The organism is Mycobacterium sp. UM_CSW, assembly GCF_000455205.1.
GTDB lineage: Bacteria > Actinomycetota > Actinomycetes > Mycobacteriales > Mycobacteriaceae > Mycobacterium.
The window spans coordinates 55544-113214 of record NZ_AUWQ01000038.1 but is presented as its reverse complement, the minus strand read 5'-3'; the positions used below and the strand labels follow the sequence as shown (position 1 = coordinate 113214).

53 protein-coding genes and 2 pseudogenes (2 of these 55 running past the window's edge) are annotated in these 57671 nt (G+C 63.1%); 29 read left to right on the top strand and 26 right to left on the bottom strand.

Annotated elements, in window-relative coordinates:
* Together N415_RS15495 and N415_RS15490 are read right to left on the bottom strand one after the other, a co-directional pair.
* Window positions 1-130, bottom strand: the 5' end (the start) of a protein-coding gene (locus N415_RS15495) for an enoyl-CoA hydratase-related protein (protein WP_161630317.1). 653 nt of this gene lie to the left of the window's left edge; only the first 130 of its 783 coding nucleotides appear in the window; its start codon is at window positions 128-130; its stop codon lies off the left edge, out of view.
* The gene (locus N415_RS15490) at window positions 127-945 is read right to left on the bottom strand and encodes an enoyl-CoA hydratase/isomerase family protein (RefSeq protein WP_068183342.1); all 819 of its coding nucleotides are present in this window, start codon (window positions 943-945) and stop codon (window positions 127-129) included. The genes N415_RS15495 and N415_RS15490 overlap by 4 nt, the downstream gene beginning before the upstream one ends.
* A gap of 396 nt (window positions 946-1341) precedes the next feature.
* On the opposite strand from N415_RS15490, the gene N415_RS15485 reads away from it, so the two are divergent.
* Complete coding sequence (locus N415_RS15485) at window positions 1342-2265, top strand: SDR family NAD(P)-dependent oxidoreductase (protein WP_068183340.1); 924 nt, start codon at window positions 1342-1344, stop codon at window positions 2263-2265.
* A 96-nt stretch (window positions 2266-2361) separates the two neighbouring features.
* On the opposite strand, the gene N415_RS15480 is transcribed toward N415_RS15485, so the two are convergent.
* From N415_RS15480 to N415_RS15470, 3 genes are all read right to left on the bottom strand, one after another.
* Window positions 2362-3117, bottom strand: a complete 756-nt coding sequence (locus N415_RS15480; protein WP_068183337.1) for an SDR family oxidoreductase — start codon at window positions 3115-3117, stop codon at window positions 2362-2364.
* A 496-nt stretch (window positions 3118-3613) separates the two neighbouring features.
* A complete protein-coding gene (locus N415_RS15475) occupies window positions 3614-4123 on the bottom strand; it encodes a MaoC/PaaZ C-terminal domain-containing protein (protein ID WP_239645567.1) in 510 nt (169 codons plus the stop codon).
* Between the two features lie 11 nt (window positions 4124-4134).
* Window positions 4135-5172: a TIGR03617 family F420-dependent LLM class oxidoreductase gene (locus N415_RS15470; RefSeq protein ID WP_068183331.1), complete on the bottom strand. Its 1038-nt coding sequence runs from the start codon at window positions 5170-5172 to the stop codon at window positions 4135-4137.
* A gap of 104 nt (window positions 5173-5276) precedes the next feature.
* Here N415_RS15470 and N415_RS15465 point away from each other — a divergent pair, with 104 nt between their 5' ends.
* The gene (locus N415_RS15465; protein ID WP_068183327.1) at window positions 5277-6047 is read left to right on the top strand and encodes an FCD domain-containing protein; all 771 of its coding nucleotides are present in this window, start codon (window positions 5277-5279) and stop codon (window positions 6045-6047) included.
* A 122-nt stretch (window positions 6048-6169) separates the two neighbouring features.
* On the top strand, window positions 6170-6628 hold the full coding sequence (locus N415_RS15460) for a MaoC family dehydratase (protein ID WP_068183325.1): 459 nt from the start codon (window positions 6170-6172) through the stop codon (window positions 6626-6628).
* A 14-nt stretch (window positions 6629-6642) separates the two neighbouring features.
* On the opposite strand, the gene N415_RS15455 is transcribed toward N415_RS15460, so the two are convergent.
* The 6 genes and pseudogenes from N415_RS15455 to N415_RS15430 form a co-directional block, all read right to left on the bottom strand.
* Window positions 6643-7479, bottom strand: coding sequence for a PaaI family thioesterase (locus N415_RS15455; RefSeq protein ID WP_068183323.1), 837 nt, complete (start codon window positions 7477-7479; stop codon window positions 6643-6645).
* Window positions 7476-8213 carry an FCD domain-containing protein gene (locus tag N415_RS15450; protein WP_068183320.1) on the bottom strand — a complete coding sequence of 246 codons (738 nt, stop codon included), beginning with the start codon at window positions 8211-8213 and terminating at the stop codon, window positions 7476-7478. Before N415_RS15450 ends, N415_RS15455 begins: the two co-directional genes overlap by 4 nt.
* Before the next feature lie 209 nt (window positions 8214-8422).
* On the bottom strand, window positions 8423-9262 hold the full coding sequence (locus tag N415_RS15445; protein ID WP_068183317.1) for an SDR family oxidoreductase: 840 nt from the start codon (window positions 9260-9262) through the stop codon (window positions 8423-8425).
* A gap of 29 nt (window positions 9263-9291) precedes the next feature.
* Window positions 9292-9602: pseudogene (locus N415_RS15440) on the bottom strand (amidohydrolase); the annotation flags it as partial.
* A gap of 103 nt (window positions 9603-9705) precedes the next feature.
* Complete coding sequence (locus N415_RS32735) at window positions 9706-10203, bottom strand: alpha/beta hydrolase (RefSeq protein ID WP_239645566.1); 498 nt, start codon at window positions 10201-10203, stop codon at window positions 9706-9708.
* Window positions 10204-10575: 372 nt separating this feature from the next.
* Window positions 10576-11811 (bottom strand): amidohydrolase family protein, encoded by a 1236-nt coding sequence (locus N415_RS15430; RefSeq protein ID WP_068183312.1) that lies wholly within the window; start codon window positions 11809-11811, stop codon window positions 10576-10578.
* Window positions 11812-11970: 159 nt separating this feature from the next.
* Between N415_RS15430 and N415_RS15425 the strand changes: the two genes are divergently transcribed.
* The 8 genes and pseudogenes from N415_RS15425 to fadD12 all read left to right on the top strand — a co-directional run bounded on the left by N415_RS15425 (window position 11971) and on the right by fadD12 (window position 20555).
* Window positions 11971-12576, top strand: a complete 606-nt coding sequence (locus N415_RS15425; protein WP_068183308.1) for a TetR/AcrR family transcriptional regulator — start codon at window positions 11971-11973, stop codon at window positions 12574-12576.
* Window positions 12577-12881: 305 nt separating this feature from the next.
* Complete coding sequence (locus tag N415_RS15420; protein ID WP_068183305.1) at window positions 12882-14033, top strand: acyl-CoA dehydrogenase family protein; 1152 nt, start codon at window positions 12882-12884, stop codon at window positions 14031-14033.
* A 104-nt stretch (window positions 14034-14137) separates the two neighbouring features.
* A pseudogene (locus N415_RS30790) lies at window positions 14138-14632 on the top strand (CoA transferase).
* 190 nt (window positions 14633-14822) lie between these two features.
* The gene (locus tag N415_RS32730; protein ID WP_239645565.1) at window positions 14823-15008 is read left to right on the top strand and encodes a hypothetical protein; all 186 of its coding nucleotides are present in this window, start codon (window positions 14823-14825) and stop codon (window positions 15006-15008) included.
* A gap of 295 nt (window positions 15009-15303) precedes the next feature.
* Window positions 15304-16257: an LLM class flavin-dependent oxidoreductase gene (locus N415_RS15405; RefSeq protein WP_081665276.1), complete on the top strand. Its 954-nt coding sequence runs from the start codon at window positions 15304-15306 to the stop codon at window positions 16255-16257.
* A 205-nt stretch (window positions 16258-16462) separates the two neighbouring features.
* Window positions 16463-17896 carry a wax ester/triacylglycerol synthase family O-acyltransferase gene (locus N415_RS15400; protein ID WP_068183298.1) on the top strand — a complete coding sequence of 478 codons (1434 nt, stop codon included), beginning with the start codon at window positions 16463-16465 and terminating at the stop codon, window positions 17894-17896.
* Between the two features lie 226 nt (window positions 17897-18122).
* The gene (locus N415_RS15395; protein ID WP_068183418.1) at window positions 18123-18875 is read left to right on the top strand and encodes a lysophospholipid acyltransferase family protein; all 753 of its coding nucleotides are present in this window, start codon (window positions 18123-18125) and stop codon (window positions 18873-18875) included.
* 6 nt (window positions 18876-18881) lie between these two features.
* Window positions 18882-20555: an acyl-CoA ligase FadD12 gene (gene fadD12, locus N415_RS15390; RefSeq protein ID WP_068183295.1), complete on the top strand. Its 1674-nt coding sequence runs from the start codon at window positions 18882-18884 to the stop codon at window positions 20553-20555.
* Window positions 20556-20648: 93 nt separating this feature from the next.
* Here the strand turns inward: fadD12 and N415_RS15385 are convergent, their stop codons facing one another.
* Together N415_RS15385 and N415_RS15380 are read right to left on the bottom strand one after the other, a co-directional pair.
* Complete coding sequence (locus N415_RS15385; RefSeq protein ID WP_068183414.1) at window positions 20649-20846, bottom strand: ferredoxin; 198 nt, start codon at window positions 20844-20846, stop codon at window positions 20649-20651.
* A 290-nt stretch (window positions 20847-21136) separates the two neighbouring features.
* Complete coding sequence (locus N415_RS15380) at window positions 21137-21781, bottom strand: CAP domain-containing protein (RefSeq protein ID WP_068183291.1); 645 nt, start codon at window positions 21779-21781, stop codon at window positions 21137-21139.
* Window positions 21782-21973: 192 nt separating this feature from the next.
* Here N415_RS15380 and N415_RS15375 point away from each other — a divergent pair, with 192 nt between their 5' ends.
* Window positions 21974-22273: a DUF732 domain-containing protein gene (locus N415_RS15375; protein ID WP_239645564.1), complete on the top strand. Its 300-nt coding sequence runs from the start codon at window positions 21974-21976 to the stop codon at window positions 22271-22273.
* A 103-nt stretch (window positions 22274-22376) separates the two neighbouring features.
* Here the strand turns inward: N415_RS15375 and N415_RS15370 are convergent, their stop codons facing one another.
* On the bottom strand, window positions 22377-22739 hold the full coding sequence (locus N415_RS15370; RefSeq protein ID WP_081665287.1) for a lipoprotein LpqH: 363 nt from the start codon (window positions 22737-22739) through the stop codon (window positions 22377-22379).
* A gap of 328 nt (window positions 22740-23067) precedes the next feature.
* On the bottom strand, window positions 23068-23757 hold the full coding sequence (locus N415_RS15365; protein ID WP_068183285.1) for a TetR/AcrR family transcriptional regulator: 690 nt from the start codon (window positions 23755-23757) through the stop codon (window positions 23068-23070).
* A gap of 1361 nt (window positions 23758-25118) precedes the next feature.
* On the opposite strand from N415_RS15365, the gene N415_RS15360 reads away from it, so the two are divergent.
* Genes N415_RS15360 through N415_RS15315 form a run of 10 tightly spaced genes read left to right on the top strand, consistent with a single transcriptional unit; the run spans window position 25119 to window position 36231 of the window.
* Window positions 25119-25904 (top strand): ABC transporter permease, encoded by a 786-nt coding sequence (locus tag N415_RS15360; protein WP_239645574.1) that lies wholly within the window; start codon window positions 25119-25121, stop codon window positions 25902-25904.
* 32 nt (window positions 25905-25936) lie between these two features.
* The gene (locus N415_RS15355; RefSeq protein ID WP_239645573.1) at window positions 25937-26755 is read left to right on the top strand and encodes an ABC transporter permease; all 819 of its coding nucleotides are present in this window, start codon (window positions 25937-25939) and stop codon (window positions 26753-26755) included.
* Between the two features lie 5 nt (window positions 26756-26760).
* Complete coding sequence (locus N415_RS15350) at window positions 26761-28242, top strand: MCE family protein (RefSeq protein ID WP_068183275.1); 1482 nt, start codon at window positions 26761-26763, stop codon at window positions 28240-28242.
* Between the two features lie 40 nt (window positions 28243-28282).
* Entirely contained in the window at window positions 28283-29311 is a 1029-nt protein-coding gene (locus N415_RS15345; RefSeq protein ID WP_068183272.1) for an MCE family protein, read from the top strand.
* Window positions 29308-30717: an MCE family protein gene (locus tag N415_RS15340; RefSeq protein ID WP_068183409.1), complete on the top strand. Its 1410-nt coding sequence runs from the start codon at window positions 29308-29310 to the stop codon at window positions 30715-30717. Before N415_RS15345 ends, N415_RS15340 begins: the two co-directional genes overlap by 4 nt.
* Window positions 30714-32051: a virulence factor Mce family protein gene (locus N415_RS15335; RefSeq protein ID WP_152531410.1), complete on the top strand. Its 1338-nt coding sequence runs from the start codon at window positions 30714-30716 to the stop codon at window positions 32049-32051. The genes N415_RS15340 and N415_RS15335 overlap by 4 nt, the downstream gene beginning before the upstream one ends.
* Window positions 32052-32074: 23 nt before the next feature.
* Window positions 32075-33205 carry an MCE family protein gene (locus N415_RS15330; protein ID WP_068183266.1) on the top strand — a complete coding sequence of 377 codons (1131 nt, stop codon included), beginning with the start codon at window positions 32075-32077 and terminating at the stop codon, window positions 33203-33205.
* 7 nt (window positions 33206-33212) lie between these two features.
* On the top strand, window positions 33213-34688 hold the full coding sequence (locus tag N415_RS15325) for an MlaD family protein (protein ID WP_068183406.1): 1476 nt from the start codon (window positions 33213-33215) through the stop codon (window positions 34686-34688).
* Complete coding sequence (locus N415_RS15320) at window positions 34652-35380, top strand: Mce protein (RefSeq protein ID WP_068183263.1); 729 nt, start codon at window positions 34652-34654, stop codon at window positions 35378-35380. Before N415_RS15325 ends, N415_RS15320 begins: the two co-directional genes overlap by 37 nt.
* A complete protein-coding gene (locus N415_RS15315) occupies window positions 35377-36231 on the top strand; it encodes a hypothetical protein (RefSeq protein WP_343203460.1) in 855 nt (284 codons plus the stop codon). The genes N415_RS15320 and N415_RS15315 overlap by 4 nt, the downstream gene beginning before the upstream one ends.
* Before the next feature lie 43 nt (window positions 36232-36274).
* Here N415_RS15315 and N415_RS15310 read toward each other — a convergent pair whose 3' ends face one another.
* The gene (locus N415_RS15310) at window positions 36275-36544 is read right to left on the bottom strand and encodes a hypothetical protein (protein ID WP_152531408.1); all 270 of its coding nucleotides are present in this window, start codon (window positions 36542-36544) and stop codon (window positions 36275-36277) included.
* Window positions 36545-36849: 305 nt separating this feature from the next.
* Here N415_RS15310 and N415_RS31525 point away from each other — a divergent pair, with 305 nt between their 5' ends.
* Entirely contained in the window at window positions 36850-37143 is a 294-nt protein-coding gene (locus N415_RS31525) for a hypothetical protein (protein ID WP_343203461.1), read from the top strand.
* Here N415_RS31525 and N415_RS15305 read toward each other — a convergent pair.
* Together N415_RS15305 and car are read right to left on the bottom strand one after the other, a co-directional pair.
* On the bottom strand, window positions 37069-37986 hold the full coding sequence (locus N415_RS15305) for an SDR family NAD(P)-dependent oxidoreductase (protein ID WP_068183257.1): 918 nt from the start codon (window positions 37984-37986) through the stop codon (window positions 37069-37071). The genes N415_RS31525 and N415_RS15305 overlap by 75 nt on opposite strands.
* 31 nt (window positions 37987-38017) lie before the next feature.
* A complete protein-coding gene (car, locus tag N415_RS15300; RefSeq protein ID WP_081665285.1) occupies window positions 38018-41524 on the bottom strand; it encodes a carboxylic acid reductase in 3507 nt (1168 codons plus the stop codon).
* A gap of 790 nt (window positions 41525-42314) precedes the next feature.
* Here car and N415_RS15295 point away from each other — a divergent pair.
* Window positions 42315-42503, top strand: a complete 189-nt coding sequence (locus N415_RS15295; RefSeq protein ID WP_068183255.1) for a hypothetical protein — start codon at window positions 42315-42317, stop codon at window positions 42501-42503.
* A gap of 785 nt (window positions 42504-43288) precedes the next feature.
* On the opposite strand, the gene N415_RS15290 is transcribed toward N415_RS15295, so the two are convergent.
* Both N415_RS15290 and N415_RS15285 read right to left on the bottom strand, forming a co-directional pair.
* Window positions 43289-44395, bottom strand: coding sequence for an acyl-CoA dehydrogenase family protein (locus N415_RS15290; protein WP_239645570.1), 1107 nt, complete (start codon window positions 44393-44395; stop codon window positions 43289-43291).
* A gap of 36 nt (window positions 44396-44431) precedes the next feature.
* Window positions 44432-45661 (bottom strand): acyl-CoA dehydrogenase family protein, encoded by a 1230-nt coding sequence (locus N415_RS15285; protein ID WP_081665274.1) that lies wholly within the window; start codon window positions 45659-45661, stop codon window positions 44432-44434.
* A gap of 115 nt (window positions 45662-45776) precedes the next feature.
* On the opposite strand from N415_RS15285, the gene N415_RS31520 reads away from it, so the two are divergent.
* The gene (locus tag N415_RS31520; RefSeq protein ID WP_204366827.1) at window positions 45777-46463 is read left to right on the top strand and encodes a TetR/AcrR family transcriptional regulator; all 687 of its coding nucleotides are present in this window, start codon (window positions 45777-45779) and stop codon (window positions 46461-46463) included.
* 624 nt (window positions 46464-47087) lie between these two features.
* Here the strand turns inward: N415_RS31520 and N415_RS15275 are convergent.
* From N415_RS15275 to N415_RS15265, 3 genes are all read right to left on the bottom strand, one after another.
* On the bottom strand, window positions 47088-47915 hold the full coding sequence (locus tag N415_RS15275; RefSeq protein ID WP_068183248.1) for a mycofactocin-coupled SDR family oxidoreductase: 828 nt from the start codon (window positions 47913-47915) through the stop codon (window positions 47088-47090).
* Window positions 47916-48245: 330 nt separating this feature from the next.
* Complete coding sequence (locus N415_RS15270) at window positions 48246-49547, bottom strand: TetR/AcrR family transcriptional regulator (protein WP_068183245.1); 1302 nt, start codon at window positions 49545-49547, stop codon at window positions 48246-48248.
* On the bottom strand, window positions 49547-49858 hold the full coding sequence (locus N415_RS15265; RefSeq protein WP_068183244.1) for an acyl-CoA synthetase: 312 nt from the start codon (window positions 49856-49858) through the stop codon (window positions 49547-49549). The genes N415_RS15270 and N415_RS15265 overlap by 1 nt, the downstream gene beginning before the upstream one ends.
* A 95-nt stretch (window positions 49859-49953) precedes the next feature.
* Between N415_RS15265 and N415_RS15260 the strand changes: the two genes are divergently transcribed.
* From N415_RS15260 to N415_RS15245, 4 genes are all read left to right on the top strand, one after another.
* Window positions 49954-51123, top strand: a complete 1170-nt coding sequence (locus tag N415_RS15260; RefSeq protein WP_068183240.1) for an amidohydrolase family protein — start codon at window positions 49954-49956, stop codon at window positions 51121-51123.
* 170 nt (window positions 51124-51293) lie between these two features.
* Window positions 51294-52790: an aldehyde dehydrogenase family protein gene (locus N415_RS15255; RefSeq protein ID WP_068183237.1), complete on the top strand. Its 1497-nt coding sequence runs from the start codon at window positions 51294-51296 to the stop codon at window positions 52788-52790.
* A gap of 41 nt (window positions 52791-52831) precedes the next feature.
* Complete coding sequence (locus N415_RS15250; RefSeq protein ID WP_068183392.1) at window positions 52832-54043, top strand: CoA transferase; 1212 nt, start codon at window positions 52832-52834, stop codon at window positions 54041-54043.
* A gap of 2 nt (window positions 54044-54045) precedes the next feature.
* On the top strand, window positions 54046-54984 hold the full coding sequence (locus tag N415_RS15245) for a glyoxalase/bleomycin resistance/dioxygenase family protein (RefSeq protein ID WP_068183232.1): 939 nt from the start codon (window positions 54046-54048) through the stop codon (window positions 54982-54984).
* A 201-nt stretch (window positions 54985-55185) separates the two neighbouring features.
* Here N415_RS15245 and N415_RS15240 read toward each other — a convergent pair whose 3' ends face one another.
* From N415_RS15240 to N415_RS15230, 3 genes are all read right to left on the bottom strand, one after another.
* A complete protein-coding gene (locus tag N415_RS15240; RefSeq protein ID WP_081665273.1) occupies window positions 55186-56778 on the bottom strand; it encodes a FadD3 family acyl-CoA ligase in 1593 nt (530 codons plus the stop codon).
* A gap of 106 nt (window positions 56779-56884) precedes the next feature.
* On the bottom strand, window positions 56885-57304 hold the full coding sequence (locus N415_RS15235) for an OB-fold domain-containing protein (RefSeq protein WP_068183228.1): 420 nt from the start codon (window positions 57302-57304) through the stop codon (window positions 56885-56887).
* 1 nt (window position 57305) lies between these two features.
* A protein-coding gene (locus N415_RS15230) for a thiolase family protein (protein WP_068183225.1) crosses the window boundary here: on the bottom strand, window positions 57306-57671 show its final stretch. The gene runs 825 nt beyond the window's last position; only the last 366 of its 1191 coding nucleotides appear in the window; its start codon lies beyond the right edge, outside the window; it ends in the stop codon at window positions 57306-57308.

Below are 57671 nucleotides of genomic sequence, written 5' to 3'. Positions count from 1 at the left end.
CGAATTCGCGCACCGCTTCCGCAATCTCGGTGTACGTCCTGGTGCCGATGGCGTTGAGCCGGTCGGCGCCGTCGAGCCGCACCCAGCCCACGTCGTCCTGAACCCAATGGGTGATACCAGTGGCCGTCACAGCGGCGCCTTGAATGGGATGCCGGTAAAGCGTGGGGCGCGTTTCTCGCGGTGTGCGGCGAGCCCCTCCCGAACCTCGGGTCCCCCGAAACCGATGAACTCCAACCCGAGGGACGCCTCGAATGCCGGCGCGAATTGGCGGTACCAGTGGTTGAGGCTGTGTTTCGTCCACCGGATCGCCGATTGTGCACCCGCCGCAAGCTCGGCGGCGATCCTGGTCGCTTCGGTGATTACGTCCGCGTCGTCAACGCATTTCGACACCACCCCGATGCGCTCGGCCTCCTCGCCGAGTAACGGTTCGCACGTCAGCAGGTAGTACTTCGCCTTGGCCATCCCGGCCAACAGCGGCCAGCAGATCGCGGCGTGATCACCGGCCGCGACCCCCAGTCGGGTGTGTCCGTCGATGATCTTGGCGGCGCGCCCCACCACCGAGATGTCGGCGAGCATCGCAACTACCAAACCGGCCCCGACGGCCGGCCCGAGCACCGCCGAAATGACCGGCTTGCTGAAGTTGACCAGGTTCAACACGATGTCGCGGGCCTCGCGCATAATCCGGATGCGGCTCGCATAGTCGTTGATCATCTCGTCGAGCAGGTCGAAATTGCCCCCCGACGAGAACGCCTTGCCCTCGCCCCGCACCAGCACCGCGCGAACGGTCTCGTCACGCTCGACGGCCGGCCACACGTCGGCGAGGTCTCGGTGCATCTGTGGCCCAACCGAATTCAGGCCTGGGGCCGCGAGCACAATGTGGAGCACCCCGTCGTCCGCGGGTCGCTCAAAACGTAGGCTGGGAAACTCGTCGTACCAGGTGGCCATCGGTCTGTCTGCTGCCTTCCGGAGTAGGAGGTTCGGGGCATCACGTCTATCATGCATGATATAGTTAAATCATTATCTAATAATTCGGAGGTAGCGCCGTGCCGGATGTGGTGATCGTCGAGGCCGTCCGGTCCGCCGTCGAAGCCAACACGCCCGGGTTGACTCGTTCGCCGTTGAATATATGGATCAGACCCGACAGCTCTGCGCTGACACGTATCTGTATACCTGCGGAGAACACATCAGATTCATGGCGGCATCGGGTTCACCTGGGAGCATTCGGCGCACCTCTACCTGAAGCGCGCCAAGAACACGCAGCGTTCCTGGGCGGCTCGGACTTTCATCGGGAGCGACTGGCCGACCTCATCGGAATTTGACGGTTAGATAGGAGAATTCGCAGTGGGTTTACTCGATGGCAGGGTGGCGATCGTCACCGGTGCGGCGCGAGGATTGGGTCGCGCGCACGCCCTCGGCCTGGCTTCCGAAGGCGCATTCGTCGTGGTCAACGACCCGGGAGTGGGCGGCGACGGATCGGGCGCCGACTCCACTCCGGCCGAGCTCGTCGTGGCGGAGATCGAGAAGCTGGGCGGCCGCGCGGTCGCCAACCTCGACAGTTGCGCCGACTGGGCGGCCGCGGAAGGCCTTGTTGCACAAGCCGTCGAGACATTCGGATCCCTGGACATTTTGGTGAACAATGCCGGCATCCTGCGCGACAAGATGAGCTTCAACTTGACCGAGGACGACTGGGACTCGGTGATCAATGTTCACCTCAAGGGCCACTTCGCGCCGTCGCGCTTCGCCGCGGCCCATTGGCGGGCCCGGGCGAAGGCCGGCAAGGAGGTCTACGGTCGAATCGTCAACACCAGCAGCGAATCCGGCTACCTGGGCCTGGTCGGACAGGTGAACTACGCGACCGCGAAGGCGGGCATCGTCGGCATGACCGCGGCGATGGCCCGCGAGCTCGAACGGATCGGGGTGACCGTCAACGCCATCTCCCCGCGCGCCCGTACCCGGATGACGACGAGTTCGTTTGCGAACTACGGGCAGGTGCAGGAGGGTGCGTTCGACGATAGGGCACCGGAGAACGTCAGCCCGCTGGTGGTATGGCTCGCCAGTCCCGCCGCCGCGCACGTGTCGGGTCAGCTGTTCACCATCTACGGTGGCGACATCGATTTGAAGAGCCAGCCCCAGACCGTCGCTCACCTTTCGGTCGGTGACCGGCGCTGGGCGGTTGAGGACCTGCTGGAGCGCTCCGGCGAATTCTTCTCCGAGGGGCACCTGCCCGGCGTGCCGCCGCTTCCGGCCGGAATCGGCGGCCAATAACTCGCGAGCAGACGCAGAATCGCACTCCGCCAGGCGAATTCCTGCGACTCTGCGTCTGCTGGCGGCCGGTCAGGCCGTGTAGTTAGGCCCGGGTAGTCAGGCCATCGTCAGGCCGCCGCTCACCGAGAGCGTCTGCCCGGTGATGTAGGCGGCCCCGTCGCCCGCGAAGAACACCACCGCGGGCGCAACGTCGTCGGGCGTGCCGATGCGCTTCATCGGCACCGCCCGCTCGAGCGCGTCGTACATGGATTGGCTGCGGTCGGCGACCTGCTTCAGCAACGCCGTATCAGTGGGACCAGGACAAACGGTGTTGACCGTGATTCCCTTGGTGGCGGTTTCGCGGGCGAGCGCCTTGCCGAACGCGATGATCGCGCCCTTGCTGCCCGAATAGACCGCCTCACCAGAGGAACCGACTCGACCGGCGTCCGAGCCGATATGAACGATGCGGCCGTACCGGCGCTCGATCATCCCGTCCAGCACCGCACGGGTCACGATGACGGTGCCCAGGTAGTTGACCGAGACGACCTTTTTCCATGTGTCTTCCGTGGATTCGACGAAGGGCTCGATCTTGTCGATGCCGGCGTTGTTGACCAAGATGTCCACCGGTCCCTGCTCGCCTTCAACGGAGGCGACGACTTCCGCCACGTGGGCGTTGTCGGCGACGTCCATCGCATATCCGGCGATCGTTCCCTTGCCGGCTCCGACTAGTTCGATTGCGAGCCGGCGCGCGGCGTCACCGTCGAGATCGCAGATCGCCACGTTGGCATTCGCCTGGGCCAGATGACGGCAGATCGCACGTCCAATACCGCCAGCTGCGCCCGTGACCAGCGCGGTGCGTCGCTCAAGTGTCATGTTGCGTAACGCCCTTCATTCCGGAAGTGGGGGAGGGAACTTCGATCGGAGTCGACGGGTCCCACGTGGGCGAACCGCGGCGGGCGCTTCTCCGGATAGCTGGTGATGCCTTCGTTGAAGTCTGCGTAATTTCGCAACATGCTCATCCAGTACCGAAGGGCCATTGGCGCGCCTCTTCGTGCGAACTCTCTTGTGCGGCATACACCTGTCGTTCCATCACCCCCATGGCCAGCGGCGAGGAATTCTGGGCCAGGCCTCTGGCATATTCGAGTGTCGTCGAAAACAGTTCGTCCGGTTCGTACACGCGATCGGCCAGTTCTGTAGCCTCGGGCGAGTGGCTGGGATCCGACTCGGCTCGCCTCGCGCCCATCGATCGCCGACCGCCCGCTCGACGCGGACCACCTGCGCGCCCAGATCCGCAAGGAGCGCATGCAGCCGAACGGCGCGGATCGATGCCCGCCAGTTCGAACACCCGGATCCCTTGCAGGGGGCCCATTTACCGTTCGGCTTCCTGGTAGTCGGCGCCACGGATCAGCCGGACCGGCGTGAACACCAAAACCTCTTCGTCGTGCTGATTGCGCACACTTACTCGGGCCGCGACGACGCCGCGTCCGGGCTTGCTCGATGGCCGCGACTCGGTCGTTGTCACGATTGCATGCAGGGTGTCGCCGACATACACCGGCTTCTTCACCGACAGCTCCATGCTCATGAAGGCCAGTCCCGTCCCGTTGAGGACATGGGTCTGCACGATGAGGCCTTCCGCGATGCAGTAGGTCATCGCGCCGGGAACAAGCCGGCCCGTGTATCCACCCGACGCGGCATGGAAGGCGTCGAAAAACAATGCCTCGTTGAAGCCGCCCCACGTGATGAATTGGATGAGATCGGCCTCGGTGACGGTGCGCTTCGCGGTCCGAAAGCTGGTGCCCGGTTTCATTTCCTCCCAGGTCTTGCCCCGGACGAGGGGCTCGACTTCCGAGCTCGGCAAGAAGGGCTCAGTTGCGGTCACAGGCAAGTCGTTCACTGTCGCGACAGGTAGTCGATTGCGGGCTTCCATAAATCTGGTCGGTGGTCGTAGGGTGCGTAGAAGTTGAACCGGTCGACAATGTCGCCGTAACGCTCGGCGATCGCCGCGCCGACACGGTCGGGTTCGGCGACGATCGCGAACTCCGCGAGGACGTCGTCGCCGATCAGGCTGCCCATCCGGGTCCACCGGTCCGAAGCGTCGCTGCGAGACAACGCATTCAGTTCGCGCCCCAGATCCCCCCACCCGTGCAGTTCCAACACGGGGTGGTAGGTGGGGGTGCTGCCGTAGAATGCGATCCGCTCTTTGGCGCTGCGGATCGCCGTCGCCATCTCTTCTTCCGTTTCCCCTGCGGCGACTAGGCCAGACAGGCTGATGGAGAACTTCACCGGGTCCCGTCCGGACTCGGCCAGACCGCGTTTCACGGCGGGCAGCGTCCGCTCTCGCAGGTATCGCGCGGTCGTGAACGGGTGGGGCATAAGGCCATCGCAAACAGCACCCGCGACCTCCGTCATATGCTGGCCCACGGCGGCGAGGTAGACCGGGGGTGGTCCAAACGGCGACGGACGCGGCGAAAAAAAGGGCGTCATCAACGTGTGGGTGTAGAAATCGCCACGAAAATCCAGCCGCTCGCCGGACGCCCATGCCGCCCAGATCGCTCGCAGTGCTTCGATGAACTCGCGCATCCGTGCGGCGGGCCGGCTCCACGGCATGCTGAACCTGCGCTCGATGTGTGGCCGCACCTGACTGCCGAGGCCGAGCACGAACCTGCCCTCGGTGAGGGTTTGGAGATCATAAGCCGTGTAGGCCAGTGACATTGGATTACGGGCAAAAGCGACTGTGATCGCGGTGCCGAGCTGCAGCGTGGATGTGGCCTGTGCCGCGGCGACCAGCGGCAGGAACGGATCATGGGCCGACTCCGCGCTCCACAGCCCGTGGTAGCCGCCGGCTTCGGCCTCTCGGCCCCGCTCGGCGAAGCCACCTACCGATTGTCTGTGGTCATCCGTCCACGTCAGCTTCGTATCGATCTGCACCTCATTATAGTATAATCAGTTAAATATATATGCCAAGTCGCCGCGTCCAGCCGTCGATCTTGTAGGCTGATTATCTCAATGTTCTAACAGATTGTGGGCGGGGTATGGCTGGCGAACGAGCGGATGACCTGGCCGATCGTCGTCTTCACGTGCCCAAGATGGCCGAGGTCATCGTCGATCGGCTCCGGCGCCAGATTGTCCGTGGCGAGTTGGCCGAAGGCGAAGCACTGCCGTCGGAGCAGGAACTGCAGGCGCGTTTCGGCGTATCGCGACCGACCCTTCGGGAGGCGTTTCGAATCCTCGAGGCGGAGTCGTTGATCGCCGTCCGAAGGGGCGCCCACGGGGGCGCGCTGGTGCGGGTGCCGGACACCGACGTCGCTGCGCGGTACGCGGCATTCATCCTCGAGTACCGGGGCACCAGCCTCGCAGATGTCTATGAAGCGCGAATCGTGATCGAACCCGCGGCGGTGGGCTTGTTGGCGACCAGAAGGACTCACGAGGAAATCGTTTGCCTACGCAGGGCCCTGGACGAACACGATTCGCTCGTAAGCCAACCGAAACGGGCAATCCGGACGCATACCGCGTTCCACGCGTTGCTCATCGAGCTCACCGGGAATCAGACTCTGCAGGTGCTCGCAGGAATGATCCAGCGCATCATCGACTTGGCGAACTGGAAACACGTCGAATCGGACGCAGGCAGCGCCGCCCACGCCGCGGCCAGCCGCGACGGGTTGAAGGCGCACCATCGGGTGGTCGACTTGATCGAGGCTCAAGACGAGGCCGGAGCGGCTGAGCTTTGGCGCAAGCACCTGATAGGAGCCCGCGATTATCTCCTGAGGGCCGACGTGAAGACAGTGCTTGACCTGATGGGTTGAACGCGCGTAGCAAATCCGATCCGAAGGCAACGTTGCCAATGCCCCCGGCGATGCGCAGCGCACCGACACGCGCAGATAGGGTTATATATATACTGATTGCAGTTGGTGAAGGGACGGCTCGGGTGAAGGTGATCGGTTGCATCGATGATGCGGTGGCGTTGATCGGCCAGCAGCTGGGAGTGAGCGACTGGAAACAGATCGATCAGAAGCGCATCGACGAATTCGCCGATGTGACGGAGGACCACCAGTGGATCCACGTCGACGTCGACCGAGCTGAGACCGAGAGCCCCTACGGCACCACCATTGCTCATGGCTATCTCACGCTCTCGCTGATCCCCGCGCTCAGCAAGGAAACGCTCGCCGTCGAGAATCGCAAGATGGGCATCAACTACGGGCTGAACAAGGTGCGCTTCTTGGCGCCGGTCCCCGTAGGAAGTCGCGTCCGATTGCGTTCCGAACTGCTGGAAGCGACCAGAGTCGGCGACAACGTCGCGAATCTCACCGTGCGCCACACCGTGGAACTGGAGGGCTCCGACAAACCGGCGGCGGTGGCCGACGCGATCTCACGCGTGGTGTTCTAAATCGGACGTAACCGTCAGCGGTAAGCCGTCACGCGGGCGGTGAGGGCCACCCTGCCGTCGGCGCCGATGGCCTGCGAATCGCTGACCGCTGCCCCGCGGCCTAACCGCAGCGGGGTGGCAACGTAGCGCGAATGGTCGCTGGCGTAGAACGGCCGCAGGAAGTTGGCGCGTACCGATGCAGTGTGGAATGCAGCGCCGTCGGTGTTCATCAATGCGGAGGCCGTCATTTCGAGCGCGGCGGCTGCCACACCGCCGTGCATTGTTCCAATGCCGTTTCGCAGAATCGGGTCGTCGAGCTGGCGTAGTACCCGCATGCCCTCGGCCGCCGCTGCTATCTGCACTCCCATCAACTCTGCCAGCGCTGTGTTTGGTTTTCTCGCAACGGTTTCCGGCGGATCCGCCACCACTATCCGGTCGCCGGAAATGAAATATGATCGAACGGTTCCGCCGCCGATGACGATGCCATCGCACGTGAATGTGCACACGGAAAGCGCGCTGCTGCCGCTGGATCCGAGGGGGCGCGCCTCCGCGATAACCAGGCTGTCCGCAGCTTCCAGAGCGCAAGAGGCGCCCTCAGGGCTCAGCTCGATTGCGAGTTCGCTCGATACCGTCCATTCGTCCGGACCGCGGCGAACATGGTTGGCCATGCCGCCGGCCATGTCGATCAGGATGGCAAGCGCCGCGACAGTGCCATGATCGGTGAATGGATTCCGCATGCCGGCCATGGGCATTGACATGACCGCGGTCGCCGCCCGGGGGTCGACGCCGAGCACCTCGACCCCAAACCGGCGCATGACTCGGTCTGGTGTCTCGAGGTCTTGCTGATCTGCGCCCTCCGCGAGGTCCGTCATTCCAGGAGGTCGACGACGGTCGACAGCTCCGAACCGGACAGCGCATACTCTTCGGCCTTCTTGAGGTGGCGGCTCCACAGCTCTGCGGCCCCGTCGGCGTCACCATCTTTAATCAAATCGAGCACCATGCGATGCGTCTTAGACGCGCGCCGACCCGCCGAAGCTGCCCGCGGTCCCTCGCTCGGCTGCAGCGAGCGGTTGGCCTTCTCGATGATGTGGTACAGCATTTCGCTGACCATCTGCATCGTCTTGTTCCCGGACAGCCTTGCGATCGCGGTATGGAACTCGGTGCGCGCGTCGACCGCGGTTTCGCCTTCCGCGTCGCCTTCATGAGCGACGATGTCCTCGAGCTGGGCAATCGCGGCCTTGGGCCTGCTGTTGGCGAGCTGGACGATCATCGGTGTTTCGATCATCGCGCGGGCGTCGTAGACGTCCCTGAGCGTTACGCCTTCATATTCCAGGATCAGGCCGGCGTAGCGGGCCAGCGTTTGACGCTGTGGGCGGGTAACACGTGCGCCGCCGCGAACCCCCCGCTCGACCTTGATGAGCGACTCTGACTCTAGGACCCGAAACGCCTCGCGCAGAGTTGGCCGCGACACCCCGAAGCGCTCCATCAGCTCCGACTCCGGAGGCAGCATGGTGCCTTCGGCGATTTCCCCGCGAACCATCATCCGGCGCAACACAGTGGCCACTCGTTCGGCCATCTTCGGTTCCCGAAGGCTGTTGACCTCCACGCGCGACTCCTTCCGTGCGGTATCACCATAGCGCGATTCATTTAACTATCTCTGAGATTAGCTCAGTTCGCGCGATTTACCCGGCTGTGGGCACCGCAGGAATCTCGCTTGTGAGGTGTCTCATGACACCCGCGAGTTGTGGTCCCGAACCTCAATTTTCCTCGAGGTATCCTCATATCGACTCGCCCACCCCCGTACGGGCGTCCGTCTTAACGGTAGCGGGTAACCGCAGCCTTGTCCTTCATAGTCATGGACGTTATGGCACCGCCATCGCACAGTATGTCGACGCCAGTAAGGTAACCCGCCTTTTCGCTGGCACAGAACGCGAGCAGCTCGGCGATCTCGTCCTGCTTGCCGAACCGGCTGAGCGCGGCATACCGAACAATCGAAGCGCTGCCCCGTTCCTCCAGTCTTCCCATCTCGTTGTCGATGGGCCCAGGAGAAATCGAGACGATGCGGCCACCTTGATGTCCGAATGTGGCCGCTTGCGATGCGCAATACCACACGACGAAGCTCTTGCTGAGGCAATAGGCTACGTCCGAACGCAGGTTCTTGGGCGCAAGATTGCACAGGAACACCATTCTTGCCATGAAGGCATCTTCGTTATGTGTCGCGTACTGAAACCACTTCGTCGGAAACAACATCCGAGGCAGCATGTGAGCCGCCTGGGACGCGACATTGACGAGCACAAAGCCCTCGCCGGCGATCCGGCGGAAGCCCTCGTTAACGTTCACAGTACCGATCGCGTTGATCCTCATGATCCGGGCTCCGGCGCCCATGCTAGGGCTTATCCCTGCGGTATGGATGACCGAAACGACCGTCCCAAACGCCGACGAAGTATCGACCAACTCCGCGACGGACTTTCGATCGGTGATATCACAGACGAAACCTTTGCATTCGATTCCTGACTGCTCGAGCTCCGTGACCGCGGCATCCAATCGGTCCCGATTCACGTCGCTTATGACGACGGCGCGGTCTCGTCCCACGATCTTTGCAGCGGCGAGTCCCATGCCTCCGCCACCGCCGGTGATGACCGTCACCCCGCGCATACAGGGCGCCCGTCTTTGCTACGCGTCGTGCCCTCGGCAAAGACCGCGCCGGCGAACCGCGGGAACGACGGGAAGTTCGTCATCGCCTGGACCCCGTCGATGCCATGTCGGTCACTCGCGCCTTGGCGTAATAGCAGCCCGGAATCATGTCGTCGTAGCGCACCGGCTCGATGCCGTACTCCTCGGGTTTCTTGCCCGCCACGGCGTTGAGCCCGATGTAGGGATCGATGCGGCCCTCGTACTGCCACATCTTCTTGGTCAGCCGGTCGCTCCACACCTTCGGATGCTCGATCAGGTGATCGTCGATCGAGATCGACTGCATCCACGGTTGCAATGGCATCACCACCTTCCCTGTGCGCGGCAAAACAGAATAATATTTACTTGTTTTTGGTGAGCTTACTCACCGGTGGTAACGGCAGCAATCCAATCCGGGTCGTGGCTCTTCAAGTCGTTGACTTCACGAACGCACTGATCGCTGTGGCGGTTCCTTCGGGCTGGTCCAGCATCACATACGTTGCGCTGTCGTCGATCGTCTGCAGCGTCGCGTTCGGAAAGGCGTCGGCGAGCCGGCATGCGTGAGCCATCGGAAATAGCTTGTCGGCGTTGCCCCAGGCGATCAGGACCGGCTTCTCATAGGCTTCGATGGCAGCGGTCGGTGCGAGCGTGTATCGCGGGTTCAGGTCGGCCGTGAGCCGCACGGCCTCGCGTCGAACCTCGGCCGAGCTGGCGAAGCCACGGAATATCGCGGCCCGGCGATCACGGTCGATGCCATGCCGGGTGACGGCCGAGGCGAACTGGCCCTGGCCCGGACCGGTTGCCAATAACCGCAATACGGCGCCGCCCAACGTTGTGCTGATCTTGCATAACTTCACGAGTGGGGCGAACCCTGACGGAGGGAAATGCTCGAAGCTGTCGCAGTTGGTGAAGACCAGTCGCGCCACCCTGCACGATCCCGCCGCCGGTGTTGTTGGCCACCAACGTAACGTCCGAAAGGCCCAGCCTCTCAAGGAATCTCAGGATTCGTCCGCCTGCCGCCGGCACACCGAGGTCCACGCCGGGCCCAACTCGCTTGCGCTGTGCGCCGAGCGGCCAGGTGGGAACGATGCAGCGGTGATCGCTCGACAGTCGCCGGGCGACATCTTCCCACAACGCTCCGGTCACATAGACGCCGTGGACGAACAGCACCGGCGGTCCAGATCCGGTGTCGGTGTATTCGATCTCAGCATCGTCGATTACGACGGTGTTAGTCAGGTTCGGCCTCCAGTGGATAACGGTGGGGACAGCGCCTCAGGCTGCTGCCCCCACCGTAAGACTTAGACGCCAGCGGTTTCGAGGATCGGTGGTTTCGTCGCACCCGGGTCGGGATTCTTGATCGGCAGCCCCATGAACCGGCGAGCGTTGTCGCCCATGTAGTCGTAGGTGCGTCGCCGGTCCATGCCTTCGGCGTACCGGTAGAAGCCCTTGGGTTCGGCGAGCCCTTCGGGGTGTGGCCAGTCAGAACCGAACAGGACCTTGTCCCACCCCAAAGTTGCGACGACATCCGCCACGTTGCCTTCCCAGAACGGGGACACCCAGATGTTGCGCCGAAATACGTCATTCGGATGCTCGTCGAACGCCTTCGGCATCTTCTTGTAAACATCGTCGAGGTCCTCGAACAACCGGCCCATCCACGAGCTGCCGTTCTCCACACTGGCGAGGCGGAGCTTTGGAAACCGCGTCAGGGTGCCATGGCAGATCAGGCTGGTGATCATGTCGGCGATCTCGCGATGCCCGATGACCACCCACTTGAACGGTGACATTTCGAAGGCGCTGTTTGTCACCGGCGGCTCCCACTTGTCGACGTACTCCTCCAGCGGCGGCTGGCTACCGTGGATCACGATTGGCAGCCCGGCGGCCTCAACCTCACGCCAGAAGGGGTCGAACTCGGGGAGTGCCGGTGAACGCCAACCCCGGAAAGTGTTGACGGGGGCCGGCTTGATCAGCGCTACCTTGGCGCCATTCTCGAGAATGAATTCCAGCTCACGCAGTGCGTTGTCGAGGATCCCAAGGGTGATCACCGGCGTCGTGTAGATCCGGTCCTTATAGGTGTAGCCCCAGGTCTCGAGCATCCACTGGTTCAGCGAATGGATAATCGCCGCGGTCAGCTCCGGGTCAGCGGCAGCGGAATGCTCGACCAGGTTCGCCAGTGTTGGATAGTTCATAGTCGATTCCACGCCCTGGCTGTCGAGCAGCTTGATGCGCTCGTCGCGGTCGCGGGATGCCGGCGGCGTCTTAATCGGTGTGCCGCTCATTTCGCGCAACGTGAGGCCGTCGGGGTTGTTGTTTCCGTAGAACCTTTCGTGTGCCCCCGGGGCCGCGACCACCTCGAACGTCGGGTTGGGCATGTACTCGGTGATCTTGCCGAGGATCGCGATGCGGGTGCGTTTGTCGATCTTCACGAATTGCACGGCTTTGTGGTACTGCTCCGGCAGGTACTTGGTCAGCGCATCCGGCGTTTCGTACATGTGCTGATCGGCGTCGAAGATCGGCGCATCAGTGAATTGGGTCATCGGCAACGTCTCCTCACAGGGTGGATTTCCAAGCCTGACGTAACTTGACAAATATGTCAACTATTTGCCTATTTAGCACTCAACTATAGCTGCTACCTGCTATGACTACAATCTGACAACGATGTCGCCGAAGCGGTCGTTGTCATATATCGTCGCTGTATGATGGTGTCTCCTGCAGCGCGCACGGCCGATGCGCTGGACAGCGGCCGCGGTGAACGCACGCGTGCGCTGATCCTCGAGGCAAGCCGCAAGCTGTTCTTCGAACGGGGGTACGCCGGCACGCCGATCAATGCGATCACCGAGGCATGCGGCATCTCTCGCGCAGGGTTCTATACATACTTCAAGGACAAGCGCGACGTTTTCAATGTTCTCGGCGAGACCGTCTACCACGAGGTGTTGGCGGTGATCGCCAAGTGGGCTGCCTTTCCCGAGCCGTACGGGCTTGCCGAGGTGAGGGGATGGGTCGAGGAGTATTTCGAGCACTTGGACCGACACGGTGCATTCGTTATATCTGCCCATCATTCGGCTCCGGACGATGCGGACTTCAGGCGCTCACGCGACCACATCGTGACCCGCTGCTGCTGGAAACTGGGGGAGGCCATCACAGGGGATGGCCGACACCCCCCGGAAGCCGTCGGTTCCGCGGTTATGGGTTTGCTCGAACGATCCTGGTACGCGGTTCAGACGCAATCGGTACGGGTCGATCGGGATGAAGTCATCGCGGTTGTCGCCGAGATGATCTTCGCGATGACGCGTCCCCGCTGACAGCGGCTGACTTGGGTGGAGCTTGCCAACGCCTCCGGGGTTGGCCAGACGAACGCCCGGACAACTGGCCCGCATCGACCCCGAAGCCTGTATGAAGGCGCAGTCGATTTCAATGGTCATCTGCAGAGCTCTTGGGGACGCCGCTTCGCGGTACCGTGCCGGGCGATAGGTGACCCACCGTCCGCTATGGGTCGTGGGGCGGCCATCGTCGACGACGCCACAAAACGCGCTGGCTAGCCGCGCCGATCGCACTGCAGCCCGTCTATATAGTAAAATCTTTTATACTTTACTCACAGGGGATCGTGATGGACTTCCGTTTTTCCGCAGAGCACGCGGCACTTCAAGAAGTCGCGAGGCAATTCGTGGACCGCCACTGCCCGCCACGGCGGGCCAAGGAGTGGGACGAGACCAACGCTTATCCGGAGGAGTTGTTCAAGGCTATGGCCGAGATGGGCTGGTTCGGCCTGCCATTCGCGGAAGTGGCCGGCGGCGAGGGCGGTGGCCCGATGGAGCTCACGATCATCGCCGAGCAGCTCGGTCGCGCCAGCCTCGACGTCGCGATGTGCTACATCGGCACATTGATTCCTTCGTTGACGGTGTACAAGTGGGGAACCGACGCGCAGCGCGAGAAGATCAAGACCACGATGTGGCCCGGCCTTTCGCGTTATGTCGTCGCACTCAGCGAACCGGATACGGGTTCCGACGCGGCGGCCTTGCGGTGCGCGGCCGCCGACGCAGGGGATCACTTCGTGGTAAACGGTCAGAAGATGTGGTGCACGGGGGCTGGCCTGCCGGGCGTTCAGATCATGATGTATGTGCGGACCTCGAAGGGAGAAAACAAGCACGACGGCATCAGCTTGGTGTTGCTCGACGCCCAGACCCCCGGTGTCGAACTCCGGCGGGCGCCCACGTTGGCGCGGCACATCCTCGGCACCTACGAAATCTTTCTCAGTGATGTGGTCGTTCCGAAGGAAAACCTGGTTGGCGAGCAGGATCAGGGCTGGCATGTCATGTTGTCCAACTTGGAGCTCGAGCGCGTGTTGATGAGCGGCGCCTACGTCGGCGTGGCACAGGCGACGCTGGGTGAGGCACTCGAATACTCCAAGAAAAGAATGGCGTTCGGCCGGCCCATCGGAAACTTCCAGGCGCTTGCCCACGCGATGGCCGATATGCAAACCGAGATCGACTCGGCGCGGCTACTCGCCTACCGAGCAGCCTGGATGCTGTCGCAGGGCATGCCGTGTTCGCGCGAGGGCGCGATGGCCAAATTGAAGGGCTCCGAAACGTACGTGGCCGCAGCAAGACTCGGTATGCAGATTTGCGCCGGCCACGGCTTCTCCACAGAAAGCGTGATGAGCTTCCGCTGGCGAGAATCCATCGTTGCCCCAATCTCCGGCGGTACCAGTCAGATCCAGCGCAATGGCATTGCGCGCAGCATGGGCCTGCGTAGCTACTGACGGGGTTGTCGATCAGACGTGAGCGCCCAGTGTGAAACCTACCCAAAAAGGTAATCACTCACGGCAGACTTCACCATCGTTGAATGCCCGATCGAACGCCGCCGATGAGTGGGCCCCTGGAGGGCATTACCGTCAGTGCGTTGGAGCAGGCGGTAAGCGCTCCGTCGCGTCACTGCAGCTCGCGGACATGGGCGCTCGGGTCATAAAGGTCGAGCGTGTCGGAGAAGGTGACTTCGCTCGCCAGTACGACGCCGAAGTGCGCGGCATCGCAAGTCATTTCGTATGGGTCAACCGAACCAAAGAGTCTCGCGCTCGACTTCAAATCGGTGGCGGGACGCCAGATCCTTTGTGAGCTGATTGCTCGCGCGGACATCGTGACTCAGAATCTGGCGCCGGGAACCGTACACCGGATGAAGCTGGATGCAACGCAGTTGGTTGCGCGCCATCCCCGCCTGACCGGCTGCGACGTGTCCGGATACGGCGAGGGTGGCCCGTACTCGGACAACCGGGCGTACGACCTGATTGTCCAGGCAGAGACCGCATCGATCGCCACCACCGGCTGGCCGGGTCGCTCAGCGAAGCCAAGACCGCCGCACTGACTATGACACTTGGCCGTCATAGTGGGGGCCCTGCGAGAAAGGTGCGGCTTGTCCGAAGGGAAGATGTTTGTGTTCTCCAATCCGGTCGGCGCTATGGAGGATATGTTCAACAAGTCGTATGGCAACCAGCACCTGACAGACGTTGGCCGTTCCGGGCGTTACGGCCGGGCAGCGATACGATCTGGCTCTGATGAAAATCCTTGAGGGCGAAGATGTTCCCGCCGACCTGCGTGAGCCGACACATCGCTATCTCGCCGGCTACAAACTCGACGATGATCCCGCCACCGTCATGAAGGCATTTCTCGCCAAAGTCGCGGCGGGCGAGATACCGCTCAGCGAGGCGGCGGACCTGACGACGATCTCGCCGAGTCCGTAGAGCCCGCGGGGCGAGCGACTCACGGCGGAGTGACTGGCACACACGACCAAATCTAAGCTGCCGGTTGCAACGGCATCGCGGTTTCCTCTGCGTGAAAGGTGGCACCGACCGAGCCGGCTCGGTGACGTGTGCCCTGACCAGCGGTCTCATCAGCACCCGAAGCTCTTCCGCGTTCCAACATCGGCTGACAAATGCTTGACAATTCGTATAATGAATAAATGAATCGTCCTTTACGAGCGCGCCGCGTCGACCGCACGCTGGTGTCGAAGATACCGGCCGCCTAAGGAGGAGCGTCATGTCCCACCCGAGGATCACTATCCGTACCCCACGGGATCCTGGTGAGATTAATGCGGCGTCCCTTCGTCGGTGGCTTGCTGATGTGGAGGCAACAGCGATCGACGGCGTGTTCTCGGGCGACCACGTCAGCTTCCACGACGGCAGGGGTTTCGACGGATTGATCCATGCGGCGGCGCTCGCGGCCGCCAGCGAACGCCTGACGGTGTGGACGGCGGTGTACCTATTGGCGCTGCGGCATCCCGTGCCGGTGGCGCGCCAGGTCGCATCGCTGTCAGCGGTGGCGACCGGCCGGTTCGTGTTCGGAGTGGGGCTCGGCGGAGAGGATCCCCACGAGCTGGAAATCTGCGGCGTCAACCCGCGCCGTCGGGGCCGCCAACTCGACGCCCATCTCGAAGTGGTCCGGGCGTTGCTTGCCGGAGACGAGGTGAGCGCTTACAACGAATTCCTGTCTATTCCGGGCGCGGTCATCCGGCCGGTGCCGCAGCCGGCCGTGCCAGTCTTGATCGGGGGCCGATCCGAGGCGGCACTCGAGCGCGCCGGCCGTGCCGGTGACGGGTGGATTGCCATCTGGATCACGCCGGAACGTGCGCAGGCCGCATTGGCGACGATCGCCGAGCACGCCGGCCGTCACGGCCGCGAACACGAGGCGCGCCGTAACGCGCTCATGGTGTGGTGCGGTATGGCCGACTCCGTTGACCGCGCCCGATCCCTGGTAGGCCCGGTGATGGAGGGCATCTACAAGACGCCGTTCAGCCGCTTCGAACGCTACACGCCGTGCGGGACCCCGGCCCAGATCGCCGAGGCTCTTGTCCCCTATGCCGAGCTGGGATTCACCGACATCCTGCTCAACGGGGTCGCCGAGGATTCCACGAGCCTCATCGCGCATAGCGACGAGGTAGCCCAACGGCTGGCAACGATGTGCGGCTCGGCCCGCCTCGTTGATGCTGATTGACGGTGCCAATCGGTACGCCGCGAGCGAGATGCGTACGGGCGCAAGGTCGCTCGTTCGACAACACGGACTGGTACTACAAAGTTGGTTGCTGGCTCCAAATGAGCAGGAATTTCTTGAATGTCTTTCGGCCGAAACAGTGGGGTCATCGAAGAGTCGACATCTAGTCGGCCCAAAGGTTGTGGACATTCGCAAGTGAGGGGGATTGATGAGGCGACTGAGTGGTTGGGACGCGATGATGCTTTACAGCGAAACTGCGGACGTGCCAACCCATACGCTGAAGATAGCGATCATTGACACGACTGAGTTCGACGGCGACTTTACGGTCGATCTTTTGCGACGAGTGCTCTCACGCCGGCTTCCCGTGCTCGAACCACTCCGTTATGAGTTGCTCAACATTCCGATTAAGCTGCACCACCCGATGTGGCTGCAGGAGTGCAAGGTCGATCTCGACTACCACGTTCGGCGGGTCGAGGTGCCCGCCCCCGGGAGTCGTCGTGAACTGGACGATCTGATCAGCGACATCGCCGAAAAGCCGCTGGATCGCACCCGGCCACTATGGGAGGTTTACTTCGTCGAAGGCATGCCCGATCGCAGACTCGCCATCGTCACCAAGATGCATCACGCGCTGGCCGACGGCGTCGCGTCGGCCAATCTTTTGGCCCGAGCGGTTGATCCCGACGTTTCCAGCGAAAGCCAAGCCGGCATGCGTAACTGCACGCCTCCGCCGACAGGGGAGTTGCTCCGCGCGGCCGGCCGCGATCACGTCCAGCAGATTAGGCAGCTGCCCGCTGTCATCAAGGACACCGCATCCGGCATCTCGAAGGTGAGGCGTCGCTCGAAGCAGCGCGGTCAGCATCCCGAATTGGCCCGTCCGTTTTCACCTTCCAAGACATTCATCAACCATCGGGTCTCACCAGGGCGCCGGTTCGCCAGCGCAACGCTGGCTCTTGCCGATGCCAAGCAGACCTCCAAGCAGCTCGGCGTGACGCTCAACGAGCTGGTGTTGGCGATTTCCACCAGGGCCCTGCGCGAACTGCTGTTGCGCTACGACGGCACCGCGGGTAAGCCGATTATTGCCTCCGTGCCGGTCAACACCGATCCGTCTCCTGACCGGATTGCCGGAAACGCGATGGGTGGGATGTTCGTATCGCTGCCGGTGCACATCGACAGTCCGCTCGAGCAGGTCCAGTTGACGCGCGTGGCGAGCGGCATTGCCAAGGAAAACAACCAGCTACTCGGTCCGGAGCTCATGGGTCGGTGGACCACATATATGCCGCCGCCACTGGCTCCGTTGGGATTCCGGTGGCTCTCGCAACGCGAAATGCAAAACAGCCTTTATAACGTCTCGGTATCCAACGTACGTGGTCCACAGGAGCGTGGCCGCATCGGCGGAGCGACAATCAGCGAATTCTGTTCTGTAGGGCCGCTCACACCGGGATGCGGCATGAACATCACCGTGTGGAGCTATGTCGACCAATTGAACATCTCGATACTGACCGACGATCGCACGCTCTCGGACGCCCATGAAGCGACCAATGCCATGCTTGACGGCTTCGCTGAAATACGCGAAGCCGCGGGGTTGTCGAGCGGCCTGTCGGAGGTACCCACGGCCATGTCACAAGCCGCTCGGCGCGGGTAGCTTCGCTGGAACGTACCTAAAGTCAAAGCGGCGTCAGGATACGGTAAGCTTTACGATAAATAGATAACCATATAGCTGTATTTGGCTGAGGACGCTAGTGGTTATCGCGGGTACCCGAATGGGCGTGGGTGTGTGCTTCTAGATTGGAGGTCCGGTGTCTGAACGCGACCGGGTTCAAGTCGGCGCAGCGTCTGGCGACTTCGCCGAAAAGTGGGATCCCGTCCTGATGCGGCGGGCGATATCGGCGCTGCGACCCCTCGCCAAGGTTTGGTATCGGGCGGAGGTGCGCGGGGTTGACAAGATTCCGTCGGGCGGCGCGCTGGTGGTGTCAAACCACTCCGGCGGACTTATCGCCATGGACATCCCGGTGCTGGCCATCGATTTCTACGAGCATTTCGGGTACGACCGGCCGTTGTACTGGCTGGGTCACGACATGTTGTTGAGTACGCCATTCGGTGAGTTCTTGAGTCGCACCGGGCTTATCCGTGCGGACCCCGAGAACGCACAGAAAGCCCTGAGTTCCGGGGGTACGGTGATGGTCTTTCCGGGCGGGGACTATGACGTTTACCGGCCGTCGACGGCGGCCAACGTGATTGATTTCGGAAATCGCACCGGCTATGTCAGGACCGCCCTGGAGGCGCGGGTACCGATAGTGCCTGCGGTGTCGATCGGTGGGCAGGAAAATCAGCTCTACCTGTCAAGGGGACAGGGCTTAGCCCGACGGCTTGGGCTTAGACGCCTGATCCGGGCGAACGTGGTTCCGATAACGTTCGGAATCCCCTTCGGATTTTCAGCGCTGTTGCCGATAAACCTTCCGCTGCCCACCAAAATCGTGACCCAGGTGCTCGAGCCCATCGACATCGTCGCGCAGTTCGGCGAGGACCCCGACATTGCCGCGGTCGACGCACACGTGCGCGGTGTCATGCAGGTCGCCCTGAAGCAACTGGCCGCCGCTAGGCGCCTGCCCGTAGTGGGGTGATGCTGGATGACCGGAATTAAAGATGCACGGGTTGCGATCGACCAGTTCCGGCAAGCCGTCGCCACGCTGCGTCGGTCCCGGCTGATTTCCGGGATGCGACCCGACAAATACCTCCGCATGGCAGCGGCCATCCGGCGCGAGGGCCGAACCAACACCATCGGGATCGCCCTCTCGGCGCGGCGCTGCCCGGACCGTCCCGCCTTGATCGATGAACGTGGCGTGCTCACCTATCGACAACTCGACGACCGGGCCAACGCACTGGCGGCCGCCCTGCAGCAGCTTCCCGGCGGTGCGCCCCGCTCAGTCGCGATATTGTGCCGCAACCATCGTGGGTTCGTCGATGGCCTGGCGGCAGCCGACAGGGTCGGCGCTCATGTCCTGTTGCTCAATACGTCATTCGCGGGACCCGCTCTTGCCGAGGTCGTGGAGCGCGAGCGCCCGAACGTCTTGATCTACGACGAGGAGTTCGCCGACCGCGTTGAGCGCGCCACGACGAACTCCGACATTGCGCGAGTGATCGCCTGGACCGACGCGCCAGGTGGCCCAGAGCTCAGTATCGACAAGCTGATCGCCGCGCACGCCGGACAACGTCCCTACCCCCCGCGACAAAAGGGCTCCCTGATTCTGCTGACTTCCGGCACCACCGGCACACCCAAGGGCGCCAAGCGCACCGGTGGGGGCGGGCTGGGCGAGCTTGTCGGCGTGTTGTCGGTCGTGCCGTGGCGCGCCGAGGAGCCAGTTGTGTTGGCAGCGCCGATGTTTCACGCCTGGGGCTACGGACAGTTGGTCTTGGGGGCGATGTTGTCGTGCACGATTGTGGTGCGCCGAAAGTTCGAGGCGGAAGAAACGATTGTGCTCGTGGATCGACATCAAGCCAGCGGGCTAAGCGTGGTGCCGGTAATGCTCGACCGCATCATGGAACTGCCAGAGGCGGTTCGAAGCCGATACAGTGGACGTTCATTACGATTCGTGACCGCTTCCGGGTCGCGGATGAACCCAGATGTCGTCATCCGATTCATGGATCAATTTGGTGATGTCGTCTACAACAACTACAACGCCACCGAGGTCGGCCTGATCACCGCCGCCACACCGGCCGACCTGCGGGCCGCGCCGGATACTGCAGGCAAGCCGATGCCCGGTGTCGACGTTCGCATCTGGGACGAGAACTATTCCGAGCTCGGCCCAAATCAGGTGGGCCAGATTTTCGCCCGCAGCGCGACGCAGTTCGACGGCTACACGTCGGGAACCACCAAGGACATGAACGACGGCTACATGGCTTCCGGCGATCTCGGCTATTTTGACCACGCCGGGCGTCTGTTTGTCGTGGGTCGCGATGACGAAATGATCGTGTCGGGTGGGGAGAACGTCTATCCGATCGAGGTGGAGAAGAGCCTGTTGGAACATCCTGATGTCGCCGAGGCCGCGGTCATGGGCGTTGACGATGAGCGATTCGGTCAACGTTTTTTGGCATTCGTGGTGCCGCGGCCGAGCAGCGCGCTCACCGCTGATCTGTTGAAGGAGCACGTGCGCCAAAACCTCGCCAATTACAAAGTGCCGCGCGACATTATGATAGTCCAGGAGCTGCCCCGAAGCAGCACGGGCAAGGTTTCGCGCAAGGAACTTTATGCGCTTGCAAGCGATTCCCAAGCTGACACCGTTGGCCAGAATAACGGTTCGTAGAGTATCTGCATGCAGATTCGGGCTGGGTCACCGTCGGCGATGCGACGCCAGGTGGACGAGCCTAAAACTGTAGCGACGCCGCGCGTTCAAAGCTCAGGTGTCAACTTCAAGAATCAGCGCTCGCTCAGGGCACGCCTCCACGCCTTCTCGCGTCGCCTGTTCGTCCTCCGGCCTTACTTCGCGCGGCTGCAGGTTCGAGTAGCCCGAGTCGTCGATCGGGAACAACTTGGGGTTCACCGCGTAGCACTGCGCATGTCCCATGCACTTGTTGTTGTCTACGTGAATTTTCACGTTCACCTCCAGGGCACTTGAGCGCCGTGCCGATCGTGGCAGCGACGACCATCTTCAAGCCGTCTCTAGCGGCCGCAACCCTGCCGAGTTCTCTCTCCGCAGGGGTCCCGACCGATTCCCGAGTCTATACCGTTATACAGATATCTAAATTGCCGGTACTTGCCGCGTCCCGGATTTCGAGATCGCTGGCCTCCTTGCCGCTGCGTTGAAACTAGCGTTCTGTCGACCACGCCGTCACCGCCTCACGGCAAGGTCCGTTGAGATAGCCTGTGGGTCTTAATTATTGGGGGTTATGCCGGCGGATTAGCGGGCGGCGGGTACACGCCCCTTAGGATCCACGGGAACCAGTTGAAGCCGAACTCGAGCTCGTCGCTGGCGTCATAGTCGGGGCTGGGATCGGGTGGGATGTTCTCGCCTTCGGTGTTGATCGGCTGCGCCGGCTTGCCGTAGACGGCTACCACAACGGTACGATCCGGATTGTTCAGTGACCAAACTCCCATTTGGCTGTTGGCGCAGTTGGACATGATGGCCAGATCATCGGGGTTGTAGTACCAGCGGTTGATCAAATCGATACCGCTGATTGCTATGGAATGATTGATGGCCACCGTTTCGGTCACCTGACCTTGGTAGCCGGCCGCGTTGGCCCGGTCTTGTGGGTTTGATCCGTCCGAGCCGATATCACCGTCCAGCGCGCGGTTGTTGAGCAGATCCTCGGCGTGCCGCTGCGCGGCGAGTTGCAGTTGCCGGTTTGGCCTGACGTCATTGGTGCAGCCTGCATGGTGCTGCACGGTGAAGACGTTGGCGAGGACCCCGTCGTTAAACCGTTTGTTGTTCGGTATGAGTGTGTTGTTGTCATTGTCGGCGTGCGCGGTGGGGGTGGCCAGCACGGTAGCGGCGGCTAACAGGGCGGGCAGAGGCAATCGCCGATAGCGCATGTAGCAACTCCTCGTCGTCTGCATCGTCGTCGCAGAACTCCCCAGATGAGCGCAGGCCCGCGTGCACATCGCGGTCTGAATTGATACTAGAAGTAAATCAGACAGATATATTACGCTTTGACCGCTATGACGCAAGGAAAACATCGGGCTCACCTCTGCATCGCTGCGTTCGTTGCCTCATTCGGGGTCGCGATGGCGACAGCCCCGGCCGCGGGTGCCGACGCGGTGGCCTATCTGCTCAATGTGACTGTTAGGCCCGGGTACAACTTCGCCAACGCCGACGCGGCCCTGGCCTACGGTCATGGAATCTGCGAGAAGATCGCCAAAGGCGACAGCTACGCCAGCATCGCGCGTGATGTCAAGGCCGACTTCCACACCTCCGACGAGTATCAGGCGACGTATCTGATGAGCCAGGCCGCCCAGGAGCTGTGCCCGAGTCTTATCTGGCAGCTGCGGAACTCGGCGTGGGGCTATCTTCCACCGCCGGGCTGATGCCTGCGTGCGCCGCGGCTACCCGCAGCACAAAATGGCACGGCCACCCGAAACATTGTGGCGCACGGCATGTCCCGCAGTTACGGCGCGGACTTGCTAGCCGTTAACAGGCGACCCGGATCGTGAACGTGCCGGTTGTCCTCTGGCTGGGGTCATCCTTGACGAACCCGTCGGCACTCCCACGGATCGTGTAGGTCTGATCGTTCATGGTTACGTCGGCCTTGTCGCCGAGGCCGGCCTGATAAGTGCCGGTGAAACCGCCCAAGTCGTTGATGCTGACGGAGTTGGCAGTCAGCGCGTCTTTGTTGGAAACGAATGCGGTTAGGCCTCCCGCCGGGTTGCCGGTAGTGATCGTCGTTAGCGATCCCAGCCGTACGCACTTGACCGAGTGGGTCTCGGGCAGAGGGCGATCATTGATCGTCACCTGTGCGGTTCCTCCGGGGAGTCTTCCCGACGCAGCCGGCATGGTGGGCGACGACGATGAGCACGCCGGGAGGCCTACCGCGATAACACCGGCCGCGGACGCGTAGATGAACGGCTTCAACACAAGCCCACCTCAGTTCGTTTCGTCAGCAATGTCGCAGACGTGGTGCCAAAAAACATGTAGCCACCGCCACTGCCTGCCGCCGACAACTCGTTCGACGAACCCCGGTGATGGCTAGGCGAGACAAGGTTATCCATACTTTGGCGATTTCGTCACCGGATGTGGCGGTCCGGTCCGCGAAGTAACGACAGCCTATCTGGGCGTGGCGGCGCTTTTGCAACAGGAGCGGCGAATCACCAGAGCACGAAACCTACGGTGCCCTAGTCGGTTTCGGCTTTATCCTCAACCGAGGAGAGAGAGTTGCCTGAGGGCTGTGCCCAGGATTCAACGAAGCTACAAGCAGGTTCCGCAGCACGCCCTCGTCACCACCGTCTTCAGGGTCGGCCGGTTCCGCGACGAGGCTGAAGCTAACCCGGACAATCCAGCGGGCCAGGGTGTGGGCCGGGAGATCACGGCGAATCTCGCCAGCAGTGGCGGCATCCTCAAGGCGCCGCACGAGCGCGTCAGCGAGCTTGGCGCGCCACAACTCAGAACCTTCGGCGGCGTGATAGGCGGCACCTAGGGCTTGGTGGTCGTCGACCAGTGATCTCATGATCGGTGAGCTGCGAGCGATTTCTTGGCCGCGCAGGCATGCCGCGACCAGCTGATCCAAGAAGGGTTCGTCGGTCTCCCAGCACCGTTCAACGCCTTGCACGGTGGCGCCGAGCACTCGTACGAAGGACGCCGCCAGCAGTGCGTCCTTGTTGGGGAAGTAGTAATACACCGTCGACCGGTGCACGCCGGCACGGTCCGCAACGTCGCTCATCCGCGTGCGTACCGGCCCTTTCTCGGCATAGCAAGCGTCCGCTGCGGACAGCAACCGTCCGCGCGCCTCGTCCTCGTCTGCCAGCGAGTCGGTACGCCACGATCGTGCACGGGCGGCCTTGCCCTGAGCGGTCACAAGAGCACACTACGGCGTGCTGCCCTACCGGTGAGGTAAGAAGGCCACGCTGGGCAGCGGCAAGAAAACCGGCTTTTCGCCATGCCGTGCCTGGCGCTTCCAGGCGCGAGTGTCGGCGGGACGGTGCCTGCCGCGGTAGCCCCGAACGATCTGAGTGCACGTCGTCTTGGCCCGACAGCTGTTGGCTAAGAGGTCGCGACCGTTGAGCAGCAACTTCAATCTGGTGCGGTTCGGGACCCGCCGAATGCTCCGGATTTTCTCAAACAGGCTTAATCCTATAAATAAATCAACCCAATAAATAGATAGATATTTTGATGGCGTTACCCACCGGCCGGCGTCTTTCGTTGCGGAGCGGTGGTTGACCGCGGTTGCATCAACAATGATCGGCGGATGGATGCCCGCGATGAGTTACCGGTGCAGATTTTGAAGGAGATATTGAGCTGGCGGACGTGTCGAGATCGATGATTGCGGATGCATCGCAGCCGCCTCCACCAATCCCCGTTCGCGCCGGGGCGTCGTGCATAACCGCAGGCCATAGCTCGTTTCGCGCGCCACGCGAGCCGCCTTCTCCGGGTTCTCCTGTCGCCCATGGGCGCTGGTCTCGCGACGTTCGGCAAGCCTTTTCGCCGCACAATCGCAACGTTTGGGCGGCAACGGGAAGCGTTTATCGGCGAAATATTATTTTCTCGCTTTTTCGTTCTTCAATCGCTATGACGCCTGATCTGAAGGATTGTTTAATTTCTTACAGATAAGTCCGCGCATGGGAAGCGAGTCAGTTGAGCGCAAGATATTAAATGATCGACAGTCCGCATAAATTTAGCACAGTAATATGCGGAATCTATCGCGCGCGGCAAATAAATTAGTCCTAGCGGCTACTCATCATCAGCTAAGACAAAAGCTTTCGTCCGCCCGCACGGGAGGGCCCGGCACCTCGAGTCGGCCCAGACCGTGGAACGTTGTCTAGACGGCTTTCACGTGCGGTAGCAGCTTCTTCGCCGGCGTTGACACAGCGGAGGATGGAGTCGACAGCCGGCCGCCGAGTGCGACATTTTGACTAAATTTGTCGGAACGCTCACAGCAAATCCGAGATTGTTTTACATACGTCGACTGATCCAGGAGTATCGCGAATAAATGGGGTGTATGTTGCCCTGTATGAAAGTCATGGTGTACCGTCCCGCTGTGCTGTCTGTCATGCCGTTGTAAAGGCGGTAAGGTTGTCTTTCCACTGGGGGAACATTGATCGGTCCAATGCCGATGGAGATTAGATACCGACGAGTGCGCTAATGGTTGTGAGAGACACGGCGAACATAGAGCCTTTGGCGGTGCCGGAGCCGGCGCCCGCCAGATCCCCTATGGCGGTGTTGGCGTCCCTCGGTGTGAAGCCCACCTGGGACATTCAAGCCAAGCCGCTGCGCGAGGTCGGCGCCTTCTTCGCGTTGTCGCTCGATATTTTCGTGCAGATGGTGCGGCCGCCCATCGCGTGGCGTGAGTTCATCCATCAGGCTTGGTTTGTCGCGCGGGTGTCGATATTTCCCGCGATCTTCTTGTCGATCCCGTTCAGCGCGCTGCCGATATTCATCATCAACGTGCTGTTGGTCGAGATCGGCGCCGCCGACGCATCCGGGACCGGCGCTGCACTAGCGAGCGTGGTGTTCATCGGGCCGATTGCGACGGTGCTGGTAGTCGCCGGTACCGGCGCCACCGCAATGTGCGCCGAGCTGGGCGCGCGCACCATCCGCGAAGAACTTGACGCCATGCGGGTGATGGGCATCAACCCGGTCCAACGACTTTTGGTGCCCAGGGTCCTGGCGCTCGGGCTCAACGGGCTGCTGCTGAACTCTGTCGTCACCATCGTCGGCTTGATCACCAGCTACTTGTTCTCGGTCTACTTCCAACACGTCAACCCCGGCGCGTTTGCGGCCAGTCTCACGCTGCTCGTCGGACTCACCGAAACGATCACGGCCTACGCAAAGGCGGCATTGTTCGGCCTCGTGGCCGGCCTCATCGCGTGTTACAAGGGCGTGACGGTGGGCGGCGGTCCGCAAGGCGTTGGCAATGCGGTGAACGAAACCGTGGTGTACACCTTCCTGGCACTGTTCATCATCAACGGGGTATTGCTCGCGATCACGACGAAGGCGACGATGTGACCGCCGCGCCAGCAGCACGACGGTTACCGCGGGTGACCGCCGGCGCGCGTACCTTGACCAACAGGTGGAACGAGCTCGGCAGCCAGACCGCGTTCTACGTCAAGGCCCTGGGCTCGGTGTGGCAAGCGATCGCCCGGTACAAGGTGGAGATGCTGCGCCTGATCGCCAGCATGAGTCTGGGTATCGGTGCGCTGGCCGTCATTGGCGGCACCGTCGTGATCGTCGTCATCTTGACGATGGCCACCGGTTCGTATGTCGCCATCCAGTTATTCCGATCCTTGTCCGATGTCGGGGTCCAGGCGTTGTGCGGCTTCGCATCCGCGTTCATCAACACGCGCCTTGCTTCGCCGCTGATCGCCGACATCGGCCTGGCGGCCACCGTGGGCGCCGGCGCCACCGCGCAGCTGGGCGCCATGCGGATCAACGAGGAGATCGACGCGCTCGAGGTGATGGGCATCCGCAGCGTTCCCTACCTGGTCTCCACCCGGGTGGTGGCGGGCGTGCTCGTCGCGATTCCGCTGTGGTGTATGTCGGCGTTGGCCGGATACTTTGCCACCCGGAGCCTCATCATCTTCGGCTACGGGCAGGCTCCCGGTGTCTATGAGCACTATTTCCACTCCTACTTGCAGCCACTGGACTTGATCTGGTCCTTGCTTCAAGTCATCGCGTCGGCAACAGCGGTCATGCTGGTGCACACCTACTACGGGTTCAATGCCTCGGGCGGGCCGGCCGGCGTCGGTGAGGCGGTCGGTCGTGCGGTGCGCGCCTCGCTGGTCGTCGCGATGGCGGTGACGCTGGCGGTGGCGCTCGCTGCCTATGGGGTGTCCGGCAACTTCCACCTGTCCGGGTAATGCCTATGAAAAAGAAGCGCCGCGAAGCCGGCCTCCACCCCGCGCTCTGGACCTTCGTTCTCTTCGGCGTCATCGTCGGATCGATTGTGCTGACCATTGCGCAGTTCAACAGGGACTTGAGGCCCTACGCCCGGGTGACCTTGATGTCGGATCGCTCGGGGCTGGTGATGGAACCCGGCGCGGCGGTGAAGTTGCGCGGCGTCCAGGTCGGCCGGGTGTCGTCGATCCAGCCAGGTGATCCGGTGAGGCTTCAGCTGGAGTTGTACCCAGAGCAGCTTAAGTACATCCCGGCCAACGTGGGCGCCAAAATCACCGCGACGACGGCCTTCGGCGCCAAGTATGTAGATCTGACCACCCCCGACCGCCCGACCGCGAAACGGCTCGCGGGAGGCGCGGTGGTCGAATCAAGCAACGTGACCGTCGAGGTGAACACGGTCTTTCAGAACCTCGTGGGCGTGCTGAACCAGGTCGACGTCCCCAAACTGAACGCTGTGCTCACCGCGGTGGCCGACGGGTTTCGCGGCAAGGGCGAGGCGATCGGCGAGGCGACTACCGACCTCAACCAGGTGCTGCTGGCGATCAATCCGCGCAGCGAGGCCATCCGGGCCGACTACCGTTCCCTGAAGGGATTCAGCGACACCTACAGCGCGGCCGCACACGACATCCTGACGACGCTGGACGCCGCCACCACGACCAGCACCGCGATCACGAAGAATGCCCAGGAACTTGACGCGCTGTTGCTGAACGTCAGCGGGCTGTCCCGCGCGGGCACCAACCTGATCGGCCCGAACAAGGACAACCTGGTGCACGGCATCAACCTGCTGGAGTCCACGACGCGGCTGCTGATGAAGTACAACCCAGAGCTCACTTGCACGCTGGTCGGCGGGAAGACCGCCGCCGACAGGTTCATGGGTCCGGCGGGCGGCGATAACGGATATTCGGTGATCCTGGACGCTGGTTTGCTGTTCGGGGAAGACGCGTACAAGTTCCCAGACAACCTGCCGATCAACGGCGCCAAGGGCGGTCCCGGCGGCCAGCCCGGTTGCGGATCGCTGCCCGACGTCGCCAAGAATTTCCCGCAGCGCTACCTCGTCACCAACACCGGGTGGGGCACCGGACTGGACATGCGGCCCAATCCCGGCATCGGCTTCCCGGGGTACGTCGACTACTTCCCCGTCACCCGGGGGACACCGCAACCGCCTAGCATTCGCCACCCTGGCGGCCCGGCGCCGGGCCCAGTCCAAGGAACGGATGGATACAACAGTCCGGCACCCTATGGGGCGCCGCGATACGCCCCCGATGGGACGCCGCTGTATCCCGGTCTACCGCCGGCGCCACCGGCGGGCAGGCCACGCGAACCCGGACCCCTGCCGGCGGGTTCGGAACCGTTCGTGCCGCCGGTGCGGTCTGGGCAGCAACAAACCTGCGGCCTCGTCAACAACGACTGCGCACCGCTGCCCCCGCCGCCTTGTAGCCCGGCGCCGTAACCACCGAGCGAGACACCAGCAGCGATAGAGGAAGGCAGACATGCGCGAGAATTTGGTGGGTGCCCTGTGGCGCCTTTCCATGTACTTGGTCGTGTGCCTGCTCGGCGCGTTTGCGCTAATCGCCGTCTTCGCCCAGTTGCGCTTCCAGGCAGAGAAGACCTACAAGGCCCAGTTTGCGAACGTGTCCGGGCTGCAGGACGGAAACTTCGTCCGCGTCGCCGGGGTCGAGGTCGGCAAGGTCAAAAGCATCACAGTCCAGCCCGACTCCACCGTGCTCGTCGAGTTCACCGCGGCCGACTCGGTGGTGCTCACCGAGGGCACCAGAGCCGCCATCCGCTTCGCGGATCTCATTGGCGGCAGGTATATGGCGCTCGAGGAGGGTGCTGGGGGAGTCAAGCGACTGTCTCCGGGCACGACCATCCCGCTGCCCCGGACCGAGCCGGCGCTGGACCTCGACGCGTTGATCGGCGGGTTCCGGCCGCTGTTCCGTGCGCTGGACCCTGACCAGGTCAACAAGCTGACCGGCCAACTTGTCGCGGCGTTCCAGGGGCAGGGCGGCACGATCGGCTCGTTTCTCACCCAAGCCGCGGCCCTGACCAACACCCTGGCCGACCGCGATCAACTGATCGGTCAGGTCATCACCAACCTGAATACCCTGCTCGGCTCACTGAGCGGGCAGAGCAAGCAGTTTGCCAAGGCGGTCGACTCGCTGGCCGAACTGGTACAAGGACTTAAAAACCGCAAAGAAGACATCAGCAACGGCGTGGCATACGCCAACGCGGCCGCCGGGTCGATCGCCGATCTCCTATCGCAGGCTCGTCCGCCGGTTAGGAAGGTGGTGCACGAGCTCGATCGAACTGCGGCAAACGTGCTGGCCGATCACGACTACTTTGACAACTTCCTCAACACCTGGCCCGACGCGACGCAAATACTCAACAGGCAGGGCATGTACGGAGACTTCTTCAGCTTCTATCTGTGCGACATCTTGATCAAGGTCAACGGCAAGGGCGGCCAGCCGGTGTACATCAAGCTGGCCGGCCAGGCCACAGGCAGGTGCACGCCGCGATGAAGACCTTTTCGGAACGAAACCCGTTGATCATTGGCGCCATCGGCATCGGCGTCACCCTCGCTTTCGTGTTGATCTCCATGAACTACGACAAGCTGCCGTTCTTCAGCAGGGGCAAGACCTATTCGGCGTACTTCGCCGAGGCTGGTGGCTTGGTACCAGGTGACCATGTTCAGGTATCGGGTTACCGGGTCGGGCAGGTGTCCAGCGTGGACCTGGACGGACCGCGGGTGCTGGTCAAGTTCAGCGTCGCCAATAACATCCACCTCGGTGACCGCACCGAGGCGGCAATAAAGCTGAGGAGCGTTCTGGGCACGAAACTCTTGGAGGTAACCCCCCGCGGCGATGGCCAGCTGGCCGGCCCGATACCTCTCGACCGAACCAGGCCGGCCTATCAACTGCCGGATGCGCTAGGTGATCTCTCGAATACCATCAGCGGGTTGGACACCCAACAGCTGTCCGACTCGCTGGCCGTGCTGTCCACTACCTTCGCCGACACACCGCCCGACTTGAAGCAAGCGGTGCAGGGCGTGGCGCGCTTCTCCCAGACGCTGAACGAGCGCGACGCGCAGCTGCGCAACCTGTTGAGTAGCGCCAACAAAGCGACAAAGGTGCTGTCCGACCGCAGCGACGAAGTGGTCAAACTTGTCGCCAACACCAACGCGCTACTGGTTCAACTGAGAAGCCAAAGCAACGCGCTGAGCCAGATCTTCGGCAACTTGTCCGCAGTGGCCCAGCAGATCAAGGGCTTCATCGCCGAGAACCGCAACACACTCAAGCCGGCGCTGGAGAAGCTCAACGGGGTACTGGCGATCCTGGACAACCGCAAGGAACGCGTCCAGAAGGCGATCCTCGGGCTCAGCAGATACGCCTTGGGGCTCGGTGAAGCGGTCAGCTCGGGACCCTTCTTCAAGGCCTATCTCGTCAACCTGCTGCCCGGGCAGTTCGTGCAGCCCTTCATCGACGCGGCCTTCTCCGACCTGGGCCTCGACCCCAATGTGCTGTTGCCCTCGCAGCGCACAGACCCGCAGCGTGGGCAGCCAGGCACGCCGCCACTGCCGATCCCGTTCCCGCGCACCGGCCAAGGCGGGGAACCGCGCATGACCATTCCGGATGCCATCACCGGCAACCCGGGCGACCACCCGTGCGGTGTGCCCGGCGTGGCTTTGCCCGGTCCTGGTTGCTATCCCTACCGGGAGCCGCCGCCGGCCCCGCCACCCGGTGGGCCGCCGCCAGGACCTCCCGCGCCGCCGGGTCCGGGCGAAGGACAGTCCATCCCGCCGGGTGGACCTGTCGAGCAGCCGGCGCCCGGGCAGATACCGCCAAACCAACCGCCCGTGCTGAACGGGCCCGGGCCTATCGGGCCGCCGCCGGGGCCGCCCGCGCCGGCTGGAGGTGGTGGGCAGTGAGGTCCCGTTACGGCAAGCTTGGCGTGGCCATCGCCTTGGCGGTCGTCCTAGTCGGCGGCATCGTCACGGTCGTTGGGTTGGCGACCGGCACCGGCCACACGCAAGTCGTCGGCTATTTTGCGGATAGCACCGGCCTGTACACCGGGGACGACGTCGTCATCCTCGGCGTGCGCGTCGGCAAGGTCGAGAAGATCGAAGCGCAACCCAGCCGCGTCAAGATCACCTTTTGGTACAACGACAAATACAAGGTGCCCGCCGACGCCAAAGCCGTGATCATCTCGCCGTCACTGGTGACACCGCGTGCCGTCCAGCTGACGCCCGCCTACACGGGCGGGCCGGCGATGGCCGATCACGCGATAATCCCGCAGGACCGCACTGCCGTTCCGGTCGAATACGACGACTTTCGCCGGCAGCTGGAAAAGCTGACTGAGACACTGCAGCCCACCAAGCCGGACGGAACCAGCACCTTGGGAGCGTTCGTCAACACCGCAGCCGCAAACCTGCGCGGCCAGGGGCCGGATATCCGTAACACGATTATCGAGCTGTCACAGGCGATTTCGGCGCTCGGCGACCACAGCGACGATCTATTCAGCACCTTCCAAAACCTGTCGATGCTGGTCTCCGCCCTGCACGACAGTAGCGACCTGCTGCGGCAACTGAACCAAAACCTGGCCGCGGTGACGGGTTTGCTGGCCAGTGACCCCGACGCGGTCGGCAACGCGGTCCGCAGCCTCAATGACGTGGCCGGCGACGTCCGAGACTTCGTCGCCGATAACCGCGAGACGCTGGGCACCACGTCGGACAAGCTGGCGTCGGTGACCACGGCTCTGAACCAGAGCCTCGATGACATCAAACAGGTTTTGCATGTCGGCCCGACCGCGTTCCAGAACTTCCTGAACATCTACAACCCCGCGCAGGGCGCGTTGACCGGCATCCTGGGCGTCAACCAATTCGCCAACACGATCCAGTTCCTGTGCTCCGCGGTAGAAGCCGCTGCCCGCAAAACCTCCAAGGAGTCGGCCAAGCTCTGCGTGCAGTACCTGGCGCCCATCATCAAAAACCGCCAGATCAACTTCCTTCCGTTGGGCGAAAACCTCTTCGTCGGAGCCACGGCGCGGCCGAACGAAATCACTTACAGCGAGGACTGGATGCGGCCCGACTATGTTCCCCCGCCACCGCCGGGAGCGCCCCCGCCGTCCGAGGCCGCACCGCCGCCGGAAGCCGGAACACCGCCACCCACGCCGGCCGCGCCACCGCCCGTCCAACCGGTGCAGACCCCCGATCCGGCCGCTGGCCTGCGCGGAATGATGGCGCCGCCCGGGGGTGGACAATGAGCCGATCACGACGCTGGTATCGCATGGGCGCGGGCCTGATGACGGTGCTTACGCTTGCGCTATCGGGCTGCGGCTTCCACGGGGCGAACTCGTTCAAGCTGCCGGGAACCAAGGGCGGCGGGCCCGGTTCGTACACCGTTAAAGCCGAGATGGCCGACATCCAAAACCTGCAACGAAACTCCCGTGTCCGGGTCAACGACGTCACCGTGGGCACCGTGACCGACATCGAACTGCAGGGCTGGCACGCGTTGGTCACGATGAGCATCGAAGGGGGTGTGGACCTCCCCGCCAATGCCACAGCCACAATCGGCCAGACCAGCCTCCTGGGCTCGGTGCACCTCGAATTGGCATCACCCGCCGGGGTTCCGCCCGCGGGCAAGCTCAAAAATGGGTCGTTGATTCCGCTGTCCTCGGCGGGCAGCTACCCGTCGACCGAACGCACGCTGGCGGCGCTTTCGCTGGTGCTCAACGGCGGTGGCCTAGGGCAGATCCAGGACATCACCAAAGCGCTGAGCACCGGATTCACCGGTCGCGAGCAGGACCTGAGAAGCCTGCTCCAACAGCTCGATAAGTTCGTCGGCTACCTCAACGACCAAAAAATCGACATCATCGCCGCGACGGAAAGCCTGAACAACCTGGCCGGTCAATTCGCCGACGAAAAACCGGTGATCGACAAGGCGCTGAAGATGATCCCGGACGCATTGACGGTGCTGAAGGACGATCGGGAGGATCTTGCCAACGCGCTGGGCGACCTCAGCAGATTCGGTGCGCTCGCCGCCGACTCGGTCAACAAGACCAAGCAAAGCCTCGTCGAGGAGCTGAAGGACCTCGGCCCGGTGCTGCAGTCAATGGGCGACGCCGGGCAGTCGTTGACCCGCTCGCTGGGCTTCTTCGGCACTTTCCCGTTTCCCAAGGACACGCTCAGCAAATGGCTGCGCGGTGACTACGCGAACCTGACCGGCATCTTCGACTTAACCCTGAGCCGGCTCGACTCGGGGTTGTTCACCGGCACCCGGTTTGAGTGCAACCTGACCGAGCTGGAGCTTCAGTGGGGCCGCACCATCGGCCAGTTGCCCAGCCCGTGCATGGCGGGAAGCCAATACAACCCTGGTAACCCGTTGGTTGTGCCCTACCACTTCAACCAGGGGCCGTGACGTCGTGCTGACCCGACTCCCCCGACGAATCAAAATCCAGCTGGCCGTTTTCGCAACGGTCAGTACCGCCGCGGCCGCCATCATGTTCTTCGCCTACATGCAGGTACCCACCTTTTTCTTCGGGATCGATCGGTATGAGGTCACGGTGAAACTGCCGCAGGCGGGTGGCCTGTACGCCGGCGGGAACGTCACCTACCGCGGGGTCGAAGTTGGCCGGGTGCAGGACGTGCGCCTGACCGATACCGGCGCCGAGGTGGTGCTGCAGATGAACTCGGGTATCCACGTCCCCGCCGATTCCGGCGCCCAAGTGCACAGTGTGTCGGCGGTCGGCGAACAGTACATCGAGCTGCTGCCGCGCAGCGCGACGGGGCCGTCACTGAAAGACGGCGACGTGATACCCGTCGACCGCACGTACGTCCCGCCGGACATCAATTCGCTGCTGACGGCCACCAACCGCGGACTCAACGCGATACCACGGGACAACCTGAAAACGGTGGTCGACGAATCGTATGTCGCAGTCGGCGGGCTCGGGCCGGAACTTTCCCGGCTGGTGAAAGGGACGACTGCGCTGTCGATCGACGCCCGAAAGAATCTGGATGCTCTGGTCAACCTGATCGACAACTCCAAAGCCCTGCTCGACAGCCAGACGGACTCATCGAACGCGATCCAGGCGTGGGCCTCCCACCTGGCGGCCATCACCTCACAGTTGCGTGACAACGACTCCTCGGTCGCGGGCCTGCTGCACAAGGGCGGCCCAGCCGCCGCCGAGGCTCGGCAGTTGTTCGACCGGCTGAACCCCACCTTGCCGATCGTGCTGGCCAACCTGGTCAGTGTCGGGCAGGTAGGAGTCACCTACCGCGACAATCTGGAATCCCTTTTGGTGGAGCTGCCGCAGGGCACCGCCGATATCCAGGCGATCGGCGTGGCCAACAAAGACACCAAGCAGCCCTACCACGCCCCATACCTGAGCTTCAAGCTGAACCTCAACTGGCCGCCGCCCTGCACGACGGGATTCCTGCCCGCCCAGCAACAGCGGGCGCCCAGCTACGAGGACTACCCCGATGTTCCCAAGGGTGACTTCTACTGCCGGGTGCCACAAGACTCGCAGCTCAACGTGCGCGGCGCGCACAATCTGCCGTGCGAGACCCGCCCCGGCAAGCGGGCACCGACCGTCAAGATGTGTGAGAGCGACGATACGTACGTTCCGTTGAACGAGGGCTGGAACTGGAAGGGTGACCCGAACGCAACCTATTCCGGCCAAGGTGTCCCGCAGTTGCGGCCCGGTGAAGAGCCACCGGGGCAGGCCCGGCCACCGTCGCCGCCCGGTCCGGAACCACCGCCGATAGCGGCCGTCCAGTACGACCCAGCCACGGGCATGTACGTGGGACCCGACGGGCGTATGTACACACAATCAGACCTGGCCGGTGGTGCCACAAAGGAGCAAACATGGCAAAGCATGCTGACGCCGCCCAAGACGAACTGACCGCAACAGACCGTCCGGCCACGTCCGCGGCGACGCCGGGGCGGAGCGGCGGCGATTCAACGCAATCGCCCAACGGGATCACCTCCAAAGACGACAACGCCGAGGCGGCACCCGCCTCGGACGAGTCCGATGCCGCCGACGACTACGACGCCGGCGCCGGTGAAGACGCCGACGATACTTCCGAAGACGCCGCGAAGGTCAGAAAGCGGGCCACGCCGGTGCGGCTGGCAGCGGCGTTGGGTTTGGTGACTGTCGTGGCCTTGGGCGCGGTGGCAGGGTGGTTCGGGTATAGGGGATATCAGGCACGTCACGCCCAACAGCAACGCGAGCTGTTGGTTCAGATCGGGCGGCAAGGCGCGCTGAACCTGACTACAATCGACTGGCACCACGCCGACGCTGACGTCCAGCGCATCATGGACTCCGCGACAGGCCAGTTCTACGACGACTTCTCCCAGCGATCAAAACCTTTCATTGATGTGGTCAAGAAGGCGCAGTCCACGTCGGTGGGGACAATCACCGAGGCGGGCCTCGAGTCGCAATCGGGCGAGGAAGCTCAAGTGCTCGTCGCAGTATCCGTCAAGACCTCGAACATTGGTGCGGTCGAACAAGATCCGCGGCATTGGCGAATGCGGATAACAGTGCAGAAGGTCGGCGCCGGCGCCAAAGTCTCCAACGTCGGATTCGTACCGTGAGCAGGCCGCTGTCCGGCAACCGCCGACACCGGGCTCTGCCAACCAGAAAAGGAACTAGCGCAGTGCGGCTTAAAAACGACCCTAAGACCCACACGGAGGCAATCGACGCCTCCGCGGAGACGGCTGAGCAGGTCGCGGACCAAACGAGCGAACCCCAGGCGATCTGTGATGTCGAGACCACCGCCAACACCGAAGACGGTTGCGAATCGGCCCAGGGCACCAGCGACGGTGACGCGGAAGACGTTGCCGAATCAGGCGACACGTCCTCCGATGATGCTGAACCCGAAGATACTGAAGCCGAAGATGTGAACGACGGTAAGTCACCGGGACTTAAACGGCTGGGCAGGCGGGTTAGCCGGATAAGCCGGATCAAATGGTCGCGGGTGCTCGTCTTTTGGATGCTGCCCGTCGCGGCGATGGTGATCGCTGCCGCCGCGGGCTACTTGAAGTGGCAAGACTGGTGGGTTCGGGATTCGGGAGTCGCCGACATCGAGTCGGTTGCGGCCGCAAAGGATTCCACCGTGGCTATACTCTCGTACCAGCCCGACAGCGTCGATAAAGACCTGGGCTCCGCGCGCGACCGGTTGACCGGCAAGTTCAAGGACTCCTACACACAGTTGGTCCACGACGTGGTGATGCCCGGCGCCAGGAAGGACCACATTTCGGCGATCGCCACAGTCCCCGCTGCGGCCTCGGTGTCGGCGACTCCGGACCACGCGGTCGTCTTGGTGTTCGTCAACCAGACCGTGACCGTTGGTAATAATGCGCCGACGGACACCGCGTCCACCGTTCGGGTGACGTTGGACAAGAGCGGCGGCCGTTGGCTCATTTCCTCATTCGACCCCGTCTAGCCGGAATAGCTCTGTGGCGCAAGCGAATATGTCGCTGTGAGCTTCACAGGGTTGTCTGCGTGGGCCCGAAATTTTGGCACAGCGTGTACGGCGGCGTGATGGTGCTGGCACATCCTTGTGCCTTCAGAACGTATGTCGCGCTGGGGCGGTAGAAGTAGTAGATGACCACCGGCGCCTGACCGGGCACGGATGCGCAATGCCCCGACGAGCTGTCGCCCGCTATGGATAGACACACCACCTGCTCGTTGGGGATGGCCGTCAGGGTGCACGGTCCAGGCTGAATTGCGGCGTACACCTTGCTCTCGCCAGACACGTGGACAACTTGGGGCCCCGTGAGCACGAAGGTGCACTGCCCGCTCGCCCCTCCACCCGATGGCGATGCGTGCGAGACGCCGGCTGCGCCGACGGAAATGACCGCCATCGCCGTAACCATTCGGAAAGCCGTGACACAGCGAGACATCTTTGAATAATACAAGCTGGGATGGCGCCCCGAGAACCATCGGGGCGCGGTCAGGACGCTTCAATCACACGGTGCCCCTATAGCGACAAGCGAAGGGAAGCAGAGGATTTGCTCTGGAATTGACGACGGTTGAAAACCAGGCCAGTCTCAATGAGCTGGTGGTGCGGATCGCTGGTCCGGCGGCTCTGACTGGCCGTGCAGCGCAGGTTGTGCACGACTTCCTCTGCAGTCGCTGTCTGACGATCGCGGGCGGTACAAGCGAAGTCCTCAGAAATCTCATCGCGGAACGGATTTGGGGTTGCCGCGCGACAGGCAACCAGGCTGACGGACGACGTAACCGTCGAAGTCGAGCAAAAGGCCGCGACTCAAAGCCGTTCCTACAGTGGATAAGACACCCCGGTCAGTTCTTCGGACACCGCCCACAGCCGACGCTGGATCTCCTCGTCGTGTGACAAGGGGCTGGATTGGACCACCGCGGGGGTGCCCCGCAGTTCGTCGGGGCCGTCGGGTCCGTAATACTGGCCGCCCTGCACGTTCGGATCGGTCGCCGCACGCAGCGTCGATAGCGCACCCTCGGCGGCACTCTGAAACGACTTCGCACGCTCGGCTAGCCCGGGTGAGAAACGGAAAAGTTCGGTCTCCACGGCGCCGGGATGAGCGGCGACGGCGATCGTGGCCGCCTCCGAGGAACTCAGACGCCTCTGTAGCTCGTAAACGAACATGAGGTTGGCCAACTTGGATTGACCGTAGGCCGCGACAGGGTCGTAATGCTGTTCCCATTGCATATCATCGAAATGTATGGCTGCATTCATGCGGTGGGCCACGCTGCTCAGTGTTACGACGCGCGAACTCCGCACCGACAGCATCTGACTCAGAAGCAGGCCGGTGAACGCGAAATGTCCGAGATGGTTGGTTGCGAATTGCAGTTCAAACCCGTCCGCTGTGACCCCTTTCGGGGTGAACATCACACCGGCGTTGTTGATCAGCAAGTCAATGCGCGGATGCGCGTCGGTGATCTGGCCAGCGGCGCGGCGCACCGATTCCAGCGAAGCCAAGTCGAGGGCCGCAACCTCGATCTCGGCACCGGGGATACAGTTCGTGATGCGAATGGCGGCGGCGTGGCCCTTGTCGGGGCTGCGCACTGCCAGCACCACACGTGCTCCGTTTTCGGCGAGGGCCGCGGCGGTCGCGAATCCGATGCCGGTGTTTCCGCCCGTGATGACGGCGACGCGTCCCGTCTGGTCCGCAATATCCGCGGTTGTCCACGTACTGCTCACCGACGCAGCATACTGCAATCAGATATATAAATGCGATGATTCCGATCCATCAGAGCATCCCCAACAGGTTGAGGTCGGCAACATACTTGACGATGATCGGCGCGGTGACATGCGGAATGTCTTGGTCAATACCAAGCTTGGCGTCTTGCACGGCCTTGCGGAACCGGTCGGCGGCGCCGAACGCTGCACGCGCGCGCGGCAGTGGCTGACGAAAGGCCGCCATCAACGGCAGCAACGAAGCCTGCCGCTGGCGCTCCGGTAAAGCGCGCAGGGCAGTTTCAAAGCGGTTCACCCAATCCGCATGATCATCGATGCGGCGGATCGGATGTCCGGCGTCGATGAGCCAGTCGACGTAGTCGTCGAGCCCGATCCCGTCCTCGTGAGGATTCATCACGTGATACGTCTGAAACCCGTCGAGCGGTCCGGCGCCGAGTTCCGCGATGGCCTCGGCGGTGAAGTCGACCGGCAGCCCATCGTAGTGCGCAGGCTGTCGATTTCCGCGACCGTCGAGCGCGTAGAACGACTTTGGCGCTAGGCCGGATGCCACAACGCTCAGTATCAGCCGGCTGAACATGTCGGGCACGTTGAGTTGGCCGGCGTATCGAGGTTCGGCAAGGATCATATTGCTGCGGAACACCGTAACCGGCAGCCCGCACAGGTCATGAGCTTCGCGCAGCAGTACCTCCCCGGCCCATTTGCTGTTGGCGTATCCGTTGGCGTAGCTGTCGTCCACCGTCCGCGATGGGCTGATCTCACGGATGTCCGCATCCTCGAGGAATCGGGCCGGTTCGACCTGTGTGCCCACCGCGACTGTGGACACGTACGTGTAGGGCTTGAGTTTGTCAGTCAACGCCATGCGGATCAGCTCGGCGGTTCCCAGCGCATTGGGTCCGAAGAGCTGGCTGTAGGGCAGCACATGGTTGACCAAGGCGGCAGGGTCGACGATGGCATCCACCGTTTCGCTGAGCCGTCGCCAGTCGTCGGGTCGCAGGCCGAGGTCTGCCTCGCCTTTGTCCCCGGCGAGCACTTCGAGATGGTCTGCGGCCAGTTCGCGATAGTGGCGCAGCAGATCGTCGTCGCCGCTGTCGAACGTAGCGTCCATACGCGTCCGGGCGGCTGCGTCGTCCTTGGCTCGCACCAAACAGACCACGTTTCCGTCGACACGATCCATCCGTTCGAGCCACTGCAAGGCGAGATAGCGGCCAAGGAAGCCTGTCGCGCCCGTCAACAGGACCGTCCGAGGTCTCAGGTCGGGTGGCGGCAGTGTCGGGGCGGAGGCAATGAACTGGTCGTCGAGAAACTTGTCAAGTGTCAGGTCGGTGGCACGGACGATTCGGGCGTCGCGTCCATGCACGGAGGCGAAGGTGGACCGTTTGGCACCGGGCCGGCGCTGCGCCTCTATGTAATCGGCCAGCACGCTCAGATCGGTCGCGGGGCTGACGATCACGCCGACCGGCACGTCGATCTCGTAGATATCGTGTAGCAGGTTGGCGAAAGTCAAAGCAGACAAGGAATCGCCGCCCAAGTCGGTGAAGTGAGCATCCGGTCGCACATCGGAGGTCGTGGCTCCCAGCAGCACCGCTGCGGCACGGGAAACGGTTTCCAGCACAGGTTTTTCGTTGCCGGTGCGGCGCAAGTCGCGGAGCTCGCTGTCTTGGCGTTCGGATAGCTCGGCGTACAACCCTTCCAGGGCTGGCCCGTAGCGCTGTTTTAGCGTGGGCCACGCGAGCTTTCGAATGCCCGTCAGCAAGCCGTTCTCCAGCGAGAACGGTGTGGTCTCGACGATGAAGTCCCGCGGTATCTCATAGGGCTGTAGCCCCGCAGCATGTGCGGCTTCCCGCATGGACTCCGCAATCAGCGGCTTCAGCGTATCGGGATCGTGTGCCGCCAGCGCCTCCTCGGGGGGAACCACCACGGCCAGCAGGTAAGGGCGAGAACTATTGACATACAGATAGATTTGGCGCACCAGCGGGCTATGACCGAATACCGTCTCGAGTTGGGAGACCGTGACGAACTCGCCCTGGGAGAGTTTTAGAACATTGTTTCGCCGGTCGACGTAATCCAGCCGGTCGGGTTCGACTTCTGCGACGATATCACCGGTGTGATACCACCCCTCGGCATCGAAGACTTCGGCCGTTAGTTCCGGGCGCTTATAGTAGCCAGCGACCGCATCCCTGGACTTGACATAGAGTTCGCCTCGCGGATACGGCCTATCCGTGGAGAAATACCCGAGTTCGGGCACGTCCACCAGCTTGTAATCGATAACCGGCGGGCGTTGTACGCGGCCGTTGACCAAGACGCCCCGCACCTCGGTCGCGCCGTAAGACTCACGCAACGGCATGCCGACGAGTTTCTCGGCCCAGTCCCGCAACTCGGGGGAAATCGGCGCCGACGCCGTCATCGCCACGATGGCCCGACCCCCGAGCACATTCTGGCGGAAGTCCGCGCGCAGTTCGGCCGCCCGCATCTCGAAGTCGCCCTCCTCGGATGCGCGGCGAGCCAGTCGGCTCTGAAACTCTTGGTAGAGCATGTCCCAGACCCGAGGCACGAAGTACAGGAACGACGGGCGAACAAGCGCTAAGTCGTCGAGGAAGCTGGACAGGTCGCTCTTGGCGGCGAAATAGGCGGTACCACCCGCGGCCAGCGTCATGTACAGCGTCCCACGGCCGAACATGTGACTCATCGGCATGAAGCTCAAGATGATCGAGGGCACAGGAACGTTCGCGGCGTTCTGCCACATCTCAGCCAACAGCTCCTCGGTGTACATGGCGCCCTTCGGGGTGCCGGTACTTCCCGATGTGTACAGCAGCAGCGCCAATGCGTCACGGTTGTCGGGCAGCTCAGGAATCGGTGTCGGCAATGTGGATCCGTCTTCGATGGCATCAGCGAGGGTCATGACCTTTGGCGCCGCGCTCAAACCCGCAGCCCGAGCCTGCGCCGCGTCCAGCGCGTCGCGATGATCGTCGGCGCGAGCGTGGAAGTCGAATACCAATAACAAAGCAGCAGAGTGGAATTCGAGCAGACGCGACCCGTCTGCGAGGAAGTCGGCGCTGCAGGCCACCACCACCGGTTCGGTCTCTTCGACGATCGGACCCAACGAAGCCACGGGTGCATTGGTTTGCAGCGGGACGGCCACGGCACCGATCAACATGAGCGCCAGGTCGATGGTCGTGTAGTCGACGCTGGTGAAACCCAGCATGCAGACCCGATCGCCCGGCCGCACGCTCCCGGCCAGCACGGCCACCAACGCAATGGCGTGTTCCCACAATTCGCCATAGCTGATCGTGGTCATGGTCGGCAGCAGCTCAACCGAGCTACGCCCAGTGACGGGGTCGGCGCGATACTCGACGCGGCGCTGACCCAACGCAGGACGGTCGCTGTAGCCCTGTAACGCCGAGTGCACCACCTCGGATAATCGCAAGCCTGGGGCGCTGATACCTGTGGCCACCGCGGGATCGGGGCAGGCAGCGGCCAGCTGGGCATCAGTGGCGGTGAGAGCGTCAATGCGGCGCCACAGCGCCTCCTGGCCCATGTCGGTGGGCGCATCGGTGGCCATCTTCATCTCCGTGGCTGTGCTTGGGGCTGGTCGCATCAACCTGCTTACCGTATATTTATTAAACTATATGATAAACGATCGTTGTCCACGACCGAGAGTGTCGGGGCGCGGCAAGTGGTTGGGCCAGCGCGTCACTGCGGTGTGGAGGAGCGTCAACTGGTTCGCGTGGATTCTTCGCTGTGTATGTCCGCCGCCTGCACACCCGCAGTAGCGGACATTTGGCGGAGTCGGGTCTCCAGTACAAATACCGACGCGCGAGTCCACGAGCGGAGGGGAGAAAGAGATAGATAGTTAAGATGATTGTATGTTACGATGCGCGCATGGCGGGAATTGCCCCCACCCCTGTTCGAGGGTACGCGCCGGTTGACACAGAGTTAGCCTGGGAGCTGGCCGATGCCGCCAAAGACCATCTCGACCTGAACCAACGGAACCAGGTCTATATCGCTATCGGGGTCGGTGACGCTTTTCCGGCCGCTGCGTTCCTGCTTCAGACGATCGTGCAGGCCGGGGTAGCCATACCTGTAGACCTAATGTTGAACGTGAACCGATGGGTCGCCTCGTATCGTGACCACCCCGATTACGAGCTTCTTGTGGACCTCGCCGCACGCGCAACAATCGAACGCTTTGATGGTCCGACGCAGGTCCCTCTGCGACACAGGGTTCTTTCGACCGCGAAGAGAGATCGGCGCCCAAACGGGAGGGCGCCGAAACTGCGAATGCTGTCAGCTGGACGAGGCCATACAGCTCGGCGATCAAGAGAACCCAGCAATGATGATCTACGGCGATAGCGATGTGGACGCTCGTCACCAGTGACGGTCGACGCCTGTCGAACTTCCGTTCCGAGATCGATGCGCGCCGTGCGGCCCATGCGCTGGGCACCACACAGTTGCGCGGTCTGTTTTCTTGGGACGTCGTCGATGTCGAGGGTCGTCGGTTCGTCGCGGAGATCAAGCACGGGACCGGACGGATTCCCTCGTGATCGTCGGACGGCATCCCCGCGCTCCAGTAGTCGGCGACACCGTGGCCTCACGGGCTGATCCTATCCGCGGTAGCGGCGTAATCGTTGGCACCGATGTGTCCAGGTACAAGGTTTGGCGCGATGGTAGTTGCACCCTCTGCTGGCATCCGGGCCGTGAATTGACCTCCCCGAGAATCGATTACGGACCGCATCGGCCGTAACGCAGTCATCGGTGACTCTGCTGAAGCCATGGAGGTTAAGGAAATGAAATTCGGGATAGGAGACAGAGTGCGTGACGGTACGCGCCTAGGCACGGTCACCGACGTCGGCACCTTACTCATTCAGGTGATGAACGACGATGGGATCTCTCGGGTGTGCTGCCCTTGGGATCTAGTTAAACTGACAGGTGCCTCCAGACCTACTAGCGCACCGCGAAGCGGGGATCGGGCGGCCATGCGGTGCCGGTGATGAACTCGGCCTCGTCGGATACCACCGAATGTGACCGTGCCGGCGGTGTCCTTCGGCTGCAGGATCTGAATCGGCAGCGCATTTTGCATCAACACGATCGTTGGCTTCGAACGTCGCCGTCATCGCATCATTGATGACCCTGCCAGTGGCCACCCAGTATCGGGACCGCGAGCGCGCCCTGCACCGGTGCCCTAATATCGGGCTCGATTGTGTAGTAACCGCGGCATGGCGAACGCCCCCACTTCACGACGTCGGTTCCCGCCCACTCCTAGACTAAGATTGCTTAGCAAAACTGGCTAACCAATGTTCCTTTGGGTATGAGGCGATGCCCGGCTCCGTCACACGCCGAGTTTCTCCAACAGAACACCACGATGTTTCGCCGGGCTGCCTAGCAGGTATTCGCTGCTCTTCGCGCGCCGGAAGTACAGGTGGGCCGGGTGCTCCCAGGTAAAGCCGATTCCGCCGTGGACCTGGATAGTCTCGGCGGCGACACGGAAGAAGGCTTCCGAGCAGAACACCTTCGCTATCGAAGCGACCACAGGCAGTTCCGGTGAGTCGGTCGCCGCGGCGGTGGCTGCATGGCGGACCACCGAGTCCATCCGCTCGACGTCAAATGTCATCTCGGCGAGTTTGTGCTTGATCGCCTGGAACGAGCCGATCGGCCGGCCGAACTGGTGGCGTAGCTTCGCGTAGTCCACGCACATTTGCATCAAATAGCCTGCGGCTCCGGCCTGTTCGGCGGCGAGGGCGACCGAAGCGTGATCCAGCATCGACGCGACGGCGGTAGCGGCGGCGCCGCGTTGGCCGACCAGCGTGGCCGGAGCGTGGTCGAATCGAACCTTCGACTGGCGCCGGGTTAGGTCGAGCGTCGTCAGCGGCGCGATCGTCACGCCGGGGGCGGCCGGATCGACGGCGTAGACGCTGGTTCCGGTCTCAGCGGTGACGACGACCAGTATCAGCCCCGCAGTGTCGGCGGACAGCACTGCGACTTTCTCGCCCGACAGCCGCCAACCACCGTCGCCCGGCTCGGCCACCACATCCGAAATATCTTGCGGCTGCCATGATCCCGCGGGTTCTGCGATCGCCACGGTCGCGACGAGCTCACCGCTGGCGATGGCCGACAGGTATTTTTGATTCGACTCCTCGTCGCCGACCGCGACAAGCAGCCCAGCCGCCAGTGCGATGCTCGGGAAGAACGGCGAGGGGACCAGCGCGCGCCCAAGTTCCTCATAGACGATGGTCGTTTCTTCGGCGCCGTATCCCGAGCCGCCGTAGGCTTCGGGCAGGCCAAGGCCATGGAGCCCCAACTGGCCCGCCATCTGGCGCCACAGCTCGACGTCGTAGCCGGGCTCGCCGTCGATCGCCTTTCGGACCGCGGCCTCCGGGGAGCGAGTTTCCAGCAACCGGCGAACCGTCGCGCGCAGCTCGGCGTGTTCCTGGCTCACTACATCGGGAATGAACACTTCAAACCTCGGTATCGGTCAGCGCCTGTCGGGGCGTGCGGAGTCCTTGGCGATCTGATTGAACGGTAGCTCTCGGTCGGCGGGCCGCTCGCGGGGCAAGCCGAGCAGCCGCTCGGCGATCGTGTTCTTTTGGATCTCCGTGGTACCGCCCGCGATCGCCGTCATCGGGAAGAACAAGAGATCCCGCGCCCAGCGCTCGCTGTCGGCGTCGTCCGGCTCCCAGGCCAGCACATCCGGGCCACCGATGAAGATCGCAGCCTCGGCCGACGACCGAGCGTTGCGGGCAACGCCGACCTTCCCGATCGATCCCACCGGGCCCATCTCAAGACCTGCGGCCGCGGCCGCGCGTGTCCGCCTGCCCATGAAGTCGAGCAGTTGCGTGTCGATGTAGAGGTCAGCGAGCCGGGAACGCACCGCGGGATCCCTTTCGACCCCCCGCGCGCGGGCCAGTGCGACCAACTCATCGAAGTTGTCCGGCGCGAAAACGCTGCGCCCGGTCGTGCCGGAGCTCAGCGCGATGCGCTCGTGCGTGAGCATGCGGTTCAAAACCCCCCAGCCGCCGTTGTATTCGCCCAGCAGGTTGGTCACCGGCACCCGAACGTCGTCGAGAAACACCTCGTTGAAGTGGGCGTCCCCGGTCATCTGCCGCAGCGGCCGCACGTCGACGCCCGGGCTCGTCATGTCCACGATGACCATGGAAAGGCCCTTGTACTTCGGCACCGACCCGTCGGTCCGCACAAGTGCCGCGGCGTAGTCCGACTCCGCGGCGCCGGATGTCCACACCTTCTGCCCGTTGAGGACGAAATCGTCACCGTCTCGCTCCGCGCGGGTGGTCACGCCGCCAAGGTCCGAACCGGCGCCCGGTTCGGACAGTAGCTGCGTCCATTCCTCGTCGCCGCGAAGCATCGCGGGTATGTGGCGCTTTTTGTGGTCCTCTGTACCGGTGTCGAGCAGCGTCGCCGCACAGATTCCGACCGTCACCGCGCTCGGGATTAATGCCCAAGCGAAGGGGCCTGATTCCTCGTTGAACACGGTTTGGTACTGCGGGGGCAGTCCGCGGCCGCCGTATTCGACCGGCCACGTGACGTGCAGCAGACCCGCGTCGTATGCCGCCGCCGTCGTGCGTTTCCGTTCATCGTCGGTGTAGGTCGCCTCGGCGCGGGGATCCACGTTCGTGCGAAACCACTCACGCACCGCGGCGCGGAACTCGTCGGGCGTGAGGCCAGATTGGATTCCTTGGGCTGTCACCGGAGTCAGGCCTCCAAGAATCGGCTATTTCGTACGACTGACGTTCGATATAGTAGCACGCGCTTGGGTATCATCCGTACGGTGTCCGTACGCAAACCGTCGGAGAGGATGCGTGTTGTTTGAACCTAAGGTGCGCCGCGCCCCGGGGCGCAAGCGGGACCCATTCATCGAACCGCGCGTGTTCGACGCTGCCCTTCGGGTCTACGCCCGGGACGGTTGGGGCGGTTTCACGTTCGAATCGATTGCGCGCGCAGCCGGTGTTGGTAAGCCGGCGATCTATCGACGGTGGTCGAGCCGGGAGGAACTCCTCGTGGCCGCCCTTGATATGTCCGATTTCCCCACGGCGCGCGACTGCGGGTCTGTGCGGGCCGACCTGCTTGACTACGCAGGCCAATGGGTCAAGTGGTACGAGCAACCAGACCGTGCGCTGGCCGCGCGGCGGGTGGTCTATGACGGCCAGGCGAGCCCTGCGCTGCTCGCGTTGCACCGGGAGCGAGTGGTACGGCCACGAACCGAGGCCGCCCGCGACATTACACGCAGGGCGATCAAGCGAGGCGAAATCGCAAAGGGTGTGCGGTCGTCGACGATCGTGGATCTGCTCGTCGGCGGCCTGTCGACACACTGGGAGATGACCGCCGAGTCGGGTCGCTCGCGCCTGCGGCGGACTTTCCCTTCGTTCGCCGAGTCGCTGGTCGACATCATTATTGCTGGGGTGCAAGCGGTTTCAGTCTCTGCCGCATTGAATGAACCCTCTGTCGATTCGGCAAATGCGGAGAAGCAAGCCTCGCGCCACCCACATTGATGAGGTGTATTCAACCGGTCGCTGCCTGCGAAGGCATGCCTCGTGCCGGCCGCCCCGCCACCAGGGGCTGCCGGCAACGGCATCCGCAGGTACGACGAAGTTGAAAACGGCCTCCGTTACGTCTCCGGCAGTCAGCGGTATCGCCATGCTCAGCGAAACTCCGGTCAATATCACAGTGCGACAACAAGATTGGCCAGGACGGGCAGCAGTTCGGTGTTGAGCGACGGCATGATGCCATGGTGGCGGGGGAGTACGAGGTCGCTCAGAGCGAGCAACTCCGGAATTACATGCGTTGGGGGCTTCCCGGTGTCCTTGGGCGGTCGCCGGCTCGAGTGCCCGGAAGAAGCGTGCGGTCGAAACGTGCTTTTCGCCCAGTGATCCCTCGTAAGTCGCGCGTACCACCCGCACGCCGGCGGTGCGGGCGACGTCGAGCTGGCGACGAGGTCATTCGTGTGGGCGGTCAGATCGGTTAGCGCGGAGGTGGGTCCAATGACGCCGTTTTGACATTCCACACAGACCACGGCGGCCGTGGACGGGTCCTCAGGGGTGAGCGGCGAACCGGGCATGCTGCCTCCTTGTGCGATACGGGACCTGCGTCCGAATGTCTCGGCTACTCGAGCTCTGTCACCGGCGGATGTCCATTCCCGCGTCGACCTTGAGCAGGCTTCCGGTGAAGCTTCGCCCACGCTCGGAGATCAGGAAGAGAATCGCGTTGCTGACGTCTTTGGGCTCGATCATCGGCATGTCGGGCAGCGCGGTCTGCATCGCGTTGACCAGGTTCGGATTCTGCTCGATGACCTTGAACAGGGCCGGGTTCTCGGTGACCATCGGTGTTGCGCAGTTTGTCGGCGCGACCGCGTTGACCCGGATACGCTGCGCCGCCAGCAGATTGGCATACGAACGCACGAGTCCAGTGATCGCCAGCTTCGACATGTTGTATGCATCGTTTCCGCCACTACCGTCCGTAAGGTCGAGCAACGCCGCCATGGAAGACGTCGCTACCATGCTTCCCCCTTGGCCACGGTCCTTGAGATGCGGGATTGCTACCTGGAAGGTGTTCCACACGCCGATGAGCATGATGTCGATGCCGAGCCGTAAAGCTTCAGCGGCGTCGCGCTCGTCGGGATTTGCCATAATGACGCCGGCATTGGCGATTACCGTGTCGATATGGCCGAATTCCTGCACTCCGGCGTCGAACGCGGCCTGCAGCTCGGCTTTGTCGCGCACATCCGCCTTGCGGACCAACATGTTCCGGCCGGTCTTTTCGACCAGTCGCGCGGTCTCCTCCAGATCCTGCAGCGTGCCCAGCTTGTACGGCACCACGTCGAGGTCTTCGCAGATGTCGACGCCGACGATATCGGCGCCTTCCTCGGCGAACGCCACCGCGTGCGACCTACCTTGACCACGCGCGGCCCCGGTAATGAAGACAACGCGTCCATCCAACATGCCCATGGCGATTCCCTCTCCGTTGACGGCACGCCTCGGGTCGGCGAGCAGATTACAAATGTTCTATGCCAAACAAATCATACAACTGGTTTAATAAATTAGTAAAAGGCGATGCCAGCCGGTCTGAACGAAGAGGGCCATGGATCTGAGTTAGCGGGTGCCACGGCGTGTGCAGGGTGGTAGCAAGGGCATGGGTCGCGCCGCCGCGGGCGCGGGAGCCCGGACGCGGTCGCGCTGGTGGTCGATGTCACCGTTGCCGAGAGCATCAACAACGGTTTCGCCGAGATCTACCGGCGCTGGGGCGAATTGAATGCGCTAGTGTTCGGATTAACTCGGCTATCTCAACAGCGACCGGCGCAAGATCGTCATCATCAACGTGGCCGCGTCGTCATCCGTCGCGGGCCGCCGCTTGGCGATGATTAGTTCGGACATTCGGCCGAGAACGGCCAAGAAAATTGCCGTGGCAACGGTGAGGTCCATGCCCGCCGGCAGTTGCGTGCGGCTAAGCAGTTCGGTGGCTGCCATCCGGAATGGGCCGACGCCCTGGTTGATGGCATTGGCCAGCCGGGTGCCCAGCGTGCCGTCGTACCACGCCCGGATGACGCCGGCGTACGAGCGGTGGAACCGCACATATTCGCCCAACCAGGTGCGTAGTTCGTCGATCTCTACGTCCCTTTGAGCAAGCAAGAGAAGCGCATCGGCGAGGCGCCGCGCGTCTACCGTCGCATGGTCGGTGAGTTCGGCGAGAATCTCTACTTTGGTGCGGAAATGGCGATACACCGTCGCACGACTGACGTTCGCCGCAGCGGCGATGTCTTCCATTGCCACACAGTAATACCCATGCTCCGTGAAGAGCGTCGCACCGGCCGCCCGGATGTCCTGCCGAATCGGGGATACGCCGAGCGGAATTTGCTCATCGCCTGCAAGGTCGGCCACCGCAAGCAAGGGTATGTCGGCGAACCGGGCGGCATGGGGTGACGCCACCGTCCGTAAGACGGCCAGCGGTGTCTCCGGGAAGAGCATCAGCTGCATAGCAATGGCCAGCGACGCCGAGGTTTCCTGCTCGGACCCCAACCCGAACATTCCTCGATAGCGGTACAGGTTGACCATGTGGCAGAGCCGCAGGAGTGCCGCGGTCGCGTCAGCGAGGTTAATGCCACGTACGCCGGATCGGCGGAGCCGGTCGGCAATCAGCGCCGCGTATTTCTCGGAGACGGCACCGGCGTCGGTTTGCGGAAGCCCTTGAATCGTGCCGATACCCGGGAATTCCAGAAACACCATCGCGTGGCGGTCGTACAGCCGCGCCCAGTCCCGCAACCATTGATGCAGGTTGCCGATTCCCCCGACGTCCGGTCCGAGGCGCCCCAGGGCGCGTCCGTGTTCGAGCACGGCCGGCTCGCATCGCTGGGCGAGCTCGACAAAGATCGCTTCTTTACTCTCGAAATACTGGTAGACGGTGGCGCGCGAGCCACCCATCGCAGCGGCGATCGCATCCACCGAAGTGCCGTGAAAACCGTTGGCAGCAAATAGTTTCGCGGCGCAGTCGACCACTCGATCGCGGGTGTACCGGCCGCGGCGACCCAGGCTGTTGTTCGATGGCGCGTAACCGGGGCGCCGCAGTCTCTCGGATTGGGCCATCAGTCGCTATGCGAGGATCGGGACAGGTTGTGTTTGGCCTTGCCCGGATAACCGAAGAACTTCTCAAAGTTCGCGTCGTTGATCGGCTGGGCGGCGTTGCGCTTCGCGGCCGCGCGCAGCGCATCGAGCCTGGCGCGCGCCTTCTCGAGCTCGTGCGGCTGGTCCGCTCCTTCGAATGTGGCAACCGATGCGGCTGCGGCGGCGATCTCGAGGCGCAGGCGTTCGCCGGCCTCGCCGAAGGTCAGTAGGTCGTGGTCGTCCTCGTCGACCCTTTCGCGGCCGGGGCCCACCAGATGCTCGCTTCCGGACATGATTCCTCTAAACATATAGACAACTGGGTTCTCGGCAGATATCGTCGCAAGACGAAGCGTCAGAAAGCAAGACGTAACGTCAGAAGTGAGTTGCAATGCCGCTACAGGACCACCACCAGATCGTGTCGGTCGACGACCACCTCGTCGAGCACCCGCGCGTGTGGCAGGACCGCCTGCCGGAGAGGCTGCGCGAGCAGGGTCCGCGAATTGTTGAGCAGGCCGGCAAGCATCTGTGGAGTTACGACGGGCAGATCTATCCGACGATCGGGCTCAACGCGGTCGCCGGAAAGCCGCCACAGGAGTGGGGGCTGGACCCGGTTCGCTATGAGGACATGATTCCGGGTTGCTACGACCCGGTCGCGCGCATCGCCGACATGGATCTTGACGGCGTACAGTCCGCGCTGTGCTTTCCGTCGTTTCCCGGCTTCGCCGGCAGCACCTTCTTCCGAGCTGAGGACAAGGAACTGGCCTTGCTGTGCGTCAAGGCGTGGAACGACTACTACATCGACGAGTGGTGCGCGACGGCACCCGACCGCTATGTGCCGCTGGCCATCCTGCCGGTGTGGGACATCGACGCGGCCATCGCCGAGGCCGAGCGCGCCGCGGCCAAGGGTGCGCGAACGATTTCCTTCCCGGACAGCCCGGTCCCGATGGGATTGCCGTCATTTCACTCCGACCACTGGGACGGCCTGTGGCGGGTGTGTTCCGACGCCCACATGCCGATATCGCTGCACTTCGGCGCAGGTTCGTATGTGCCAGGCTTTTCGTTCTCGTCGATGAAGCCGATTCCGGGGCAGCTGCAGGCTCCCGATGCACCCTTCGCGGTGGCAACCACGTTGTTCTCCACGAACCTGATGTGGACCACCGTCGACCTGCTCTTCTCCGGCAAACTACAGCAATTCCCCGATCTTCAGATCTCGCTGGCCGAGGGCGGAATCGGCTGGGTGCCATACATTTTGGAGCGCTCGGACTACGTGTGGGAGCGTCACCGCTACTACCAGAACATCGACTTCGACACCCGCCCGTCCGAATTGTTCCGGCAGCATTTCTGGGGTTGCTTCATCGACGACGAGCACGGGCTCGCCAACCGGCACACGATCGGCGTCGACCGCATCACGCTCGAGATCGACTTTCCCCACTCGGACTCCAACTGGCCCAACTCGCGCAAGCGCGCCGCCGAGGTACTGGCGGATGTTCCCGACGACGAGTGCTCACTTATCGTTGAGGAGAACGCTCGCCGGATGCTGAGTTTTCCACGCATGTAGGCCACGGGCCGCCCCGGTAATGAACGCAACCTTCCCTCAAGACGATTGCTCACGGGACCTCGCTGCGCTCAAGTGGCCGGTGTCGGCCACGGGTAAACCGCTTAATCAGCTAAACAGTTATCTAGTACGCTAGACGCCGCACCCATTTCGCAAGCGAGAGGGATCAGCCAATGACGGCATCACCGGTCGCCCCATCCACGGTGCAATTCAACCCGGAGACGCGCCTGTACATCGACGGCCGGCTGCGGGAGTCGTCAACTGGCCAGACCGTCGACAACATCAATCCGGCCACCGAGGAAGTGCTCGGGGTGGCCACCGATGCGGGTGCCCAGGACATGGAGGAGGCCATCGCCGCCGCGCGCCGCGCGTTCGACACCACGGGCTGGTCGACCAATCACGAGTTTCGTCAGCGCTGTCTGCGACAACTGCACGCCGCGTTGCAGGAGGAGAAGGAAGACATCCGCGCCGAACTCGTCGCCGAGGTCGGGGCGCCACTGATGTTGACATACATCCCACAACTGGACTGGCCGCTGGCCGATGCGGTGCGCTGGCCCGCAGAGTTCATCACCCAGTTCCCGTGGGAGCGGATGCTCGACCCGGACGCCAAATTGGGCCAGCCGTACAACCGCGTCGTCGTGAAGGAACCGATGGGTGTGGTCGGCGCGATCACGCCGTGGAACTTCCCGTTCGAGATCATCAGCAACAAGGTGGGCCAGATCCTGGCCACCGGAAACACCATGGTTCTCAAGCCCGCCATGGAGACGCCGTGGAGTGCGCTGAGGTGGGGTCGGATCATCGCCGAAAAGACCGACATCCCCGCCGGCGTGGTCAACATCGTTCCCGCGTCCGACAACAACATCGCCCAGACACTGGTCACCGATCCGCGCGTCGACATGATCTCCTTCACCGGGTCGACGGCGGTCGGACAGCTGATCCAGCGGCTGTCGGCCGACACGATGAAACGCAATATGTTGGAGCTGGGCGGCAAGTCTGCCTACATCGTGCTCGACGACGCCGACATGTCGGTTGCTCTCCCGGGCTGCATGGGCATGCTGATGCACGCGGGCCAGGGCTGCGCGCTGCCCACCCGCATGCTGGTGCCACGCCAGTACTACGACCAGGCCGTCGATGTGGCCACCGCAACGTTCGCCGCAATGGGAGTGGGCGACCCGGCCGACCCGGCGAACATCTGCGGGCCGCTGGTGTCGGCCAAGCAACGCGACCGGGTGATGGGGTACATCGAAACGGGCAAGAAGGAGGGCGCGCGGCTCACCGTCGGCGGTGGCGCACCCGAGGGCTGCGAGCGCGGATATTTCGTCGCCCCAACCATTTTCGCCGATGTCACGCCCGAAATGCGGATCTTCCAGGAAGAGATCTTCGGCCCGGTGCTCACGATCACCCCCTACGATGGCGGCGACGACGGCGCAGTCGAGCTGGCCAACAACTCCAGGTATGGGTTGGCCGGCGCGGTGATGGGTTCCAACCAGCGGGCTTTGGCCGTCGCCCGCCGCATCCGAACGGGCTCGCTGATGGTCAACACCGGCGTGTACTACGGCGCCGATTCACCGTTTGGCGGGTACAAGATGAGTGGCATCGGCCGGCAAAACGGGCTCGAAGGGTTCGAGCAGCACCTGCAGACGAAAGTCATCGCCTATCCCATTGACTGAGTACCGCGCCGCGGTGCCCCGATTTGCGCACGAAGGACAACATGACCGACATCCTTGGCGGTATCCGCGTGGTCGAACTCGCTTCCTGGACGTTTGTCCCGGCGGCCGGGGCGGTCTTAGCGGATTGGGGCGCCGACGTCATCAAGATCGAGCATCCCGAGACGGGGGACCCGCAGCGCGGTCTGATCAGCTCGGGCTTGGTTCCGGGCGCGGGCGGGGTGAACCATTTCATCGAGCTGCCCAACCGGGGCAAGCGCAGCATCGGCCTCGACACTTCCACCCCGGAGGGGCTGGAGCTGCTGATGAAGCTCGTCGAAACCGCCGATGTGTTCGTTACCAACCTGCTGCCCGACTCTCGGCGGCGAATGGGTGTCGACGTCGAGCAGGTACGCGCCCGCAATCCGAAAATCATCTACGCCCGTGGCCACGGCTACGGAGCCAAAGGTGACTTGGCCGATCATGGCGGCTTCGACGCCGCGGCGTACTGGGCGCGTGGCGGAATCGCCAATGCGTACGCCCCCACCGATGGCGCCTACCCGCCGTTCCAACGCGCCGCGTTCGGTGACGTATATGGCGGGCTCGCGATCGCGGCGGGAATCGCGGGGGCACTGGTCAAACGGGAACGAACCGGTGAGCCGTCCGTCGTCGATGTTTCGCTGCTGAATGCGGCGATCTGGCAACTCGGCCCGGACATCACGGCTGCGGGCATCACTGGCGCCGACGTGCCCATGTTCTCGATGGACGAGTTTCCCAATCCCGTTGCCAGACCATACAAGACACGCGACGGGCGCTTCATCCAATTCGTGTTGCTGCAGGCGGATCGGTTCTGGGGTGACTTCTGCGAGCGCATCAACCGGCCCGACATGATCGACGACGAGCGGTACGCCAACGCGGCAGTCCGGTTCCAGAACCGGACTGACTGTATCGTGGAGCTGTGCAAGATATTTGAGTCCGCGGACCTTGCGCACTGGGAGAAAGCGTTCGCGGGGTTCGAGGGCGTCTGGGACGTGGTGCGCACCGCCCACGAGTTGCACGCCGACCCGCAGGCGCTGGCCAATGGCTACCTGCCGCGTGCCTGCGACGCCAACGGCAACGAGTTCGCGCTTGCGGGAAGCCCGGTGCAGTTCGACGAGTCGCCGCTGGAGCTTACCCGTGCGCCCGGGCACGGCGAGCATACCGATGAGTTGCTGGCCGAAATCGGTTACAGCGAAGAGGAATTGATCGAATTCAAGGTGAAAGGTGCGGTGCTGTAGCGATGTCCGCGAGCGAGCATCTGGCGCGGCGGTTTTTGCATGTGAATCTCAACTGTAGGTCGCTGGACGCGGCCGAAGGGCTGTATGCGAAGCAGCTGGGACTGTCAGCGCGAATGCGCACGGACCCCGACGCGGCCTCGGATGGCGCCGTCCTCGGATTTGAGGGCGAAGTCTACGGTGCCACAACGTTTTTGTATGACGCGCGCGGCGGACGCAACGCGTGTTCACTGGAATCGATCGAGTGGCGAACCCCGGCGATGAAGGCTGATGACAACACGGACCCCGTCCGCCCGGGCATCCGGTCCGCGTTCTTCACCGTCAATGGTCTCGGCGAAACCGTGACGCGCCTTCGAGACATCGGTTTGACAGTGGGTGTACCGGTTGCGGGCCTGATGTCGGGGGCCAAGTCGGTGTTGGCGATCGATGGCGACGGCGTCGTCATCGAGTTGACCGAGGTGCCCAGCGAACTGCCCGGCGCATTGTTCGCCGGCATCCGGATCGCGGCCGTGAACGCCTCGGCCACCGTGGAATTCCTGACGGCGATCGGTTTCATGGTGCTGCAGGAGCCAACGGTCACCCAGATCAGCGGAGACCAGCTGGCGCCCGGGGGTGGCGGGGATGAAGCGGAGTGCGTTGTGGCGCGGCTGGCATTGCCCGAGGATCAAAACAAGTTCACCGTGGTGGTGGTACAGCACCCGGACACCGGCAAGTATCCGTTGCCGGAGGGGGGCAGCAGTCAGGGCTTGTACCGCTGCGCCACCCGCGTTGAGAATATGGACAAGGCGCTCTCCCAGGTACCGGATTCGATTGGGCGGCGCGGTCCGATCTGGTGCCCGCTGCCCGGAACTCCGATCGAGGGCCTCAACGTCGCGTTTCTGACTTCACCCGACGGCGTCGTCTTCGAATTCGTGGAGCGGCCGCTGAGCTTCTTCACCCGTTAACCCGCCGCCTCCAAGGCGTATGCATGGTGAACGCGCGGCTTGGAAGCCGCCGACGTCATTCGGCAAAGTCAGCGCGGCGGCCAGGCGGCGCCACTGCTCGCGCGTGGGAAGCTCTTTCAGCGTGATTATCCGGCCCTCAAGGGTCTCAGGTGATCGTCGCCAAAATGGCTGCACTGCTGGGCAGATTCGTAGGATCCAGTCCTAAGGAGACAGCTTCTCTTCGTATCTGGTGGCCCACTGTTCCCGCAGGGGCAGCTTGAGGATTTTCATGCTGGAGTTGCGGGGAAGCTCGCCGACGAAGACCACGTGCCGGGGCACCTTGAAGTTCGCCAACCGTTCCCGCGCCCAGGTGATCAGCACGTGCTCGGTGAGGTTCTTGGCGACGACGAACGCCGCCCCGACTTCGCCCATTCGCTCGTCGGGCACGCCGATCACCGCCACGTCGATGATGTCCTCATGTTGCCTGAGCACATGTTCTATCTCGGCGGGGTACGCGTTGAAACCGCCGACGATGTACATGTCTTTCTTGCGGTCCACGATCTTGAGGAAGCCCCGCTCGTTCATCGTTCCGATGTCGCCGGTGTGCAGCCACCCGTCGGAGTCGATCGCGGCGGCCGTCGCCTCCGGGTCCTCCCAGTAGCCGAGCATGACGTTGTAGCCGCGCACCAGAACCTCACCCGGCTCGCCGAGGCCCACCTCGGCGCTGGTCTCGTCGACCAGTTTGACCTCGATGTCATGTGCCGGACGTCCGACGGAGTTCGCGATGTCGTCGAGGCTGTCGCTCGGTTGAGACGTGCTGACGAACGAGGTCGCTTCGGTAAGGCCATACGCGGACAGCACCACTTCGCAGCCGAGTTCGTCGCGCAGTTGTGTGTATAGCGAGGTCGGGACGTTCGCGGCCGACGGCACCGTGACCCGCAGTCGGGATAGGTCGAACTCGCGGCGGCGGGGATGCCTGAGGATATCGGCGAACAGGGTCGGCGGACCGAGCAGGATCGAGACTCGTTCGTCGGCGAGGCGCCGAAGGACAATGTCGACGTCGAAAACGGACTGGGGCAGGGCGCATACGCCCTGCATCAGGCAGGCCATCCATCCGCACTTGTAACCAAAGGTGTGGAAGAACGGCGGAACGATCAGGTAGCGGTCGCCGGGGCGAAAGGTCTGTGCGTCGGTGAGGTAGCCATAGGCCCGCAACGACTGCCCGTGGGTCAGCATCACGCCCTTCGGCGCTCCCGTCGTACCCGAGGTGAACATGATGTCGGACAGGTCGCCGGAATCGACCGCATCGATCCGCGAGCACGCGGTGGCTTCCTCGACGCCGGCGCCCGCAGCAAGGTAGTCGGACCAGGACGTGGCATCGTCGGCCGAGCCGGGTCCGATCAGGATAGCCGAGACGCCGACCGCCTCGTCTCGCAGCATCGAAACATAGTCGTTGCCAAGGAATCCCCGGACCGTCAGCACCGCCTTCGCGCCGCTCTTGCGCACGATATAGGCCGCCTCGGGGCCTTTGAACCTGGTGTTGAGCGGTACCACGATGCCACCGGCGCCGTGCACGCCGAGCGCGGCCACCACCCAGTCGGCGCTGTTGGGCGCCCACACCGCTACCCGATCACCGGGCTCGATGCCGAAGGCCATGGCCGCGCGTACCGAATCGATCATGTGCTCGGCGACGTCGGTGAAAGTCCACCGCACGCCGGCGTCCAGGTCGACGATCGCCTCGGCGGCGCCGAACCGTTCCGCACTCGCGAGCACCATCCGCGGGATGCTGACAAACTCGAGATCGTGGCGCTTCACGTGGACGAGTATGCCTGTCGGTACGTCCTGCGATGCTTTCGCCGTGAGCAGAGGCGTAAGCAATACCCCGATTCCTCTGCCTCAGCTCTGCTCAAGAACGGGCGGGTCACTCTGCCGACGGAGTGAACGCATATGTCAAAAACGTTTGTCCGTCCGCTCTCTCGAAAAGCGTTGTGGTCGAGACCATTTTCTGCCCGATCGACAGCGCATCGGTATCCGCGCCGACGATCAGCGCCTCGACCAGGACGTTTTCGGGCAGCTCGATGTAGCCGACGATATACGGGCGGAACTCCTCAGGCGTCCGCTTGCCCTTGTATGGCAACGGTGGCGGAAACTGTTGGGTCGTGAATGTGAAAAGGTTTCCCTCGGTTGACAATTCGAACGGCTCGATGTCGTCGGTGCCGTCGAACAGCTCCGGTCGCTCGGCGGGAAACTTCACGACACCCGAGCTTCGGCGCCGAGAGCCGAGCAGAATCGCCCGATCTCCCTCCACCCGGAACAGGCCCTCAGCAATCATCTGCGTCATATCAATTCACCTCGATGACGATCGCCGCGCCCATCCCGCCACCGGCACACATCGAGAGCACGCCGATGCCGCCGCCGCGGCGCCGCAACTCGTATATCGCCGAGGTGACCATCCGGGCGCCGGTGGCTGCGATCGGATGCCCCAGGCTGATTCCCGACCCATACACGTTGACGATCTCCTCGTCGAGGCCCAGCGCACGAGAGCACGCCACGGCCTGGGCGGCGAACGCCTCGTTGATCTCGAAGAGGGACACATCGGAGATCTTGCAGCCGGCCAGTTCCAGCGCCTTGGGAATTGCCTTGATCGGACCACCGCCGGTTTGGTTGGGCGGGACGCCGACCGACGCCCACGACAGCACGTTGGCCAA

What these genes read in the sequence shown, in the direction of transcription:
- N415_RS15490 (WP_068183342.1), bottom strand. Translation starts at nt 945, where the DNA reads ATGGCCACCTGGTACGACGAGTTTCCCAGCCTACGTTTTGAGCGACCC.
- N415_RS15480 (WP_068183337.1), bottom strand. Translation starts at nt 3,117, where the DNA reads ATGACACTTGAGCGACGCACCGCGCTGGTCACGGGCGCAGCTGGCGGT.
- N415_RS15465 (WP_068183327.1), top strand. Translation starts at nt 5,277, where the DNA reads ATGGCTGGCGAACGAGCGGATGACCTGGCCGATCGTCGTCTTCACGTG.
- N415_RS15455 (WP_068183323.1), bottom strand. Translation starts at nt 7,479, where the DNA reads ATGACGGACCTCGCGGAGGGCGCAGATCAGCAAGACCTCGAGACACCA.
- N415_RS15445 (WP_068183317.1), bottom strand. Translation starts at nt 9,262, where the DNA reads ATGCGCGGGGTGACGGTCATCACCGGCGGTGGCGGAGGCATGGGACTC.
- N415_RS15430 (WP_068183312.1), bottom strand. Translation starts at nt 11,811, where the DNA reads ATGACCCAATTCACTGATGCGCCGATCTTCGACGCCGATCAGCACATG.
- N415_RS15425 (WP_068183308.1), top strand. Translation starts at nt 11,971, where the DNA reads ATGATGGTGTCTCCTGCAGCGCGCACGGCCGATGCGCTGGACAGCGGC.
- N415_RS15420 (WP_068183305.1), top strand. Translation starts at nt 12,882, where the DNA reads ATGGACTTCCGTTTTTCCGCAGAGCACGCGGCACTTCAAGAAGTCGCG.
- N415_RS32730 (WP_239645565.1), top strand. Translation starts at nt 14,823, where the DNA reads ATGAAAATCCTTGAGGGCGAAGATGTTCCCGCCGACCTGCGTGAGCCG.
- N415_RS15405 (WP_081665276.1), top strand. Translation starts at nt 15,304, where the DNA reads ATGTCCCACCCGAGGATCACTATCCGTACCCCACGGGATCCTGGTGAG.
- N415_RS15400 (WP_068183298.1), top strand. Translation starts at nt 16,463, where the DNA reads ATGAGGCGACTGAGTGGTTGGGACGCGATGATGCTTTACAGCGAAACT.
- N415_RS15395 (WP_068183418.1), top strand. Translation starts at nt 18,123, where the DNA reads ATGCGGCGGGCGATATCGGCGCTGCGACCCCTCGCCAAGGTTTGGTAT.
- fadD12 (WP_068183295.1), top strand. Translation starts at nt 18,882, where the DNA reads ATGACCGGAATTAAAGATGCACGGGTTGCGATCGACCAGTTCCGGCAA.
- N415_RS15380 (WP_068183291.1), bottom strand. Translation starts at nt 21,781, where the DNA reads ATGCGCTATCGGCGATTGCCTCTGCCCGCCCTGTTAGCCGCCGCTACC.
- N415_RS15375 (WP_239645564.1), top strand. Translation starts at nt 21,974, where the DNA reads ATGGCGACAGCCCCGGCCGCGGGTGCCGACGCGGTGGCCTATCTGCTC.
- N415_RS15370 (WP_081665287.1), bottom strand. Translation starts at nt 22,739, where the DNA reads ATGCCGGCTGCGTCGGGAAGACTCCCCGGAGGAACCGCACAGGTGACG.
- N415_RS15350 (WP_068183275.1), top strand. Translation starts at nt 26,761, where the DNA reads ATGAAAAAGAAGCGCCGCGAAGCCGGCCTCCACCCCGCGCTCTGGACC.
- N415_RS15345 (WP_068183272.1), top strand. Translation starts at nt 28,283, where the DNA reads ATGCGCGAGAATTTGGTGGGTGCCCTGTGGCGCCTTTCCATGTACTTG.
- N415_RS15340 (WP_068183409.1), top strand. Translation starts at nt 29,308, where the DNA reads ATGAAGACCTTTTCGGAACGAAACCCGTTGATCATTGGCGCCATCGGC.
- N415_RS15330 (WP_068183266.1), top strand. Translation starts at nt 32,075, where the DNA reads ATGGGCGCGGGCCTGATGACGGTGCTTACGCTTGCGCTATCGGGCTGC.
- N415_RS15320 (WP_068183263.1), top strand. Translation starts at nt 34,652, where the DNA reads ATGGCAAAGCATGCTGACGCCGCCCAAGACGAACTGACCGCAACAGAC.
- car (WP_081665285.1), bottom strand. Translation starts at nt 41,524, where the DNA reads ATGGCCACCGATGCGCCCACCGACATGGGCCAGGAGGCGCTGTGGCGC.
- N415_RS15295 (WP_068183255.1), top strand. Translation starts at nt 42,315, where the DNA reads ATGTGGACGCTCGTCACCAGTGACGGTCGACGCCTGTCGAACTTCCGT.
- N415_RS15275 (WP_068183248.1), bottom strand. Translation starts at nt 47,915, where the DNA reads ATGGGCATGTTGGATGGACGCGTTGTCTTCATTACCGGGGCCGCGCGT.
- N415_RS15270 (WP_068183245.1), bottom strand. Translation starts at nt 49,547, where the DNA reads ATGGCCCAATCCGAGAGACTGCGGCGCCCCGGTTACGCGCCATCGAAC.
- N415_RS15265 (WP_068183244.1), bottom strand. Translation starts at nt 49,858, where the DNA reads ATGTCCGGAAGCGAGCATCTGGTGGGCCCCGGCCGCGAAAGGGTCGAC.
- N415_RS15260 (WP_068183240.1), top strand. Translation starts at nt 49,954, where the DNA reads ATGCCGCTACAGGACCACCACCAGATCGTGTCGGTCGACGACCACCTC.
- N415_RS15255 (WP_068183237.1), top strand. Translation starts at nt 51,294, where the DNA reads ATGACGGCATCACCGGTCGCCCCATCCACGGTGCAATTCAACCCGGAG.
- N415_RS15250 (WP_068183392.1), top strand. Translation starts at nt 52,832, where the DNA reads ATGACCGACATCCTTGGCGGTATCCGCGTGGTCGAACTCGCTTCCTGG.
- N415_RS15245 (WP_068183232.1), top strand. Translation starts at nt 54,046, where the DNA reads ATGTCCGCGAGCGAGCATCTGGCGCGGCGGTTTTTGCATGTGAATCTC.
- N415_RS15235 (WP_068183228.1), bottom strand. Translation starts at nt 57,304, where the DNA reads ATGACGCAGATGATTGCTGAGGGCCTGTTCCGGGTGGAGGGAGATCGG.